This is a genomic window from Ensifer sp. GW823-FHT05D09 (genome assembly GCF_058795755.1).
On record NZ_JBXAIA010000002.1, the window covers coordinates 560035 to 617138 of the forward strand.

General features: G+C 61.5%; 53 protein-coding genes and 1 riboswitch (2 of these 54 only partly in view). Of the genes, 23 read left to right on the plus strand and 30 right to left on the minus strand.

The window, feature by feature from the left end:
- On the minus strand, positions 1–1485 hold the 5' portion of the coding sequence (locus AC1Q80_RS08440; RefSeq protein WP_173420096.1) for an ABC transporter ATP-binding protein. It extends 369 nt beyond the left edge of the window; 1485 of the gene's 1854 nt are visible here — the first part of the coding sequence; the start codon lies at positions 1483–1485; its stop codon lies beyond the left edge, outside the window.
- 402 nt (positions 1486–1887) lie between these two features.
- Between AC1Q80_RS08440 and AC1Q80_RS08445 the strand changes: the two genes are divergently transcribed.
- Together AC1Q80_RS08445 and AC1Q80_RS08450 are read left to right on the plus strand one after the other, a co-directional pair.
- Complete coding sequence (locus AC1Q80_RS08445) at positions 1888–2460, plus strand: GNAT family N-acetyltransferase (RefSeq protein WP_209791924.1); 573 nt, start codon at positions 1888–1890, stop codon at positions 2458–2460.
- A gap of 6 nt (positions 2461–2466) precedes the next feature.
- Entirely contained in the window at positions 2467–2928 is a 462-nt protein-coding gene (locus tag AC1Q80_RS08450) for a TrmH family RNA methyltransferase (protein ID WP_173420098.1), read from the plus strand.
- 75 nt (positions 2929–3003) lie between these two features.
- Here the strand turns inward: AC1Q80_RS08450 and AC1Q80_RS08455 are convergent, their stop codons facing one another.
- A complete protein-coding gene (locus tag AC1Q80_RS08455; RefSeq protein WP_173420099.1) occupies positions 3004–3579 on the minus strand; it encodes an NADPH-dependent FMN reductase in 576 nt (191 codons plus the stop codon).
- 77 nt (positions 3580–3656) lie between these two features.
- Here AC1Q80_RS08455 and soxR point away from each other — a divergent pair, with 77 nt between their 5' ends.
- A complete protein-coding gene (gene soxR, locus AC1Q80_RS08460) occupies positions 3657–4136 on the plus strand; it encodes a redox-sensitive transcriptional activator SoxR (protein ID WP_209791928.1) in 480 nt (159 codons plus the stop codon).
- A gap of 37 nt (positions 4137–4173) precedes the next feature.
- Here soxR and AC1Q80_RS08465 read toward each other — a convergent pair whose 3' ends face one another.
- Positions 4174–4434, minus strand: a complete 261-nt coding sequence (locus tag AC1Q80_RS08465) for a hypothetical protein (RefSeq protein ID WP_173420101.1) — start codon at positions 4432–4434, stop codon at positions 4174–4176.
- A 298-nt stretch (positions 4435–4732) separates the two neighbouring features.
- Here AC1Q80_RS08465 and hemF point away from each other — a divergent pair, with 298 nt between their 5' ends.
- Together hemF and AC1Q80_RS08475 are read left to right on the plus strand one after the other, a co-directional pair.
- Entirely contained in the window at positions 4733–5644 is a 912-nt protein-coding gene (gene hemF / locus AC1Q80_RS08470; protein WP_173420102.1) for an oxygen-dependent coproporphyrinogen oxidase, read from the plus strand.
- Between the two features lie 455 nt (positions 5645–6099).
- Entirely contained in the window at positions 6100–7572 is a 1473-nt protein-coding gene (locus AC1Q80_RS08475) for a S41 family peptidase (protein WP_492360136.1), read from the plus strand.
- Positions 7573–7653: 81 nt separating this feature from the next.
- On the opposite strand, the gene AC1Q80_RS08480 is transcribed toward AC1Q80_RS08475, so the two are convergent.
- Positions 7654–7830: a hypothetical protein gene (locus AC1Q80_RS08480; protein ID WP_173420104.1), complete on the minus strand. Its 177-nt coding sequence runs from the start codon at positions 7828–7830 to the stop codon at positions 7654–7656.
- Between the two features lie 156 nt (positions 7831–7986).
- On the opposite strand from AC1Q80_RS08480, the gene AC1Q80_RS08485 reads away from it, so the two are divergent.
- Positions 7987–8265 (plus strand): BON domain-containing protein, encoded by a 279-nt coding sequence (locus tag AC1Q80_RS08485; protein WP_173420105.1) that lies wholly within the window; start codon positions 7987–7989, stop codon positions 8263–8265.
- A 1-nt stretch (position 8266) separates the two neighbouring features.
- On the opposite strand, the gene AC1Q80_RS08490 is transcribed toward AC1Q80_RS08485, so the two are convergent.
- The 4 genes from AC1Q80_RS08490 to AC1Q80_RS08505 all read right to left on the minus strand — a co-directional run bounded on the left by AC1Q80_RS08490 (position 8267) and on the right by AC1Q80_RS08505 (position 12418).
- Positions 8267–8884, minus strand: a complete 618-nt coding sequence (locus tag AC1Q80_RS08490; protein WP_492360368.1) for an ABC-type transport auxiliary lipoprotein family protein — start codon at positions 8882–8884, stop codon at positions 8267–8269.
- A 93-nt stretch (positions 8885–8977) separates the two neighbouring features.
- Positions 8978–10348: an MlaD family protein gene (locus AC1Q80_RS08495; protein WP_173420106.1), complete on the minus strand. Its 1371-nt coding sequence runs from the start codon at positions 10346–10348 to the stop codon at positions 8978–8980.
- A 92-nt stretch (positions 10349–10440) separates the two neighbouring features.
- The gene (locus tag AC1Q80_RS08500) at positions 10441–11250 is read right to left on the minus strand and encodes an ABC transporter ATP-binding protein (protein WP_077503668.1); all 810 of its coding nucleotides are present in this window, start codon (positions 11248–11250) and stop codon (positions 10441–10443) included.
- Between the two features lie 13 nt (positions 11251–11263).
- Entirely contained in the window at positions 11264–12418 is a 1155-nt protein-coding gene (locus AC1Q80_RS08505) for an ABC transporter permease (RefSeq protein WP_173420107.1), read from the minus strand.
- A 138-nt stretch (positions 12419–12556) separates the two neighbouring features.
- Here AC1Q80_RS08505 and dgcA point away from each other — a divergent pair, with 138 nt between their 5' ends.
- Entirely contained in the window at positions 12557–13540 is a 984-nt protein-coding gene (gene dgcA, locus AC1Q80_RS08510) for an N-acetyl-D-Glu racemase DgcA (protein ID WP_492360137.1), read from the plus strand.
- Here dgcA and AC1Q80_RS08515 read toward each other — a convergent pair.
- Both AC1Q80_RS08515 and AC1Q80_RS08520 read right to left on the minus strand, forming a co-directional pair.
- Entirely contained in the window at positions 13492–14712 is a 1221-nt protein-coding gene (locus AC1Q80_RS08515) for an MFS transporter (RefSeq protein WP_492360138.1), read from the minus strand. The genes dgcA and AC1Q80_RS08515 overlap by 49 nt on opposite strands.
- Before the next feature lie 104 nt (positions 14713–14816).
- On the minus strand, positions 14817–15656 hold the full coding sequence (locus AC1Q80_RS08520; protein ID WP_173420110.1) for a UDP-2,3-diacylglucosamine diphosphatase: 840 nt from the start codon (positions 15654–15656) through the stop codon (positions 14817–14819).
- A gap of 175 nt (positions 15657–15831) precedes the next feature.
- On the opposite strand from AC1Q80_RS08520, the gene AC1Q80_RS08525 reads away from it, so the two are divergent.
- The 4 genes from AC1Q80_RS08525 to AC1Q80_RS08540 all read left to right on the plus strand — a co-directional run bounded on the left by AC1Q80_RS08525 (position 15832) and on the right by AC1Q80_RS08540 (position 21120).
- On the plus strand, positions 15832–18144 hold the full coding sequence (locus tag AC1Q80_RS08525) for an NADP-dependent malic enzyme (RefSeq protein ID WP_173420111.1): 2313 nt from the start codon (positions 15832–15834) through the stop codon (positions 18142–18144).
- 168 nt (positions 18145–18312) lie between these two features.
- On the plus strand, positions 18313–19050 hold the full coding sequence (locus AC1Q80_RS08530; RefSeq protein WP_173420112.1) for a helix-turn-helix transcriptional regulator: 738 nt from the start codon (positions 18313–18315) through the stop codon (positions 19048–19050).
- Between the two features lie 156 nt (positions 19051–19206).
- The gene (locus AC1Q80_RS08535; RefSeq protein ID WP_173420113.1) at positions 19207–19851 is read left to right on the plus strand and encodes an acyl-homoserine-lactone synthase; all 645 of its coding nucleotides are present in this window, start codon (positions 19207–19209) and stop codon (positions 19849–19851) included.
- Between the two features lie 189 nt (positions 19852–20040).
- A complete protein-coding gene (locus tag AC1Q80_RS08540; protein WP_492360139.1) occupies positions 20041–21120 on the plus strand; it encodes a DUF2865 domain-containing protein in 1080 nt (359 codons plus the stop codon).
- Here AC1Q80_RS08540 and bluB read toward each other — a convergent pair.
- From bluB to AC1Q80_RS08555, 3 genes are all read right to left on the minus strand, one after another.
- Complete coding sequence (bluB, locus tag AC1Q80_RS08545) at positions 21029–21820, minus strand: 5,6-dimethylbenzimidazole synthase (protein WP_492360140.1); 792 nt, start codon at positions 21818–21820, stop codon at positions 21029–21031. The genes AC1Q80_RS08540 and bluB overlap by 92 nt on opposite strands.
- Before the next feature lie 45 nt (positions 21821–21865).
- Positions 21866–22073: riboswitch (cobalamin riboswitch) on the minus strand.
- A 112-nt stretch (positions 22074–22185) separates the two neighbouring features.
- The gene (locus AC1Q80_RS08550; RefSeq protein WP_173420116.1) at positions 22186–23007 is read right to left on the minus strand and encodes an SDR family oxidoreductase; all 822 of its coding nucleotides are present in this window, start codon (positions 23005–23007) and stop codon (positions 22186–22188) included.
- A gap of 89 nt (positions 23008–23096) precedes the next feature.
- Complete coding sequence (locus tag AC1Q80_RS08555; protein ID WP_492360141.1) at positions 23097–24290, minus strand: phytanoyl-CoA dioxygenase family protein; 1194 nt, start codon at positions 24288–24290, stop codon at positions 23097–23099.
- Between the two features lie 100 nt (positions 24291–24390).
- On the opposite strand from AC1Q80_RS08555, the gene AC1Q80_RS08560 reads away from it, so the two are divergent.
- On the plus strand, positions 24391–25416 hold the full coding sequence (locus tag AC1Q80_RS08560; RefSeq protein WP_492360142.1) for a LacI family DNA-binding transcriptional regulator: 1026 nt from the start codon (positions 24391–24393) through the stop codon (positions 25414–25416).
- Positions 25417–25465: 49 nt separating this feature from the next.
- Here the strand turns inward: AC1Q80_RS08560 and AC1Q80_RS08565 are convergent, their stop codons facing one another.
- Together AC1Q80_RS08565 and AC1Q80_RS08570 are read right to left on the minus strand one after the other, a co-directional pair.
- Positions 25466–26431, minus strand: coding sequence for a quinone oxidoreductase family protein (locus tag AC1Q80_RS08565; RefSeq protein WP_492360143.1), 966 nt, complete (start codon positions 26429–26431; stop codon positions 25466–25468).
- Positions 26432–26443: 12 nt separating this feature from the next.
- A complete protein-coding gene (locus AC1Q80_RS08570; protein ID WP_492360144.1) occupies positions 26444–26932 on the minus strand; it encodes a 2,4'-dihydroxyacetophenone dioxygenase family protein in 489 nt (162 codons plus the stop codon).
- A gap of 111 nt (positions 26933–27043) precedes the next feature.
- Here AC1Q80_RS08570 and AC1Q80_RS08575 point away from each other — a divergent pair, with 111 nt between their 5' ends.
- Positions 27044–27715, plus strand: coding sequence for a helix-turn-helix domain-containing protein (locus AC1Q80_RS08575; protein ID WP_492360145.1), 672 nt, complete (start codon positions 27044–27046; stop codon positions 27713–27715).
- Positions 27716–27719: 4 nt separating this feature from the next.
- On the opposite strand, the gene AC1Q80_RS08580 is transcribed toward AC1Q80_RS08575, so the two are convergent.
- The 5 genes from AC1Q80_RS08580 to AC1Q80_RS08600 form a co-directional block, all read right to left on the minus strand.
- Positions 27720–29240, minus strand: a complete 1521-nt coding sequence (locus AC1Q80_RS08580; RefSeq protein ID WP_492360146.1) for a diguanylate cyclase domain-containing protein — start codon at positions 29238–29240, stop codon at positions 27720–27722.
- A gap of 163 nt (positions 29241–29403) precedes the next feature.
- Entirely contained in the window at positions 29404–31137 is a 1734-nt protein-coding gene (locus AC1Q80_RS08585; RefSeq protein WP_492360147.1) for an ankyrin repeat domain-containing protein, read from the minus strand.
- A gap of 165 nt (positions 31138–31302) precedes the next feature.
- Positions 31303–32130 carry a TolB family protein gene (locus tag AC1Q80_RS08590; RefSeq protein WP_492360148.1) on the minus strand — a complete coding sequence of 276 codons (828 nt, stop codon included), beginning with the start codon at positions 32128–32130 and terminating at the stop codon, positions 31303–31305.
- 24 nt (positions 32131–32154) lie between these two features.
- The gene (locus tag AC1Q80_RS08595; RefSeq protein ID WP_492360149.1) at positions 32155–32490 is read right to left on the minus strand and encodes a hypothetical protein; all 336 of its coding nucleotides are present in this window, start codon (positions 32488–32490) and stop codon (positions 32155–32157) included.
- 3 nt (positions 32491–32493) lie between these two features.
- On the minus strand, positions 32494–34176 hold the full coding sequence (locus AC1Q80_RS08600; protein ID WP_492360150.1) for an NAD+ synthase: 1683 nt from the start codon (positions 34174–34176) through the stop codon (positions 32494–32496).
- A gap of 270 nt (positions 34177–34446) precedes the next feature.
- Here AC1Q80_RS08600 and AC1Q80_RS08605 point away from each other — a divergent pair, with 270 nt between their 5' ends.
- The 5 genes from AC1Q80_RS08605 (at position 34447) to AC1Q80_RS08625 (ending at position 40576) form a co-directional block, all read left to right on the plus strand.
- A complete protein-coding gene (locus AC1Q80_RS08605; protein WP_492360369.1) occupies positions 34447–36369 on the plus strand; it encodes an LTA synthase family protein in 1923 nt (640 codons plus the stop codon).
- Positions 36370–36553: 184 nt separating this feature from the next.
- The gene (locus tag AC1Q80_RS08610; RefSeq protein WP_492360151.1) at positions 36554–37102 is read left to right on the plus strand and encodes a DUF1003 domain-containing protein; all 549 of its coding nucleotides are present in this window, start codon (positions 36554–36556) and stop codon (positions 37100–37102) included.
- A 195-nt stretch (positions 37103–37297) separates the two neighbouring features.
- Positions 37298–37720, plus strand: a complete 423-nt coding sequence (locus tag AC1Q80_RS08615) for a TadE/TadG family type IV pilus assembly protein (RefSeq protein WP_209791975.1) — start codon at positions 37298–37300, stop codon at positions 37718–37720.
- A gap of 1 nt (position 37721) precedes the next feature.
- The gene (locus AC1Q80_RS08620) at positions 37722–39461 is read left to right on the plus strand and encodes a pilus assembly protein TadG-related protein (RefSeq protein WP_492360152.1); all 1740 of its coding nucleotides are present in this window, start codon (positions 37722–37724) and stop codon (positions 39459–39461) included.
- 197 nt (positions 39462–39658) lie between these two features.
- Positions 39659–40576 carry a helix-turn-helix domain-containing protein gene (locus AC1Q80_RS08625; RefSeq protein ID WP_173420130.1) on the plus strand — a complete coding sequence of 306 codons (918 nt, stop codon included), beginning with the start codon at positions 39659–39661 and terminating at the stop codon, positions 40574–40576.
- 113 nt (positions 40577–40689) lie between these two features.
- Here AC1Q80_RS08625 and AC1Q80_RS08630 read toward each other — a convergent pair whose 3' ends face one another.
- Entirely contained in the window at positions 40690–41034 is a 345-nt protein-coding gene (locus AC1Q80_RS08630; RefSeq protein WP_209791979.1) for a hypothetical protein, read from the minus strand.
- 330 nt (positions 41035–41364) lie between these two features.
- Between AC1Q80_RS08630 and AC1Q80_RS08635 the strand changes: the two genes are divergently transcribed.
- Positions 41365–42405, plus strand: a complete 1041-nt coding sequence (locus tag AC1Q80_RS08635) for a MerR family transcriptional regulator (RefSeq protein ID WP_492360153.1) — start codon at positions 41365–41367, stop codon at positions 42403–42405.
- A gap of 6 nt (positions 42406–42411) precedes the next feature.
- On the opposite strand, the gene AC1Q80_RS08640 is transcribed toward AC1Q80_RS08635, so the two are convergent.
- The 5 genes from AC1Q80_RS08640 to rpiA all read right to left on the minus strand — a co-directional run bounded on the left by AC1Q80_RS08640 (position 42412) and on the right by rpiA (position 47539).
- Entirely contained in the window at positions 42412–42810 is a 399-nt protein-coding gene (locus AC1Q80_RS08640; protein WP_492360154.1) for a GFA family protein, read from the minus strand.
- A 122-nt stretch (positions 42811–42932) separates the two neighbouring features.
- Positions 42933–44306, minus strand: coding sequence for a class II 3-deoxy-7-phosphoheptulonate synthase (locus tag AC1Q80_RS08645; protein ID WP_077503918.1), 1374 nt, complete (start codon positions 44304–44306; stop codon positions 42933–42935).
- A 249-nt stretch (positions 44307–44555) separates the two neighbouring features.
- Entirely contained in the window at positions 44556–45947 is a 1392-nt protein-coding gene (gene gor / locus AC1Q80_RS08650; protein ID WP_492360155.1) for a glutathione-disulfide reductase, read from the minus strand.
- Positions 45948–46174: 227 nt separating this feature from the next.
- Positions 46175–46723 (minus strand): DUF2059 domain-containing protein, encoded by a 549-nt coding sequence (locus tag AC1Q80_RS08655; RefSeq protein ID WP_173420135.1) that lies wholly within the window; start codon positions 46721–46723, stop codon positions 46175–46177.
- 120 nt (positions 46724–46843) lie between these two features.
- Positions 46844–47539, minus strand: a complete 696-nt coding sequence (rpiA, locus tag AC1Q80_RS08660; RefSeq protein ID WP_173420136.1) for a ribose-5-phosphate isomerase RpiA — start codon at positions 47537–47539, stop codon at positions 46844–46846.
- Between the two features lie 223 nt (positions 47540–47762).
- On the opposite strand from rpiA, the gene AC1Q80_RS08665 reads away from it, so the two are divergent.
- A complete protein-coding gene (locus AC1Q80_RS08665; RefSeq protein ID WP_492360156.1) occupies positions 47763–48440 on the plus strand; it encodes an HAD family hydrolase in 678 nt (225 codons plus the stop codon).
- Positions 48441–48683: 243 nt separating this feature from the next.
- On the opposite strand, the gene AC1Q80_RS08670 is transcribed toward AC1Q80_RS08665, so the two are convergent.
- Positions 48684–50576: a L,D-transpeptidase family protein gene (locus tag AC1Q80_RS08670; protein ID WP_492360157.1), complete on the minus strand. Its 1893-nt coding sequence runs from the start codon at positions 50574–50576 to the stop codon at positions 48684–48686.
- Positions 50577–51108: 532 nt separating this feature from the next.
- Between AC1Q80_RS08670 and fumC the strand changes: the two genes are divergently transcribed.
- The 3 genes from fumC (at position 51109) to AC1Q80_RS08685 (ending at position 54605) form a co-directional block, all read left to right on the plus strand.
- Positions 51109–52500, plus strand: a complete 1392-nt coding sequence (gene fumC, locus AC1Q80_RS08675) for a class II fumarate hydratase (protein WP_492360158.1) — start codon at positions 51109–51111, stop codon at positions 52498–52500.
- A 210-nt stretch (positions 52501–52710) separates the two neighbouring features.
- Positions 52711–53781, plus strand: a complete 1071-nt coding sequence (locus tag AC1Q80_RS08680) for a GGDEF domain-containing protein (RefSeq protein WP_173420140.1) — start codon at positions 52711–52713, stop codon at positions 53779–53781.
- 173 nt (positions 53782–53954) lie between these two features.
- Positions 53955–54605: a L,D-transpeptidase gene (locus AC1Q80_RS08685; protein WP_492360159.1), complete on the plus strand. Its 651-nt coding sequence runs from the start codon at positions 53955–53957 to the stop codon at positions 54603–54605.
- Between the two features lie 39 nt (positions 54606–54644).
- Here the strand turns inward: AC1Q80_RS08685 and AC1Q80_RS08690 are convergent, their stop codons facing one another.
- From AC1Q80_RS08690 to AC1Q80_RS08700, 3 genes are all read right to left on the minus strand, one after another.
- Positions 54645–55409 carry a M15 family metallopeptidase gene (locus AC1Q80_RS08690; protein WP_492360160.1) on the minus strand — a complete coding sequence of 255 codons (765 nt, stop codon included), beginning with the start codon at positions 55407–55409 and terminating at the stop codon, positions 54645–54647.
- Between the two features lie 115 nt (positions 55410–55524).
- Positions 55525–56133 (minus strand): pyridoxamine 5'-phosphate oxidase family protein, encoded by a 609-nt coding sequence (locus AC1Q80_RS08695; RefSeq protein ID WP_209791994.1) that lies wholly within the window; start codon positions 56131–56133, stop codon positions 55525–55527.
- 239 nt (positions 56134–56372) lie between these two features.
- Positions 56373–57104 carry the 3' portion of an alpha/beta fold hydrolase gene (locus AC1Q80_RS08700; protein WP_492360161.1) on the minus strand. 177 nt of this gene lie beyond the right edge of the window, so only the last 732 of its 909 coding nucleotides appear in the window; the start codon falls outside the window, past its right edge; it ends in the stop codon at positions 56373–56375.

Here is a 57104-nt window from a genome sequence, read left to right on the forward strand (position 1 = left end):
CTGGGCATCGAGCCCCTTGCGTCCCTGGTTGTCCTCAAGCGCCTGGATGAACTCCCAGGCGTTCGCTCGCTTCGCTGCCGCCGTGATCGCTTCGTCGTCCGCTTCCGGATGTCCATAGGCGATGTTGTCGCGAATCGAGCGATGCAGCAGCGAGGTGTCCTGCGTGACGACGCCGATCTGGGCGCGCAGGCTATCCTGCGTGACGGTGGCGATATCCTTGCCGTCGATCCGGATTGCGCCCGATTCCACGTCATAGAACCGCAACAGCAGGTTCATCAGCGTCGTCTTGCCGGCGCCGGACCGGCCAACCAAACCGATCTTCTCACCCGGCTTGATGTCGAGCGACAGGTGATCGATGACACCCTTCGCCTTGCCGTAATGGAAGCGAACGTTGTCGTAGGTGATCCCACCCTTTTCAGCCTTGAGCGCCTTGGCATCCGGCTCGTCGACGATGTCGTGCGCCTTGGTCATCATGCCGATGCCGTCATAGACCGTGCCGATGTTCTCGAACAGCGCCGAGACTTCCCACATGATCCACTGCGACATGCCGTTGATGCGCATGGCGAGACCGACGGCGATCGCGATAGCTCCGACCGAGATGGCGCTCGTCAGCCACAGGTGAATGCCGAGCGCACTGATGGCAAACAGCGCGATGCTGTTGTTGGCATAGACCAGCACGTGGAACAGCGTCACCTTGCGCATCTGGCGATGCACGGTACTGAGGAAGCCATCCATTCCGTCGCGCGCGTAGGTTTCCTCGCGGCCCGCATGCGAGAACAGCTTGACGGTACCGATGTTGGTATAGCTGTCGACGATACGGCCCGTCATCATCGAGCGCGCGTCGGCCTGCTCCTTGGAAATCTTCTGCAGCCGCGGCACGAAATAGCTGACGATACCGATGTAGATCACCAGCCAGACGGCAAGCGGCGTCACCAGCCGCCAGTCGGCGGCGGCAACGACAATCAGCATCGTGACGAAGTAACTGACGACGTAGACGAAGACGTCGAGGATCTTCATCACCGTTTCGCGAACAGCAAGCGAGGTCTGCATGACCTTGGTCGCGACGCGTCCGGCGAACTCGTTGGCGAAGAACGTCATGCTCTGGCGCAGCAGATAGCGGTGCATCTGCCAGCGGGCGATCATCGGGTAATTGCCGAGCAGTACCTGGTGCATGATCAGCGAATCGATTGCCACCAGCAGCGGCAGGCCGATCAACACCAGGCCGCCCATCCAGATGAGCCTGTGGCCCTCCGCTTCCAGGAAGGTGTCGCGATTGGCGCTCGACAGCCAGTCGACCATGTTTCCGAGAAACTGGAACAGCGCCACTTCGCCGATGGCGATAAGCATGGTGCAGACCGACATGATGAGCAGCCACGGAACCGCGGGCTTGGAATAGTGCCAGCAGAAGGCAAAAAGGCCTTTCGGCGGAAGCACGGGCTCTTCCGTCGGATAAGGATTGAGGCGGGATTCAAACCAGCCAAACATTGTCTAGCTCCTTCAGAGTATTTTGAAGGAAGGCGGGTGTCTCTCCCCGCATTCTTTATCGTGAAAATTTCAGTCCGGAAATGCTGTCCCGCAAAAGCGGGTCTATCTTCCGGAGTTCCGGAAGCGCGCATAAATCTCTTGAAAGATAGGTCGCGAAACCGGTCAGGCCAAACGGTGGCCCATCACTCCAGGAAGGCGTGTCAACATCAATACAGTCATCGTTGCCTCCGTCGGTTCGCGTTGAAGAGAGGTCCTGTCTACCTCCATTCGCGCGGAGATGCCAGATTGTCGCAGACACTTTCTTGTCTGTTTTTTCATCGCTTCGTCGGATGTTGCCAGTTCGGCACAGATTAGCGACTACAAAATCAGCGAGAACACGACCGACATGTGTAGGAAACACCCATGAATGCATCATCGACGCCCCCTATTGATTTGAAGGGGCAGGATTTCCTGCTGAGGCGCGCGCAGGAAAACGACGTCGAGGCGCGGTTGGCACTCGGGCGGGACCCGGAGATCTACCGCATGTTTGGCGGCGACGCCTTCGTGACTCGCCCCTACACGCAAGCGGACGCCGAAGCGTGGTTGCGGGCCAATATCGAGCACCCGGCCGCCTGGATTATCGACCGCGACGGGTTGATCGGCGAGGTCAGGCTCGACAATATCGATCGGCACGACCGGCGCGCCTCTTTCGCCATCGGCATCCTTGATCGGAAATTGCTGGGCCAAGGGATTGGCACTGCCGTTGCGAAGCTTGTATTGGGCCACGCATTCGGTGCACTCGCCCTGCACCGGGTTTCGCTGCGCGTTCTTGCTTTCAACGAGCGTGCCATTGCCAGCTACCGCAAATGCGGCTTTTCGATTGAGGGGCGCGAGCGGGAGGCGGCGCTGGTCGATGGCGAATGGCACGATGACATCATGATGGGGATTCTCGCGCACGAGTTCTCCGCACCAAAAGACACACCGCAAGGAAAGTGACCAGACGTGAGTGACCTTCGCATTGCCCTCTACCAGCCGGACATTCCCGGCAACACCGGCACGATCCTGCGCCTTGCCGCCTGCCTGGGGCTTGCCGTCGATGTCATCGAGCCTGCGGGTTTCGATCTTTCCGACAGAAATCTGAAGCGCGCGGGCATGGACTACATCGCCTCGGTCACCCTCACCCGCCACATCAACTGGGAACGGTTCGAGGCATGGCGGGCCTCTACCGGGCGAAGGCTCGTCCTGGCCTCCACCAAGGCCGCCGAACCCTACACCCGCTTCCAGTTCCGCCCCGATGACATCCTGCTCTTCGGGCGCGAAAGCGCTGGCGTGCCAGACCATGTGCATGATCGCGCGGAAGGCCGCATCCTCATCCCGATGGCCGAGGGGCAACGGTCGTTGAATGTCGCCATGTCCGCGGCCATGATCGCCGGTGAGGCCATCCGGCAAGTCCAGCTGGTCTGAAAAGCTTCGCATCGCTCTTCCCCGCTTTCCCGATGAGGTTTTGATGGGCGCCGCCGACGGCAGCGCCCATAAAAGTCAGGCAGCAATCTCGTTGTAGGGCGTCGACTTGCGCGCCTGCTTCAACGTCCGCGCCCACCAGAGAAGCCGGTCCATCATCAGGAACAGCGGCGCGCGCATCTCCTCGGGTTTATAGAGGTTGCCTGCCGCATCGAATTTCGACCAGGCCTTGGCAAACTGGACGCCGTCGCGCAGCGTCACAGCGTGCAACTCGCCGAAGACCTGCCGCAGCTGTTCGACGGCGCGGATACCGCCGGATGCGCCGCCATAGGAGACGAAGGCAATGGGCTTGGCATGCCAGGGCTCGTAGACCGAATCGATCAGCTCCTTCAGCGCGGCCGGGTAGCCGTGGTTGTATTCCGGCGTCACCACCAGAAAGGCGTCCGCTTCCGCGACCTTGCGCTCCAGCCACTCGCCGGGATTGACCGCAGCACCGACGCCGCGCGACGCCCGCAGCCGCGCCGGGTCGATGACCGTGAGATTGAACACGGTCGAATCCGAAATCTCGCGGATCAGCCAGTTGGCGACCGTATCGCAGAAGCGTCCCTGCCGGGCGCTGCCGTAGATCACCGCAAGCGTCATTTTCTCTGTCATGGGGATCAGCTCCTTGTTGTGACTTTCATGGAGCTCATGCTATAAAACCTCAACATTAGTTGAGGTCAATAGACGTCATGACGATTGTCAGAAACAGCGAGATGCGACGTGAACTCACGGTCGGCGAAGTCGCCGAGCGCAGCGGCGTCGCCGTTTCCACTCTCCACTTTTATGAAGCCAAGGGGCTGATCAGCAGCAACCGCAGCCGCGGCAACCAGCGTCGTTATCCGCGCAGTGTTCTGCGTCGCGTGGCAGTAATCAAGGTCGCGCAGCGCACGGGGATTCCGCTTGCGGAAATCCAGGCGGCGTTGACGGTCCTGCCGGACGATCGTCCCTTGACTGTTCAGGATTGGGCGCGCCTGTCGGAGAGCTGGCATGAGCAACTGAACGAGCGCATTGCGAGCCTGATGGCGCTGCGCGACCATCTGACAAGCTGCATCGGCTGCGGATGTCTGTCGCTGCGGGAATGTCCGCTACGCAATCCGCACGACGTGCTTTCGATGGAGGGCGCCGGCCCGCGGTTGATGGATGCAACCGAAGAGGACGGCCAGCCTTAGAAGACTTGACTGTCCGAAGCTGTGCTCGCCGGGAGCATCAATCCGCGGTCGGGAGGCGGCGCATGGTAAATTCGATCTGGTCGCCATCAAGCTGACGCCAGCTTTCCACCTCGGTCCAGTAGGCGGCTTTCGGCCAGGTATCGAACCATTCGCGTGCCTTGGCACGGGCAGCACTTCGATCGAGCCGAAAGGTTTCACGCACGAAAAGGCCATCGCCTCGGGCTGGATTGTCCCGGCGATGCCGGGCGATCTGACGCCGCAAACCATCAAGCGGCGGAGCTGCGGGTATTCTCGCCATGGACCATACCTCTGAGGGTAAAGATAGTGTGGGTATGGATCCATTGCGAGTCCGTTTTACACCGTCCATCCGATGCGGCAGACTACAGCGCCGCGCGTCGAATATGATGCGCTAACGACGCTGTAGCACTTTAGACTTGCTGCATAATTTTCGCCTTGAATCGAATCCGATTTAAGGAATCTTGCAGCAACCCGATACGCCAACCGCCGTTGCCAATCCGGCGGAAATATGAACTGTGGCGCACATCAACGAATCGGCGGCTTTCCGGCGCGCAAAGCCGCGAACAGGACAAATTTTCATGGAACGACCGCAACTGCCCCAGGGGCTGCCTGCCGATATCGAAGACAAGAAGGCCGCAGCCAGGGCCTGGTTCGAAAGCCTGCGCGACACGATCTGCGCCGCCTTCGAAGCGGTCGAAGATGACCTGAGCGGGCCGTTGTCCGACCGTGAACCGGGCCGCTTCGTCGGCAAGGAGTGGAGCCGGGACGGCGGCGAAGGCGGCGGCGGTCGCATGTCGATGATGGAAGGGCGCGTCTTCGAGAAGGTCGGCGTACACACCTCGACCGTCTTTGGCGAATTCTCGCCCGAGTTCCGCGAGCAGATCCCCGGCGCCAGTGAAGACCCACGCTTCTGGGCATCGGGCATTTCACTGATCGCGCATCCCGTGAACCCGAACGTGCCTGCCGTTCACATGAACACCCGCATGGTCGTTACCACCAGCAACTGGTTCGGCGGCGGCGCCGACCTGACGCCCGTGCTCGACCGCCGCCGCGTCATGACCGATCCGGACACGCAGCTGTTCCATCGCGCCATGGAGATCACCTGCAATCGCCACGCGGTCGCCGATCACGCCAAGTACAAGCAATGGTGCGACGACTACTTCTTCCTGAAACACCGGAATGAGCCGCGAGGCACGGGTGGCATCTTCTACGATTGGCTGCGTTCCCCGGATGAGCAGGGCGGCTGGGAAGCCGACTTCGCCTTTACGCGCGACCTCGGCAAGGCTTTCGCTCTCGTCTATCCCAAGATCGTCCGCAGCAATTTCAACACGCCATGGACCGAGGAAGATCGCGACGAACAGCTCGTGCGCCGGGGCCGTTACGTCGAGTTCAACCTGCTTTACGATCGCGGCACCATCTTCGGGCTGAAGACCGGCGGCAACGTCGAGTCGATCCTCTCGTCCCTGCCCCCGGTCGTGCGCTGGCCCTGATATGCTCCGTGGCCCGACCGATCTGGGAAGAGATCGGTCGGGGTCAGTCTTGTGATGGGCGCTGGCAGAAAGCCGGCAGGACCGGCTTCCAGATTGCGAGTTGGGGCCAGATGCCTTTCCGCCTTTTTTGCCGAACGCATCGGCGTCGCCAATTGAAACTCTCTCCGAACACTTCAACGTGCTGGTGACGACCAGTTCACCGCGCCCTGCGCCGTGAAATGCGCTCAGGCCCTTGTGCTTTTCCAGACCCATGAACATCTACTAGACGTGGTGTCGTAAAATCTCTTCGCGCCGCTACGCAAGCATGCCGTTCTACCGAAATCCCAGTCCCAATCTGTCCGTCCCCATCGGGTCCGCTGCAATATTTGGATCTGGTGCATGATCCGGGTGGCGACGCCAGTCCCCAAAATGGCATCGACGGATGACAAGTCATCACCACGCGAGAAGGACAACGCATGTCGAACGAGAACACGGCACCCGCTGCTGACCGACGCAAGAAGCGCGTCCCGCGGTGGCTCAAGTTATCCGCGATCACGATCGCGCTGTTGGCCCTTCTCATACTGACACCGCTTGCGCTTATCGTTTACCCGACGCTGAAGACCTATCCGACGGCTCCTCCCGTCCAGGCAGCCGTTTCGCAGCTGGACGCAAATAGGCAGGACCTCGCCCATTTGCGGCATTTTCCGGATTTCGAACGGAGCTTCACGCCGGAATCCAAGGCCGCCTTCGCGCTCGCCCTCAGCGAGATGGAACAACGCGCCGGGGATCTCGACCGGGCTGGACTGGCAATGGCGACGGCGAAGGCAGTGGCGCTCGCCGACAACGGGCACACCAATGTTGTCGGGCTCGTCGGCGGTCGCAGCTTCAATGCCGTGCCTATTCGTTTCGGCTGGTTTGCCGATGGGCTGTTCGTGATCGCCGCAGCTGAAGGTCAAAGCCACCTGCTAGGGAGACAGATCCTCAGTGTGAATGGTAAGACGACGGATGCCTTGGTGGCGGCGCTGCGGCCATATGTTGGCGGCCCTGCCAATCTAGCAAAGGAGCTGGCGCCAAACATCCTGATCTCACCGGAGCTTCTCCACGCGGCCGGCCTTGCTGAAACGGCGGCAAGCAGCACCTATGACATGCGGCTGGCAGATCGGAGCGTCGTTCCGGTGGAACTCGCCGCGATGTCCGGTACCCAAGAGCCCCAGAACACCAACTTCTGGCCCGCACGTGATCTGAGCCCAATCGCGCAAGCCGGCGGTACATCCGGGTGGCGACATGCTCTCGACGGTACAGTGCCGCCGCAGTATCTCTCCCAACCCGATCGCAATTACTGGCACTCCTATCCTGTGCCGGACCTGCTTTACGTTCAAATCAACCGCGTCCGCGACCAGGCGCCGATCGATCTCTCCGCGTATCTTTCCAACATCCTCGATGAATCCGCTGAGAAGCCAATTCGCAACGCCGTCGTCGACCTGCGCTTTAACAATGGCGGCAACTACGTGCTCGCGGCTGACTTTGGCCGACGTTTGCCGGAGATTCTGCCACCGACGGGGCGGCTGTTCATACTGACCAGCGGGAACACGTTCTCCGCGGCGATCAGCACCGCAGCTTGGCTGAAACATTACGGCGGAGCCCGTGTCACTATCATTGGCGAGCCCGTGGGTGATCGCATGCAGTTCTGGGGCGAAGGAGGCCTCGCCGTTCTGCCAAATTCCAAGCTTGCGATCCGCTATACCACTGGCTTCCATGACTGGAAGAACGGATGCAGCCTGGCGCAGCTCAGGACGTGCTTTCTGTTGAACTACATCTATGACGTCCCGGCAGGCTCCCTTGAACCGAACGTGCCGGTCAAGCCGACCTTTGCGGACTATGTCGCCGGCGAGGATCGGTCCATGTCCGCTGTCATGGAGATGCTCGCGACCGGCCACACACCCGGGTAACCAGCCCGCCTGCTTGTCTCGGTGATGACGTGTCAAACCGGCCACAACATGCTACCGCATGCGACCGAGGCCGTGCAGGCGTCACTTGCAGATGCGTACCTTCTTCATCACCACCCGGCCATAGGCACCGTAGTTCTTTATTGTCTTGACGACACAGGTCTGTCGATAGCCGTAACTGTAAGTGCCAGCCTCGGCAGGCATAGTGACGGCAAAGACGGTCGTCATCGCAGTAGCGATGGCGATGAAAGAATGGCGCATGGATGTTCCCCGTTCGAATTCAGCGGCCAGGAATGACGTGCGATCCGCATGTCAGAGCCATCGCATGAAAACCGATTTCGCACTGTTTCGATTGGAACAGCTGAACAAATGACGGTCGCTGGCGTTGTCCTTGGCAAGGCACGGAGGGACCCGATCATGATCTTCAAGAAGCGCACATTCCACGGCATGGAGCCTGAGCGGACGGCGGGTGATCAGCCGGCGGAGCTGGAACGCCGCGTTGCTCACGGTCTGGCCGTGACACCGGGGCTCGATGCCGCCGATGTCATCGTCATTTGCACGGGAAATACGATCATGCTCTCCGGTCATGTCGCCACCCAGGCAGAGCGTGCGCGCGCCGAAGAGGCCGCAAGGTTGACAGAAGGTGTCGTCGAGGTCGTCAACCGCATCGAGGCGGCAGAGGCCAGACAGCGTTAACTCAGATCGAACTCAGCGTCCAACCGACGATCTCGGACGCGACGGTGGCGAATGCCTGGTCGAGTGCCTTGACGAAAGCCGGATTGCCGGTGCCCTTGACGCCGACTGTAGCGCGGAACGCCTTCTGCGCTCGCACGGTACCGTTCCGGTCGTTGACGATCTTTGCGAAGATCTCGACCACTGCCGTGTCGGCCCCTTCGGTCGAGATTTCGAAGGATCTGATTTCACTGATCACCTGGTAGTCGATTGCCAGACCTTCGCCCGGCTTGCCGACGCCGCCGACCTTGCCGGTATTCTCGAACGCCTGAACCAGCTTTGCCTGCACCATGCGTGGCAGGCGGTCGCTCCACTGCGCCTTGGAAAGATACTGCAGTTCCGAGCCGGACAGACGGATGACGATCTGGTCGCTGTCAAGCGCCTTCAAGGCCGTTGGTTCCGGCACCAGGATCTGCTTATTGGTCGACACGCGCCCTTCGACGACGGGGGACGAGGACAGGTTGAACGTGTCGTTGACGGCGGCACCGGCTCCGCAGCCCGCCAGCAACACAGCCAGCGTGAAGATCATCGCGGAGCGTTTCGCTCCGGTCTTACGCACACACACCAGCCCCGGAAAATTCATACTGCCCAAACCCTTGTCCAATACGCAGCACCTTAGAGCGCTCTTTATTGAAAGCAACCCGCCCGGCCCCGCGCCGGCCATGTCTTACCTGATTCATCGTCGGGTGCGACCATCATATTGCTTGACCGTTTCGCCGCCGAACAGCAGGCGTTGCGGGTTCTTGTCGAATGTCGAAATCGTATTCTCGAGGCTCTGCACCGTCCGGCGCGTATCGGACACCAGCGCCTCGACATCGCGAAGGCCTCCCCCGGAGAACCGCTTCAGATTATCGGCAATCGGTCCGATCTGGGCGTTGAGGTTCTCGGCCACCTTGCGGAACGATTCGAGCGTGCTGCGCGCCTCGGCCGAAAGCGATGGCGCGTCGGCATCGCCGAGGAAGCCATCCACCTTGACCAGAATGCTGTCGACCCGGTTCGATGCTGCATTCAGCTTGCTCGCCATCTGGGTCACGTCGGTGATGGTGCGATCGATGTCCTGCTGGCGCGCGGTGATCTTCGCGGCAAACTGCGTGATGTTTGCGACCGCCTTGCGGGCATCTGCACTTGCCGCCGAGATGTCGTTGACGACCAGTTCGACCTTCTGCTTGTCGACGGCAGCCACCAGCGTATCGACGCGCTCGAGCGTCTTCTGCGCGTTCTTGCCGAACTGGTCATAGGTCTCGACCGTACGCTTGAACGCCGCAATGGTCTCCGAAACCCCGCCGGAGGCGGCCTTCAGGTCATTGCTCATCTGCTCGACATTGCTGACGATGCGATCGATCTTCTTCGGATCCACCGACTTCACCAGCACATCAGCAGAAGCAAGCGTCGAATCGAGCTTCTTCGATGCCGCATTGATCGACGCAGAAAGCTCGGTGACGCTCTTCAGGAAATCGTCGATCGCGCCGGAATTGTCGGCAAGCGCCTTGGAGAATTTTTCGGCATTGCTGATTGTGCCGGTCAAGGGACCGCGCACGTCCTTGACGAAGCCCTGAATGTCGGTGATCGCGTCGTTGGCGCGGTCCATGATCTTGTCGGCGGTCGCAAGAAGGCTGGTAACGCTCGACTGGTCGGCGAGGATGCGCGCCTGGGTGCCCTTCTCGAGAGCATTCCTCAAAATGTTCTCGTCGCCCTTGTTGCCGCCGCTGAGTTCGATGTAGGCGGCACCAGTCAAGCCCTGCACTTCCAGCGTCGCCTTGGTCGATTTCAGCACGGGTGCGTCAATGGAGACTTCCGTCACCGCGATGGAATAGCGCGGGTCGTTGGCGTCGATCGCCAGATTGCGCACGGAGCCGACGGGAATGCCGTTGAAGCGAACCGGCGAACCGACGGAAAGACCGTTGGCGGAGCCGGGAATGTTGACGACCAGCTCGACCATCTCGCCGCTGCGGCCATACTGCGACATCCAGTAGACGAAGCCGAAGGCCGCCGCGATCACGAACACCGTGAAGAAGCCGACAATGGCGTAATTCGCTTTAGTTTCCATTCGTTCCGACTACCTCAGTGGCCATCCTATCGGCCGTTCATCTGCTCCAGACATCCGGAAAATCTCCCAAGCTGCCCGCCGGCTTCCTGGCGCTACTCGTCGTGACGCACGATCGACCGCGCCCGTTTCCCCCGGAAATAGGACTGCACCCAGGGATCGTCACAGGCCAGCATGTCCTCGACCGTCCCCTCAACCAGAACCTTCTTGTTTCCGAGCACCGCGATGCGATCGCAGACCGAAAACAGGCTGTCGAGGTCGTGAGTCACCATATACACGGTCAATCCGAGCGTGTCGCGCAGCTTGGCAATCAACTCGTCGAACTCGGCCGCACCGATCGGATCGAGGCCCGACGTCGGCTCGTCGAGGAAGACGAGATCGGGGTCGAGCGCCAGCGCCCTGGCAAGTGCGGCCCGCTTGATCATGCCGCCCGAAAGCTCGGATGGGTACTTGTCGGCCGCCTCTGGCGCCAGCCCCACCAATTCGATCTTCACGCGTGCCAGCTCGTCCATCAGGCTCTGCGACAGGTCGAGATACTCGCGCATCGGCACCTGGATGTTTTCGCGCACTGTCAGCGCCGAAAAGAGCGCGCCATGCTGGAAAAGCACGCCCAGACGCATGTCGAGCGCGATCCGGTCGGCCTCAGACATCTTGTCGTATTCCGCGCCGAGGATCTCGATCGTGCCGGAGCGCTTGGCCAAAAGCCGCAGAACCGTCCGCATCAACACTGATTTTCCGGTACCCGAGGCACCGACAAAGCCGAGAATTTCGCCGCGGTAAATCTCCAGATTGAGCTTGTCGAGCACGATATGGGAGCCGAAGCCGACCGTCAGGTCGCGCACGGACAGAACCGATTCATGGCCGTTCGCGGCGTCTGGCTGTCTTTCTGTGGCTGTTGTGTCCATCGTCCCATCCGCCTCAGAATTCAATCGCCGCGTAGAACATGGCAAACAGGCCATCGATCAGGATCACCACGAAGATCGATTTGACCACCGAGGAGGTCACGTGGCGGCCGAGCGATTCGGCGCTGCCGCCCACCTTCAACCCTTCGACGGCCGCCACCACACCGATGATCAGCGCCATGAACGGCGCCTTGATCATGCCGGCCGCGACCGATGAAAAATCGACGGCCTCCTGCAGGCGCGACAGAAAGGTCGCAATGGTAATACCGGAATAGGTCCAGGCGACCAGCGCCGCACCGGTCAGCGCCGCGAAATTGGCGATGATGGTCAGAAGCGGCAAAGCGATCGTCAGCGCCACAAGGCGCGGAAACACCAGGACGCCAACGGGGCTGAGGCCCATGACCTTCAGCGCGTCGACCTCTTCGCGCATCTTCATTGAACCGATTTCGGCTGTAATCGCGCTGCCCGAACGCCCTGCGATCATGATCGCGGTCAAGAGCACGCCGATTTCACGCAATTGCAGGATACCGACGAGATCGACGACGAAAACTTCGGCGCCGAAGTAGCGCAGCTGAAATGCACCCTGCTGCGCAATGATCGCGCCGATCAGAAATGACATCAGCATGATGATCGGAACGGCCTTGACGCCCATGCGGTCGATCTGGTGGACGATGGCCGCCGGCGAGAGGCCGCTGTGTCGCCCGAGCTTGAGCTGCGCACCACGAACCGCCGAACCGAGAATGTACATTGCAGCGACGATATCGTTCCAGGTGGCGATCATCACTTCGCCGATCGGCGCGAAGAGCCGTTGGAACAGCGGAATCTTGTCGCTTTCGTCCTCCGGTGTCGGCAGTTCCGCCGGCAGCGCGCCGATCAGTTCGACATAGCGCTGTCCGCCATCGACAAACTGGATCCCGTCCTTTTCAGGGCCGGCGATCTTCGTCATGAAACGCCGGATGATCCATGCCCCCGCCGTATCCATGGCAGTGACACCCGACAGATCGAACTGCTTGACGCTACTACCCTTGCGCGCAAGCTGGTCGAGCTTGGCAGCCATGGCTTCAGCCGTCTCGTGCCGCCAGACGCCCGAAAAGACGTAAGTGCCATCAGAGCCTTCGGCGTCTCCGCCGAGCGCGACATCCGCAACGATCTTGGTCTGGGAACGCGTCACCTGGTCTCTGTCATCCCGATTTGCTAACCGCTCGTAAAAGCTTGCTCCGTCATAACGGCTCACATCCTTGATGTCATCCGGACGAAGCCGGTAACATCGCCACCAATGTGCCAGATAGCCCCCGCCGGAGAAGATTTCATGTCCACTGTGCTCGAAGCGACAACCGAAGACTTCCCGATTGCGGGCACTTTCACGATTTCACGCGGCTCGAAGACCACGGCGAGCGTGGTGACCTGCCGAATCACCGCGGGCGGCAGCAGCGGCTGGGGCGAATGCGTGCCCTATGGCCGCTACAACGAGACGATTGCCTCGGTGCTTGCAGAAATCGAAGCGATTCGCCCGCAGATCGAGCAGGGTCTGACGCGCCAGCAACTGCAGTCGGCGATGAAGCCGGGTGCTGCCCGCAACGCCGTCGACTGCGCACAGTGGGACCTCGAAGCAAAGCAGAAAGGCAAATCTGTCCGCGAGCTTGCCGGTCTTTCCTCACCAGAAACATTGACAACGGCCTATACGCTTTCTCTGGCCGAGCCCGAAGCGATGCGTGCGCAGGCCGCGCAATATGCCCACCGCGCCCTGCTCAAGATCAAGGTCGGGACGTCGGACGATGCCTCTCGCATCCGCGCCGTGCGGGAGGGTGCGCCGGAGAGCCGCATCATTCTCGATGCCAATGAGGGCTGGACGCCGGACAGCCTCGCCTATCACTTCGCCATCTGCGCCGAACAGCGCATCGACCTGATCGAGCAGCCGCTGCCGGCCGGCCGCGATCAGGCGCTCGCCACCATTGCCCGCCCCGTTCCCGTGTGCGCCGACGAGAGCGTGCATGCGACCGGCGATCTCTCCGCCCTTGTCGACCGCTACGACGCGGTCAACATCAAGCTCGACAAGACGGGCGGCCTGACGGAAGCCCTGCGCATGCGCGATGCGGCGGCATCGCTTGGCCTCAAGGTGATGGTCGGCTGCATGGTCGGAACTTCGCTCGGCATGGCACCGGCGATCCTGGCGGCGCAGGGCGCGGATTTCGTCGACCTCGACGGCCCCCTGCTCCTGGCGCGCGACCGCACGCCGGGCCTGCGCTACGAGGCCTCGCTGGTCTTTCCGCCCGAGCCGCGCCTCTGGGGCTGAAGGTACCGGGCGGTCAGGGCAAAGCAGCAGCCGGCAAAGGCGACGACCGACATCGAATAGAACCCGTTCACCCCGTACCAGGCATAGAGATAGCCTGACAGGAACGTGAAGATTGCCGTGAAGATGCCGGTGTAGAAGAAGTAGAGGCCCTGCGCCGATGCTTCCTGCTCCTCGACCACGCGCTCCACCAGCTTGTTCTGCATGCCGGTGTGCATGATGGCATAGGTGAAGGCGTGAAAGCACTGCAGTACGAAGTATCCGGAAAAACCGAGATCCATCGGGAAGATGATCCAGCGCAGCACCGCCAGGAAACAGCCTGACAGGATCATCGTCCAGACGCTGAAACGCCGAATGATCGCCTTGGCGAAGATGAACATCGTCACTTCGGCAGCAACGCCCGCACTCCAGAGAATGCCGATCTCCGTGCCGCTATAGCCGATATGCTGCCAGTAGATCGCCGAGAAGGCGAACAGCATGGCGTGGCTGGCGTTCACCAGTGTCACGCCGATCAACAGCAGTTGCAGATCGAGCTGGCGCAGCGATTTCGGCGGGGGCTCGGTCAAGGCCGTGATCGGCGACGGACGTCGCGGCCGACCGACCTTGGGCGCTGCGAAGGCCATCGCGATCGTCAGGCCAAATCCGATCGCCATCGCCGGCAGCACCATGTCGCCACCGAAGATGCCGATCAACCAGCCGCCGAGCATGGTTGCGCCGATGAAGGCAACGGAGCCCCACAGCCGCATCTGGGCATAGTCAAAACCCCAGCGCCTGACACCGGAAAGCGCAATCGCCTCGACGATCGGCACATAGGGTGAATAGACGGCCGATTGCAGCGTGTAGATGATCAGGATCGGCCAGAACTCGCGGGCGTAAAACAGCAAGAACGCCGTCGCCAGCGACAGGAACCCAGACCAGATCAGAACGATCGTGCGCTCTCCGAGCCGATCGGCGATCACACCCGCGATCGGCGCCGTGAACACGCGCACGAACATCGGCAGGGCCAGCACAACGCCGATCTCGAAATCGCTCATGGAAAGCGTCGTCAGCCAGACCGGAAAATATGGCATGGCGAAACCGTTGACGATCAACGGAGCGCAGAAGAGCAAGGCTGTGCGAAGCGTAAAATAACGCGGCGGAGGGCCCACGGCAGCGGGCGCTTGGGAGGGAATCATGGGAGGACCTGATGGCTATGGGCGAGCAATAGCATAGCCCACCGCAGGATCGCCATAACCTAGATTTCGCTACAAGCGTGGTTCGTAGGTTGCTCGCAGCCTCTTCACGCTGCCCGCTGCGTCAGCAATTGCGCCAGCAGACGTTCGGCTTCTGCAGTTCCCTCGGCTTCAGCGGCGCCGCCGCGCATCTGATGCCAGGTGATCAGCTCCATGGTGCCGTCGTGGTGCTCGGCGATCGCCGTGCAGCTTTCGACCCAGTCGCCGGTGTTGATGTAGCGGATGTCGCCGATGTCTTCGATGACGGCATGGTGGATATGGCCGCAGATCACCCCTTGGGCGTCGTGACGCCTGGCCTCGTCGGCAACCACCTTCTGGAACTCGCCGATGAAGTTGACGGCGTGTTTCACCTGCAGCTTCGCCCAGGACGAGAACGACCAATAGGGCATGCCGAGCCGGCGGCGAATGGCTGCGAGACCGATATTGATGGCGATTGCCGTGTCGTAGGCCCAGTCGCCGAGATAGGCGAGGATGCGGGCATTGCGCACGACCACGTCGAACTCGTCGCCATGCAAGACCAGATAATTGCGGCCGTCGGCACCCTTGTGCATGTGGCGCTGCGCCACCTCGATGCCGCCAAAGTGAACGCCCGGAAAATCGCGCATGAATTCGTCGTGGTTGCCGGGGATATAGATGATGCGCGTGCCCTTGCGCGCCTTGCGCAAAAGCTTCTGGACAACGTCGTTGCAGTTCTGCGGCCAATACCAGCTGCGCTTCAACCGCCAGCCATCGACGATGTCGCCAACGAGAACGATGGTTTCCGCCTCGTGATACCGCAGGAAATCAATGAGAAAGTCGGTCTTGGCCGCCTTGGAGCCGAGGTGGACGTCGGAGATGAACAACGTCCTGAGATGTCTTACGGAGTTGTCTTGCGGCGCCGCCATCATACCAGCCTCGTCTTGATTGAGCCTTCTGGGGTCCGTCAAAACCAGACTCGTGTTTCAGGAAGATGACACGGACGCCGGCCGCTTCGTCGCACCGGCGCAAAAGAACCGCGCAAAAACTGTACGCGGTTCGCAATTCGTGCCACAAGGCCACGTCCAAAAAAGAGGAATGCAGACTATGAGCACGGGCGACAAAAACAAATCCCACACCGGTCCGGCCAGCGGCGATATCGACCAGCAGGCTCTTTTCTTCCATCGTTACCCGCGCCCGGGGAAGCTCGAAATCCAGCCCACCAAGCCGCTCGGCAACCAGCGCGACCTCGCGCTCGCCTATTCGCCCGGCGTGGCTGCGCCCTGCATCGCCATCCGCGACAACCCGGAAACGGCAGCCGACTACACGGCGCGCGCCAATCTTGTGGCGGTTATCTCCAACGGCACGGCCGTTCTCGGCCTCGGCAACATCGGTCCGCTTGCCTCCAAGCCCGTGATGGAAGGCAAGGCCGTCCTGTTCAAGAAATTCGCCGGCATCGACGTCTTCGACATCGAGATCGATGCCGCAAGCATCGAGCGCATGGTCGACGTCATCTCGGCGCTGGAGCCGACCTTCGGCGGCATCAACCTCGAAGACATCAAGGCACCGGAATGCTTCGAGGTCGAGCGCCAGCTGCGTGAAAAAATGCAGATTCCCGTCTTCCATGACGACCAGCATGGCACCGCCATCATCGTTGCGGCCGCGATCCTCAACGGCCTCGAGCTGGCCGGCAAGGACATCGCCAAGGCCAAGATCGTCACCTCGGGTGCCGGTGCTGCAGCGCTTGCCTGTCTCAACCTGCTCGTCACGCTGGGCGCCAAGATCGAAAACATCTGGGTGCACGACCTCGAAGGCCTTGTCTACAAGGGCCGCGAAGTTCTGATGGACCAATGGAAATCGGTCTACGCCCAGGAAAGCGACAACCGGGTGCTTGCAGACAGCATCGGTGGCGCCGACGTCTTCCTCGGCCTGTCGGCGGCCGGCGTGCTGAAGCCGGAACTGCTGGTACAGATGGCGGAAAAGCCGCTGATCATGGCACTGGCCAACCCGACGCCCGAGATCATGCCGGAAGCCGCCCGTGCGGCACGCCCGGACGCCATGATCTGCACCGGCCGTTCGGACTTCCCCAACCAGGTCAACAACGTGCTCTGCTTCCCGCACATCTTCCGCGGTGCGCTCGACTGCGGCGCAAGCACGATCAACGAAGAAATGAAAATGGCGGCCGTCCGCGCCATCGCCGGCCTTGCCCGCGAGGAGCCATCGGATGTCGCTGCCCGCGCCTACTCCGGCGAGACGCCGGTCTTCGGCCCTGACTACCTGATCCCCTCGCCCTTCGACCAGCGCCTGATCCTGAGGATCGCGCCGGCCGTCGCCAAGGCTGCTGAAGAGAGCGGTGTCGCCACTCGTCCGATCCAGGATTACGACGCCTATCTCGACAAGCTCAACCGCTTCGTCTTCCGCTCCGGCTTCATCATGAAGCCGGTCTTTGCCGCCGCCAAGAACGCGCAGAAGAACCGCGTGATCTTTGCCGAAGGCGAAGACGAGCGCGTGCTGCGCGCAGCCCAGGTGCTGCTGGAGGAAGGCACAGCCCGCCCGATCCTGATCGGCCGTCCGCAGATCATCGAGACGCGCCTGCGTCGCTACGGCCTGCGCATTCGTCCTGATGTCGATTTCGAAGTGGTCAACCCCGAAGGCGACCCGCGCTATCGTGACTATGTCGAGGACTATTTCGCCCTTGTCGGCCGCCTCGGCGTCATTCCGGAAGCAGCCCGTACGATCGTGCGCACCAACACCACGGTCATCGGGGCGCTTGCCGTCAAGCGCGGCGAAGCCGACGCACTGATCTGCGGTGTCGAAGGACGCTACAGCAAGCACCTGCGCGACGTCTCGCAGATCATCGGCAAGCGCGAAGGCGTACTCGACTTCTCGGCACTGAGCCTGCTCATCTCACAGCGCGGCGCAACGTTCTTCACAGACACCTATGTCAGCTATTGCCCGAGCGCCGAAGAAATCGCCCAGACGACAGTCATGGCGGCACAGGAAATCCGCCGCTTCGGCATCACGCCGCATGCCGCCCTTGTCTCGCACTCGAACTTCGGCTCACGCGATTCCGAAAGCGCCACCAAGATGCGTCAGGCATTGCAGCTCGTGCGCGAACTTGCGCCCGACCTCGAAGTGGATGGCGAAATGCATGGTGATTCGGCCATCTCCGAGGTTCTGCGCCAGCGCGTCATGCCCAACAGCACGCTTTCGGGCGAAGCCAACCTGCTGGTCTTCCCGAATCTCGATGCCGCCAACATCACGCTCGGCGTCGTCAAGACGATGACGGACAGCCTGCATGTCGGCCCGATCCTGCTCGGCTCGGCACTGCCGGCGCACATCCTGTCGCCGTCCGTGACCTCGCGCGGCGTCGTTAACATGGCAGCACTCGCTGTCGTTGAAGCCAGCCATCCGGGTTGAAACTTTTTGCAGGGCCGTCGTACCCGGCGGCCCTGTGTTTCCGATCCGATCCTGGCAACAACCATTGTTTGTAGGATCGACAATCCACAGCAAATGCGGATGACGGTTCTGGACAAAAGGTGAACCCCCAACCATTGTGGGGTTCAGGGCAAGAATCGGTGTTGTGGCATGACTGAACAACAGGCTGTCCTCGACATGCTGGAAATCCTGGAATGCGGAGGCTGTGTCGAGCCGGCCCATTTTTTTACGTTGATGCGACGTACCTTTCGCATCGCTCATCTCCTTTATCTTGAAGCCGAGCCCTATGCGGACGAGCTCAAGATCTGCCGCCTGCACCACACATTCGGTGCCTACGCGGCGGAGCTTTATCTGACGCGCGGGCTCTATCGCATCGATCCGATCCTCAAGCTGGCGCTCGGCGGCGTCAGACCGGTCGAATGGACGACGGCGCGCCATCGCTTTCCCGAATGCGAGCCGTTGTTCAAGACGGCCGAAGAGATCGGGCTTTCCAGTGAAGGCGTCGCCCTGCCGCTACCCTCGCCGGCCGGCCGCATGGCGTTGCTTGCCATCAACGTCAACATGTCGGCGGCCGAATGGTCGATCTATCGGCGCAATCATCTGCGCGACTTCCAGCTCGCCGCCAACCTGTTTCATGCCGGCATGCTCGAGAATGCGGCCATGACTAGTGGCGCGGCAACGCGCGAGATGCGCCTGACCGGCCGTGAAACCGAGGTTCTCACCTGGTCGGCAGCCGGCAAGAGCTATTGGGAGATTGCCACCATTCTCGGAATTTCCGAGCGCACCGTGCGCTTCTTCATGACCAATGCCCGCCGCAAGCTCAACGTCGTCTCCAACACGCAGGCCGTGGCCCAGGCCGTCCGCCATGCGCTGATCCCCACAGTTTGATCCGGGCTAGAGCCGCTCCCCCCCACGCTCTTCCGGAAACCCATCGAAATTTAGAGTAAAAAATCCGTTACCGGTACTGTCACTAGTGCCAGTTTCTTCTCCGCCGCCGGACTGACAGCATCACGCCATCCCCCAAAGACAAGGATGGAGAGAACGATGATCAGGATCCTCAACGGCAGGACACGCGGACAGCACCCACAGGCCATCGACGAGATGTTCAAGTTGCGCAAGCGCGTCTTTCACGACTTCCTGAAATGGGACGTTCAGACCGATGGGGACTGGGAGATCGACAACTACGACAAGTCGAACCCGCTCTACATCCTGTCCTATTCGCCGGACACCGGAAAGCTGCGCGGATCGCTGAGGCTGCTGCCGACGCTTGGCCCCAACATGCTGGACGATACGTTCCCGATCCTGCTTGGCGACAACCCGGAGATCCGCAGCGCCTCGATCTGGGAATCGAGCCGCTTTTGCATCGATCCGGAAATTTCCCAGGACCGTGCTTCCAATCAGGTCACGGTTGCCGCCGCAGAACTGATGTGCGGCGTCGGCGAACTCGGACTTGCCTCCGGCATCAGCCACATCGTTACGGTCACCGACGTCTTCCTCGAGCGGATGTTCCGTCGCATGGGTTGCCCCGGCGAGCGCATCGGTGAACCGCACCGGATCGGCTCGGTCTTTGCCGTGGCGGTCGCCTGGGAAGTGACGCCGTCGCTGCTGAGCGCCATGAAGGCCGTCGCCGCGATCGAAGGCACCGTGCTTGAGCGGCCGATGTCGCTGGAAACCGCACGCGCAGCCTGACACCGGATTGGAGCCGTCCATTCGTCCGAGAGGACGACACTGTTAACGCATTACGAGGCTTGTCGTTGCACACGCAGTGACAAGCCTTATGATAAGGCTGAAACAGGAAATGCCGACGGCGACCGATCCCGGACAACAAGGGCGGCGCAGCGCGGTTGCAGAAATGGACGTTCGCCCTTGTTCCGGAACATGAAAACCCTTGCCGCGGCGACTTTGCCGCTGCTTCTGGTTCTTGCCGATCAGGCGCTGGCCTCCAGCGTGTGCGACCGCCTGAACACCCGGCTTGCGCAATTGCCCGAAGCCATCACCACCACGGCCGATACGCGCGATTACGCGAGCGCCATTTCGCGACAGAACATTGAATTGCGTCGGGCGCGCAACGATCGCCGCCGCGCCGGCTGCGGCACAGGCAGCGTCGTCGTGTTCAATGGCGGCGACCCGGATATCTGCGCTGATATCAACAGCCTGATCGCCGAGATGGAAGACAATCTCGCTATCCTCAAATCGGAACGCCAGCAGCTGATATCGGGCGATGGCGACGACACGCGTCGGCGCATCCTGGCTGCACTCGAGATCAACGGTTGTTATGGCGACCGCGAGGAATTTGCCAGCGCCGACCCGGACGCGCCGGAAACGCATCGCAATATCCTGCGCGATCTGCCGCCGGAGGAATCCTACGGGCCGTTGTTGCGCGATGGCGACGCAGACGGATACCCTCCGGAAAGCGGCGTCTATTCCGGCACGCTTCGCACCATGTGCGTGCGCACCTGCGACGGCGCCTTCTTCCCCATTTCGTCCGAGGCGAGCCCGGCGGACTTTGCTCGCGACGAGCAGGCCTGTCGCGCCCGCTGCCCGGGTGCCGAAACCGAGCTCTTCTTCCACGAGCTTGCGACCGAAGAGAGCGACCAGATGGTTTCCGCCTCGACTGGACGCCCCTATCGGGAATTGCCGAACGCCTTTGCCTACCGGACGCGAGACGTCGGCAAGCCCGGCATCTGCGGCTGCCAGATCCCGAAGACGGTGGCAACAACGCCCAAGGCAGGCGGCGGCAATTCCAGCGATAGTCAGTCCTCGATCATCGTCATCGAAGGCAATAAGGGGGCAGATGCCCCTTCTGCCAAGGTGACGGTTCCCGCTGAAGAGCGCCCCTACGATCCCGCCAAGAGCAAGGTGCGGGTCATCGGGCCGACGTTCCTGCCCCAGGAGGAAACGTCGATCGACCTTCGCCACCCCAAGGGTCCGGCTTACCAACCGGTTCAGAGCAACTGATCGCGGCGTCAGCCTTCCGGCAGGCTCCCCAACCTTCCTCGAATACCAGTTCCTCCAGCGGCAGGCGCTGGCGCCAGCCTTTTACCGCCAGTTCCGGCTCACGGTAGAGGTGGTCGACGAAGCCCAGGCAAAGCCAGGCGACGATCACGACATGATCGGGTATGCCGAGGATCGCCTTGATCTCGTTCTCATGAAAGATGCTGACCCAGCCGACGCCGACGCCTTCAGCGCGCGCGGCAAGCCAGAGATTCTGGACGGCGCAGACGGTGGAATAGACATCCATGTCAGGATTGTGGGTGCGCCCGAGAACGACCGAGCCGCCGCGTGTGCGATCGCATGTCACGCAGATACTGAGCGGTGCCTTGCGGATACCCTCCAGTTTCAGCGAGCGGTATTTCGCGCGCTGATCACCATCGAACATCAGCGCAGCTTCGTCGTTGGCGCGGGAAAACGCCTGCCAGACCCGCTCGCGGGTTTCCGCCTGGCGCACGACGACGAAATTCCATGGCTGCATGAACCCCACCGATGGCGCCCGGTGCGCTGCATTGAGCAGGCGCATCACCAGATCGTCAGGCAAGGGGTCGGGCAGGAACTGATCCCGCACGTCCCGGCGTGTTTCGATGGCGCGGTAGACGGCTTCGCGCTCGTCAAATGAAAAGGCTTCTGCGGCCGCAAGGCCGCCATTCGCGTCAGTCAGCATCGTTCGATCCCCAACAATGCACAACCTTCCGCCGTCCGCGCGGGTTTCGGTCTATCTTGCCAGGCCGGTCTTCTGACTTCGGATCCCCCGGCCGCTCCGCCTTCCCAGATCCGATGAAGATCCAGTGGCAAGACTTTGAGAAAACTCAAGATCCCTGGGGCAGCCGTCCCCGTCACAGCGTTGGGCACGTTCCGGAGTGACACCGGATTCCCGATTCTCCCGCGTCGCGGGCACCTGACGACGCCATAAGTGCACAGCCCATAGGGAATGACAAGCAACTCGGTGGGTGCCCGCCGGCACCGTGCGAGCCTTTCGGCAGCGGTCGACATCGGAGACCTTTCGACCGCTGCCCTTGCGGCTCACTATCAAAGCGGGGCGACGGGATGTGGCGAGCCGTCATAGCCACCCCAGACCGACTGGTCGAAGCAGATGACCGACCCCGTCATCAGGCCGGATTCGTTCGAGGACAGATAGGCGCAGGCGCGCGCGACTTCCTTGGGATCGACAAGCCGGCCGAAAGGCTGGCTGGCGGCCGCCTTTTCCAGCCAGTCGGCTGCAGCACCGTGAAACTCTCGCTGGATGCGATCTTCCCCCTCTGAGGCCATCCATCCGATATTGAGACCGTTGACACGAATACGGTTGCGCAACAGCGCGTAAGCCGTGTTCTTGGTCAGCGTCTCCAGCGCGCCCTTGGACGAGCAATAGGCAGCGATGAACGGCTGCCCGGCCATGGCCGACATGGAACCGATGTTGACGATCGTGCCCTGAGTGCCCTCCCTTCGCATAACCTTGACAGCCTCCTGGATCAGGAAGAACGGCGCCCGCACATTGATGGCGAACATCCGGTCGAAGAGTTCGGGGCTTGTATCGAGAATGGTGCCGCGATCGGTGATTGCTGCCGCGTTGACCAGCGCATCGACCCGCCCGAAGGTGGCGTCGCAGGCGTTGACAACCTTTCGGGCATCTTCGACCTTTTCGAGATCCGCTTCGACATAAAGCACCTGCGCGCCGCTCGCCTTGCGGATCTCCTCAGCCTTCGCCTCTCCCTTGGCAGTGTTGCGCCCGCAGATGACGATGCCTTCGGCCCCGCGTTCCGCAAACAGGCTGGCGATCGTTGCCCCCAACCCTTGCGTCCCACCGGTGACGATGGCGACCTTGCCGTCAAGACGGCCGTGTTGTTCGGTCATGAAATTCCTCCCAGGAGTGAAAGTGTCATCGAAACAGGAACGGCCCCCGCCGCCGAGCGCCGGGGACCTGTCATGGCGATATCTTCTGTTCAGCTCAGCTTGCGCTGTGCCTGCTCTTCAAGCGCTTTGCGGAAATCCGCCTCGCTCCACCTTCCTGAAAGCGCCTCATGCATCAACTGCGCCTGTGTTTTCGGCGCAAGGCCGCCGAGCGGCGGGTCGCGATCGAGATTGGTCGGGAAGGAATAACCTTCGGCACAGGACGCAATCGCATTGGCGACCTCACCCTTCGAAAGGGCGCCGGATGCGATAAGAGCTGTCAGCGCCGGATAGAGCGCCGCGCTCATCTTCACGCGATCCACGGTCTCCATCGCTCGCCCGAAGGCCGACGAAACCTGCAGCAGATTGGCAACGCGCTTGATATCGGTCGAACGGTTGCTGCCGGCGGCATGGAACAGCGCCGGATTGAAGAAAACGACATCGCCCTTTGCAAGCGGCAACTGCACGTGATGTTCGTCGAAATAGGCGCGGAACTCCGGCCGCTTCAGCGCGAGGTAGCCGGGCACATAGGTCTGGCTATAGGGCAGGAACAGCGTTGGGCCGCTTTCAAGCGGCATGTCGCAATGAGCAACCGCCCCCTGCAGCGTCAGGACAGGTGACAGCCGGTGCACATGAGCCGGATATTGCTCGATGACATCAGAGCTCTGGAAGCCGAGGTGGTAGTCGCGATGCGCCGCCTGCGACGCCCCACCCGGATTGACCCGATTGACCTGCGCCGTCATCTGATAGTTCGGACCAAGCCAGGCTTCGCTGACAAGTGCAATGATGGCATTGGCATAGTAGGCGGCAAAATTTTCAGGGCTCTTCAGGCAGTGCTTTTCGAGCGAGTTCCAGATCCGGTCGTTGGCGCCGGGCTTGGCAAAATGGTCGCCGCCGCCGCTCTTGGTGCGGTGCTGCTCCTCGATGATCGCATCGAAGATGCCGCTGGCGGCATCGATGACGGTTGTGTCGGCGTAGGCGTGCTTGAACACGGCAACACCTGGACCGGTCGCCAGCACTTCGCAGATCTCGGCCAGTGCCGCGCGGCGCCCCTCGGCCGTCGCGCAGGCTGAAACCAGGCTGGCGCTGTCATAGATCAGCACGTTCTTCTCGCAGGCGAGCGCATGCGGATAGTCCGCAAGGTTCGTCTGGCGCTCCACCTCGGCACGAAATTCTTCGATGTCGCAGCCATCTTCGCTCAGCCACACGCGGTCGAGGCGCTGGCGCGCATTGTTGTCGGTCTTCATCCCGTTCCTCCTCAGAAACATTCGATGCCCCGACTATAGGCGCCGTCCAATCATGATATAGAGCAGGAATCCATCAAAAAACCATCAGGAGAGATCGCCGTTGGCTCATCCGTTTCTGGTCAAGGATATTGCTTTTCAGGCCGGGCTCAGCACCGCGACCGTCGATCGCGTCCTGAACGGGCGCCCCGGCGTGCGCCAGCAGACCGAAGCGCGCGTGAAGGCCGCCATTCGCGAGCTGGAAAAGCAGCAATCCGGATTGGAGATCCAGGGCCAGAGGCGGACGATCGACGTGGTGATGGAGGCACCGGAGCGTTTTACCGATGCGGTCAGAGAGGCATTCGAAACCGAAGCGCCGACCTTCATGCCAACGACGTTCCGTTGTCGCTTCCACTTCGCCGAGACGATGCGCCCGCAGGACATCGCCCAGCTTCTCGACCGCATTCGGTTGCGCGGAACCGATGGGGTGGTGTTGAAAGCGCCTGATATGCCTGAAGTCGCGGGCGCCGTCGCCCGCCTGGAACAGGCGGGTATCCCGGTGATTACGCTTGTCACCGACCTGCCGAATTCGGCGCGGACCGCCTATGCCGGCGCAGACAACCGTGCGGCCGGCGAAACGGCGGCCTATCTCATCGGCGAACGCTTCGCTGAACGCTCCGCGACCGTGCTCGTGACAATTTCAAGCAGTCGTTTCCGTGGCGAGGAGGAACGCGAAATCGGCTTTCGCCGCGTGCTGCGTGAACACTATCCGGCAATCCGCATTGTCGAGATCAGCGAAGGCCATGGCAAGGACACCGAGACCGGTGCGCTTGCGGCAAAGGCGCTCGCGGCACACGCCGACATCAATGCGGCCTATTCGATCGGCGGCGGCAACCGCGCTGTGCTCGCGGCGTTCGAGCGCGTCGGTCGCGATTGCACGTTGTTCATCGCCCATGACCTAGATCACGACAACCTTGCGCTGCTGCGCGAACGCCGGATCCATTTCGTCCTGCACCATGACCTGAGACGCGACGCCCGCATGGCCTTCCGCGCCATTCTCGCCGTGAGAAGCGGCAACGGTCAGAAGCCGGCCGGAAACCGGCTGTCAGCCGTGGAGGTGATTACGCCCTACAACGTGCCCGTCGCCTGAGGGGAGCGGCCCGCAATGACAGGCCCCGCGATGAAGCGGGGCCGGTCCGTCATTCGGGTAAAAGCACGATCTTTCCCGAGAACCGCCGGTCCTCGAGCCGCGCATGGGCCGCGGCCCCGTTCGACAGTGCGAAGGTCTCGATGCGCGGCCGCTCGATGACGCCGTCCCTGAGCGACTGGAACAGCCGCCCGGCCCGGCTCAGCCGCTGCTGCCGATCGGTCAGAAAACCCCAGAGATCACCACCGACGACGGTTTTGGAATGCTCCATGAGATAGCGCGGATCAACCAGGGGTGCCGGCCCACCGGCCATGCCGAACGTCACAAGTGTGCCGCGCGAGCGAACCGCCGAAAGGCTGTCGAGCAGGGTTATGCCGACCGAATCGTAGGCGACATTGACGCCGCCGTCACTCAAGGCGCGCACCTTGTCCGGCCAGCCCTCGTCATAGCCGAGCGCATAGGCGGCACCCGCGGCCTTGGCGAGCGCCTGCTTCTCCAGCGTCGAGGCCATGGCAATGATGCTCGCGCCCCGCGCGATGGCAAGCCGGATCAGCAACTGTCCGACACCGCCGCCTGCCGCCTGCACCAGAACGGTATCGCCGGCCCGGACGCTATAGCTGTCCTCGACCAGATACTGCGCCGTCAGCCCCTGCAGCAGAAGGGCGGCAGCGGCCTCAAAGCCGATATCGTCAGGAAGCGGGATGGCCCGCTCCAGCGGCACGGTCACCCGCGTTGCATTGGCAAACGGCACGTCCGCAAACCCGATTCGGTCACCGACAGCGACGCCTTCGACGCCTTCACCGATGGCGATCACCTCGCCGGCCCCTTCGTAGCCGGCGATGTAGGGCGCCTTGCCCGCAAGCGTGTAGTTGCCCTTGCGCCGATAGATGTCGGCGAAGTTGACCCCGATTGCCCGCGTCGCCAGCTGGATGTGGCCAGGTGGCACGGCCGGGTCGGCAACCTCGCGGTAGCTTAGGACCTCCGGCCCACCGAACGTGTCGAATACCAATGCATGCATGGTTGCCTCCCCCTATCGGATCAGTGTGCGGACGAAATCTTCGCCAAGCCCGACCGACTTGCAGTGTGCCGCATATCGGTCGAGCCTGACCAGCACGTCGTCATAACCTTCGGCGTTGCCGTCATCATCGAGATAGACCAGCGGTCCGAACACGTGGAACAGCGCCTTCATGTGGCCGGCCTCCGGATGCACGTAGAGCGTATGGATATCGCCCGCCGGCTCGAAGATGAAGGTGCCGGGCCGTGCGATCCAGTCGCGCTCACGATAACCCCAGGTGCCCTCCAGCGTCCAACCGGTGACCGGATTGGAATGACGATGCCGCTCGATGGTGCCGGTGCCCTTGGCCTTGAAGATGCTGACCCAACTGCCGCCCCGCACATCGAACAGCAACGGCAATGTAAAGGCGCTGTCGCCGAAGGGCAGCCAGCGCCGTTCATCCGCCTCCGCATCGGCGACCAGCAACTCGTCAACTCCGTATCTGCTTTCCTGAATGTTGATCAAAGTCCATCCTCCCGTTAAGTTTCACAAGCGGGATTTATCTACTATAGTGGATTTCGTCAACAGAATTGAGAATCGTCGATTTTGCTCGTATGCATTGCCCGAGGAGACGCCATGCCAAAACTGACCATCACCCGCCGACCTGCCGAACAGAGACTTCGCTCGACCGAAGAGCGACCGGCCGAACTTGGAGCCCGCGTGAAGGAGCTCCGGGTCGCACGGGAATGGACGCTCGACGAAGCGAGCCAGCGCATCGGCCTGTCGCGCTCCGCGCTATCGAAGATCGAGCGCAACGAGATGTCGCCGACCTTCCACGCCATGCAGAAGCTGGCGGCCGGCTTCTCGCTTGATCTCCTGAGCTTTCTCGCCTCCGGCGAGGCAAGCCCGCCCGCCGGCCGGCGCAGCGTCACCCGCAAGGACGATGGCACTCGCCATGAAACGCCGAATTATGGCTTGCGGCTGCTGATGGAAGAGGTGCGCAACACGGCCTTCATGGTGGTCGAAGTGCTGGTCAGGGCACGGGGGCTCGACCAGTTTCCCGATTGGGACCGGCACGATGACGAGGACTTCATGTATGTCCTCGACGGAGAAGTCACCCTCTATACCGAGCACTACGCACCAGCAGTGCTGAAGAGCGGCGACGCTGTCTACTTCGATGCACGCCTCGGCCATGCCTGTATTTCAACCAGCGACGGCGACGCCCGGCTTTTGTGGGTGACCGCTCCACTCGGCGGACGCTTCAACCGCTCGGATGAAGACCATGGCGATGGAAAGCTACCGGCCTGAAAACTCAGCCGGCGTGGCGCCTTGACACCTCTGCGCTCAGCGCAACCTTGTCTTCCGGGGAAAGGTCGTCAGCCGTCTGGACACGGTTGCGCCCGCGTTTCTTGGCGAGATAGAGCGCCTCGTCGGCAGCGGCCAGCAGCGCGCGGGCAGTGCTGCCGTGCTTAGGCGCAAAGGCCAAGCCGACGCTGCTGCCGACGCGCAACATCTGCCCCTCAAGCTCGACCGGCGTCTGTGCATCGATGACAAGGCCCGCAGCCACAGCCGATACGTCCGCATCCTTGCCTGACGAACGATGGATGACCGCAAATTCATCACCGCCCAGGCGGGCAACGGTTCCACGCGCCCCGACCCGCCGGCGGTACCGTTCGGCAATGGCCATCAACACCGCGTCACCCGCCGCGTGCCCATGCCGGTCGTTGACGGCCTTGAACTCGTCCAGATCGGCAAGGATCAGCGCGAATGGGCGGTTTTTCGCGTCGAGGAGCGCGGCGGCCAGCGCATCGTCGAAGCCGCTGCGATTGAGAAGCCCGGTGAGCCGGTCATGTTTTGCCATGTAGAGGTTTCGCGCCTCGCTCTGCTGCAAGGCGGCAAAGACACTGGAGAACCTGAGGGCTACAAAGGCCATCAAAAGCATTGCCAGGATCGCGATGGCGATCACGCTCGGCAGGATCTCCGCCCGCACGAAGCCGCCGGGCGATTTGGGCGTCCAGGCAACGACCAGGCAGGAGGCGTCCAAGCACCGGCCGACGGACACGTGCACGCTATCGGCCGGAAGTTGAGACAGCGGGACGAAGGCAAGGCCAGACACCCCAAGCTTTGCTTCGATCTCCCGCAGCGACTGCGCCGTCAGCGGGCGAACAGAAACCATGAACACCGGTTTGCGGCGATCGGCGGCAAGCTGCAGCGTTTCCGGGATCACCGCCTGGACGACCGCGATGCTCATCTGCCCTTGAACCTCACGCATATCCACGGCGTGGATGCCGGGTACGATCGGCGTTACCGATTGCCGGTTCGGCTGGGGGATATCGAGCGTATAGGTGCCGCCATTGTTTCTCAGCGCATTGTCATAGCGGCGACGTGCCTCGTCGAGCAGATCATCGACATCGCGAAGCGGGCCTTCGGCCGCCTGCGCGGGGATGGCCAGACCGTCCTTCAATGCTGTCGAAACATGTCCATCGGCATCACTGAAGATCAGCCAGGAGAAACCGTAGTCCTCCCAGAGCCACCCGGACAATTGTTCGGCCACGAAGGCGTCACTCAGCCGTCCGGTCGCAAGTTCGTCGTAAGTGCCGTCCCAGAAAGAGACCTGCGCCTGGAATTGCACGGCTGCTTCCATCTGGTGGCGCAACTCGTTTGTCACCAGTCTGCGCTCTGCAGAACGGCCGAAACGGTCCGCCTCGACGACGGAACGATTGAGAACGAAGATGAGGCTGGCGATTGTCAGGATCGCAACCAAGGTACAGGCAGCATGAATTGCCCAGACCGCCCTGTTCCGCTTCGGTTGCCGAAACTCTTCCTCGATCACGCCAACGCCCCCTCACCGGACCAGCCGTCAATGGCGAAGGGTGGCACCGATCAGACGCCACCCTAAAGATCAAAGCAGAAATTTAGTTTAAGCAAGCTGGTATTGAAAGCCTTAAAGACTTCAACCGCCTAGTATAATCCAACAATCAGTAGTCGCACGACCACTAGTTGGGCGAAGAAGATCTACGCAACAGCGAGACGATTTCCTCGTCTCCTTCGTCGCGGGCGAGATCCCGGATCGACCGCGTGCCGCTGCCATCACGCCGATTGGCATCGGCACCTTTTTCGATGAGCAGCTTGACCACGGAGGACCTTCTGTTGACGACGGCGATTGCAAGCGGTGTCATCCAGTCGCTTTGCGGGTTTGGCCGCCCGCGCCCGCGGAATTGGCCGAAGGGTATGTCGAGCAGTTCCGGTTTTTCATCGACGATCGCCATCACCCGTTCGCTCTTGCCGAAGGCGGCGGCTGCAAACAGGTCGAGCGACTGACTCTCGAGGAAACGAACCATGTCGCCCTTGCCGTTATACTCGGCCCAGCCGATCGGCGGTGCGTGATGATAGGGGTCGCGCGCCATGGCGTTGGCGCCATGCTCGAGCAGCAGCTTTGCCATCTCGATATGTCCATGCAACGCCGCCTCGTGCAGCGGCGTTCGCGACGTCATGCGGTTGACGTCGAAGCCGAGCGACAGCATCAGCGCCGCCTGGACTTCACGGTTTTCGCCCGCAGCCTCATGCAGGATCGCGGGATGTGCCGACTGCGTGCGCGAAACGAGCGTTGCATCCCCAGCCACCAGCGCCTTCGCCTGTTCGCCCTTGCCCTCGGCAATCGCTCTCGCCAGGCGATCGACATCGGTAAGTTCCGCTACCGTGGCGCCATGAGCAACCAGATGTTCTGCAAGGGACGCATCGCCGCCAAGCTCCGCCCATTGGTAGGGTGTGCGTCCCTTTACGGTTCGGTTGACGTCCGCACCATGCTCGACGAGCAATCGAACGCGATCGGCGATTCGTTTTTCCAGCGCCCAGGCGAGCTGGTAGTCGAAAACACTCTGGCTGTTTTCGATCAGTTCTCCATCCTCGCGCACCAGCCAGTTGTTCCTGTCCTTGGCGCTCAACCCGTGGCGCAGCAACAGCTCGAGGCAGGTATTGTCGGGCTCGAACATGCGGTTGTAGAGCGCCTGACTGTCGTTGGCCCTGGCGCCGGCCTTGAGCAGCAGCTCGGCAAAGGCGGTGCAATCGGGGTGTTCCGGTTGCCGCTCCTTGCCCGCTTCGCCTTGGCCGAAGACGCCTGTCAGCGCGGTGAAACGATACTGTCCATCATCCAACCAGAAGGCATTGGCATCGGCACCGCGCGCAACAAGCCGCTCACCGGCTGCAAGCGAAGACCTGCCGGGAACGCGGGCATAGGCGGCATAGAGCAGAGGCTCCCAGTCGTAGGGGCCTGCACGCTTGCCGGCGAGCTTCGGATCCTGATCGAGCCACCGGTCGATAGCGTCGCCATCGCCGAGCGCGGCGGCAACGTGAATACTTTCGCCTGCAATTTCAGGATGCTCTTCGAGCAGAGCTTTCGCCTGGGCATACCGCTCAGGATCGGCGGCTATGTCGCCGAAGTAAGACACAGTCGCGAGCGCCAGGAAGCGGTTGGCAAGCTGCTCGGTGGCAGGCTTGCCCTGCTGAGAGCGCTCGAGGTGCGTTTTCAATCGGGTCCAGCTGGAAAAGCCGAACTCCCGAGCGAGGACCAGTTGGGCATCCTGCAGACCAATCGTGGCCGGTTCGGTGAAATAGGGCAGCGTCCGCTGGCGTGCCGCGGCATCGCCAGCCTTCAGGGCTTTCAGAAAAGCCTTGGCCTGCTTGCGGATGGATTCGAGGGTAGCATTCGCGGGAAGATCGCGCGTGATCATGAAAGACCTCCTTTCATTCACGTCCGGTATCCGCGCCCACAGACTGAAAAGAGGTGTGGCAACCAAGTTCAGTGAAACAGGTGGGTCTGGCCCTTCCCGCGGATCGGGTGCGCCCTGCAAGCGAGACGATCGCTAGCACGCAGTCCGTATTCTTGTCCAGCCTTCTCAGCTTTTCGCTTCGTAGCGAACGAAGGCAAAGCGATCGCCCTTCGGCGACCAGTTGGGAACGTTCATCGTGCCCTGTCCGCCGAAGAGTTCGAACAGGTCGCGCGCGTTCGTGCCATCCACCTCCATCAGTCGCAGACGAACATTCAAGTCCCGCGGATGGTCGAAGACATCGCCGTCGTAGGAGAGAACCAGCAGGTGCTTTCCGTCCGGCGACGGATGCGGGAACCAGTCGCCATAGGGACTGTCGGTAATTCGCTCTACGTCGGAGCCGTCAGGCCGGACACGCCAGATCTGCATGCGCCCGGTGCGGCTGGAGTTGAAGTAGATCCAGGCGCCGTCGGGTGACCAGTCCGGCCCATCGTTACGCCCCTCGCCGTGCGTCAGCCGCCACTCCTCGCCACCCTCAACCGGGATTGTATAGATATCGAAAACCTGATCGCGAATGCCGCAATAGGTGAGCGTCTGGCCATCGGGCGACCAGCCATGCCAGTAGGACGGCAGGTTCTGTGTTACGAGCCTAGGTTCGCCGCCCGAAGCCGGCAGCAGATAGATCGCCGACTTGCCGAATTCGGTCTTGTCGCTGATCGCGATCGTGCTGCCATCCGGCGAAATGCCGTGATCGTTGTTGCAGAGACGGGCAAAGCCGGTGTCGATCTGGACCGGTTCGCCGCCGTCAAGCGGAAGGCGATAGAGCAGCCCATCGCCATTGATGACAAGATACGTTCCATCAGGCGACCAGTTCGGCGCCTCGACCAACCGGTCGGTCTGCCAGACGACATGCATCTCGCCGCTGACGATGTCGTAGGTTTCAACGGAACTGCGCATCGCATTCTCCTGCCGTCACTGCGGCTATCTGCGTCGTTCGTCCGCCGGCAACATCGCCAACACCTTGACGCAGATCGATTTCATCAGGGCGAATTTGCTCTGGTCTCGCCAGGTCGAAACGAAACCCCAGCCGAGCAGCAACAGGATACAGACAAAGGCGACGTCAACGATGACAAGACTGCCGGTCGCAAGACCGTAGATCCCGAACACCGCCGGTGTGGCGAAATAGGCGATCTGTGCCGAAAGCTGGCCGCCAGCAGAACTATCGCTGAGCGACCACAGCCGGATCAGGTGGACTTCCTCGTCGGTGAACTCTGGCGAGCTCTTGGCGTCGCCCGCCTCATCGCAGACGGCTTTCACCGCCTAGCCCCGGTCGCGGAACCGGTTCGTGATCGGATAACGCCGGTCGCGGCCAAAGTTCTTCTTGGTGATCTTCACGCCAGGCGCCGACTGCCGGCGCTTGTACTCGGCGATATAGAGCAGATGCTCGATGCGGTGCACCGTCGCCTCGTCATGACCGCGCGCCACGATCTCTTCCGTGCTCATCTCCTTTTCGACGAGGCATTCGAGAATGTCGTCGAGTACCGGATAGGGCGGCAGCGAATCCTGGTCGGTCTGGTTGGGGCGAAGCTCGGCCGTAGGCGCCTTGTCGATGATGTTCTGCGGGATGACCACACCGGACGGGCCGAGCGCACCGGGGGGCACGGTGGTGTTGCGCCAGCGCGAGATGCCGTAGACCTGCATCTTGTACAAGTCTTTGATCGGATTGAAGCCACCGTTCATATCGCCGTAGAGAGTGGCATAACCGACCGACATTTCCGACTTGTTGCCGGTCGTCACCACCATCGAGCCAAACTTGTTGGAAACCGCCATCAGAATGGTGCCGCGTGTTCGGCTCTGCAGGTTCTCCTCGGTAATGCCGGATTCCGTGCCTTCGAACATATCGGCGAGCGCGCCGAGGAAGCCTTGCACCGGCTCCTCGATCGGCACGATATCGTAGCGGCAGCCGAGCGCCTCAGCGCAGTCCTTGGCGTCCTTGAGCGAATCCTTCGAGGTATAGCGGTAAGGCAGCATGATGGTGCGCACCCGCTCCTCGCCGAGCGCGTCGACGGCAAGGGCCGCACAGATCGCAGAGTCGATACCGCCGGACAGGCCGAGCACGACGTTCTTGAAGCCGTTCTTGTTCACATAATCGCGGAAGCCAAGCATGCAGGCGCGATAATCGGCTTCCTCCCGCTCCGGCAGGCGCGACTGCAGGCCGCCGGCGCAATGCCAGCCATTATCACCCTTCTTCCATTCGACGATCGACAGCGCTTCCTCGAACTGGCTCATCTGGAAGGCGAGCGACTTGTCGGTGTTGAAGGCGAAGCTCGCGCCGTCGAACACCAGTTCATCCTGCCCGCCAAGCTGGTTGGCGTAGATCATCGGCAGGCCGGTCTCGATCACCTGCTTCAGCACCACCTGATGGCGCACATCCACCTTGTCGCGATAATAGGGCGAACCGTTCGGCGACAGCAGGATTTCAGCACCGCTTTCGGCCAGCGTCTCGCACACGCCGAGATCGCCCCAGATATCCTCGCAGATCGGAATGCCGATGCGGATGCCGCGGAAATTGACCGGCCCGGGCATCTCGCCCTGGTCGAACACCCGCTTCTCGTCGAACTCGCCATAATTCGGCAGATCAACCTTGTCGCGCACCGCAATGATCTTGCCGCCGTCGAGAACGGCTACGGCATTGTGGCGTCCCGTCTTGGCAAGACGCGGGAAGCCGATAATGACGCCCGGACCGCCGTCGGCGGTCTCTCCCGCCAGCTTTTCCACCGCTTGCAGGCAGGCCTTGAGGAAGGCGGGCTTTAGAACCAGATCCTCCGGCGGATAACCGGAAATGAAAAGCTCGGTAAGAAGAAGGAGGTCGGCGCCCTGGCGCGCCGCATCGGCGCGCGCCTCACGCGCTTTCGCCAGATTTCCGGCGATATCGCCGACAGTTGGATTGAGCTGGGCAACGGCGATGCGAAGCAGGGTGGGAGCAGCTTTATGAGCGGTCATGAGCGGGCCTGTCGGTCTGTTCTCGAACGAATGCGTCTGACTTTCGCCCCGATCTTTAGCGCAATCCGCGCCAAAATACCCACAGCCAATCGCAGCGAAGCGAAGAATTCCAAAAAAATTCTGCTATTTCGGATTGTTATCGGCTCCGGTTCGCACACCCTCACGTGACGAAAACCTGTTTCCAAACACCCTGAACAAGCCATTCATCCCCTGTTCAAAATGACAGTCGTATGACAGTTACACGACGCATTGATGAAATTGGAGAAGATGTTGGCTAGTATCGATTCAGCCGTAGCGAGGAGATCACGAGTCTACGCCGATAGACCCGGATTTGCCGCGCGGCACGCCAAGACGCTGACCTCCGCACGCAGCGCATTGCTTTCGCTGTCAATCGCGGCTGCGCTCGTTTTCGCAGTCGAGTTGATCGTGCGCCACTCCCTGGCCGACACGGTTTCCTACTTCCTCGACCCGACGCGCCCCGCCTGGACCACCATCGGTGCATTCTTCCTCATTCTGCTCGCCATCGATGGTGTTTTCGGCCGTGAGCACAAGTCCGCCGTGGTAATCGCGCCGCTGGCGATCATACCGGCCATCATCTGCCAGCAGAAGCAGGTCTTCCTTTCCGACCCGCTCTATCCGACCGACTTTCTCTTCGGTCGCCAGATCCTCGAGCTGATGCCGGTTCTGGTCAAGGACCGTCCCTGGACTGCTGTCGGCATTGCTGTCGGCCTTCTCGCAGCCGTTGCCGCCATCGGATTGCTCCTCCGCTACGCGTGGCGCAACTTCCCCAAGCTGACGCGCCGCGAGCGCATCGCCCGCGCGGCCTTTGCGCTGCCGCTGCTCTTCGCCTTCTGGAACATCATGGACTACAACCAGTTCTCCTGGATCCGTGATCGCCTGAAGGTCATCCCCATCATGTGGGATCAGACCGAAAACTATCGTCACAACGGCTTTGCGCTGGCGTTCGCGATCAACCTGCCGATGGCCAATGTCAGCGCACCTGCCGGCTACATGGCCGATGCGATCGACCGCATCCCGGTCAAGCCGCTGCCGGCCGGCACGTCCCATCGCAGCAAGCCCGACGTTATCGTGCTGATGAGCGAGTCCTTCTGGGATCCGACCCGTCTGCCGAACGTCAAGCTGTCGCCCGACCCGATGCCGACGATCCGCGAGATGCAGTCCGGCAACGTGTTCTCGCCGGAGTTCGGCGGCATGACGGCGAATGTCGAGTTCGAAGCGCTGACCGGCTTTTCCAACGCCTTCCTGCCCTATGGCAGCATCCCGTACCAGCAGTACATCCGCAATCCGATCCCTTCGCTTGCCACCTTCTTCCGTGGCGAGGGTTATGTTTCGCGGGCCATCCACCCGTTCCAGAGCTGGTTCTGGAACCGCACCGCCGTCTACAAAGCCTTCGGTTTCGACACCTTCAAGTCGGAGGAAAACATGCCGCCGATGCAGAAGCGCGGCATCTTCGCCTCGGACGAGTCCCTGACCAACGAGATCATCCGCCAGGCCGATGCCATGGATGACCCGTTCTTCTTCTTCGCGGTCACCTTGCAGGGCCATGGCCCGTATGAGGCCAACCGCTACGCCAAGAACACCATCAAGGTTGAAGGCAACCTGCCCGAAAGCGACCGCCAGGTGCTGGCGACATATGCTCAGGGCATCAAGGAAGCCGACGAGAGCCTGAAGAAGCTGATGGACTGGGCGAAGGAGCGCGACCGCGAGACCATCATCGTGCTGTTCGGCGATCATCTGCCGCCGCTGAACACCGTCTACACCAACACCGGCTTCATGAAGGGCGTGACGGCCGAGCGCAAAGGTCCGAAGGACCAGATGAAGGCGCAGCATGAAACGCCACTCGTCGTCTGGTCGAACAAGACTGGGCCGAAGAAGAATGTCGGCACGATCAGCCCGGCCTTCCTCTCCTACCAGATCCTGAAGCAGTCCGGCTACGAGCATCCCTACTACACCGGCTTCCTCGGAAAGGTGTACGATCAATACCGCGTCGTCGACCGCTACATGCTGATCCGCAAGAACGGCAAGGACGTCGCCGAGTGGTCCCGTCAGCCGAAGGTGCCGGCGCTGCTGCGTGACTATCGCTTCCTCCAGCACGACATGATGTTCGGCAAGCGCTACTCGACGGACCGCTTCTTCAAGTCGCACGCGGATCTTTACGCCGCAGGTTTCTAGTTGGTATCGCCGGAAAACGCGTCGCGTAAACACCGCTCTTGCGCAGCGCAGGGTGCCTGAGAGCCTGAATGACAACACAGAACCGGACGGGTGACCGTCCGGTTCTTTTCATCTGAGGTCTCCCGTTGATTTCTTCACCGAAGTGGTGCGCTAGATACCGCCCGGACCATTCTCGGAGATAGCCATGCCGCATTTCAACGACCTGTCCCAGCACCTGTTCGGCAAGCCGCTTGCCGAACTCGGCGAAATCGAGCGCCGCATCCTTACCCGCGCCAAGGAGCGGCGCACAGTTGCGACGGACACCAACGCCGAGTTCAGCGCCGAGCTTTCCGTCGGCGATCGGCTTGCCGACTCCATCGCCAGGGTTGGCGGCTCCTGGGCCTTCATTCTCAGCTTTTGCGGCTTTCTGGTTGCCTGGGTGGTCGTCAACACCGTCTTGCTCATGACCGGGGCATTCGACCCCTACCCCTTCATCTTCCTGAACCTGCTGCTCTCGATGCTGGCGGCATTGCAGGCGCCGGTCATCATGATGTCTCAAAACCGGCAGGCCGAGCGCGACCGCTTCGCTGCGGCAAAGGACTACGAGGTCAATCTGAAATCGGAAGTCGAGTTGATCGCCCTGCATCACAAGGTCGATGACGTGCTGCTGCGCGAAATTGCCGAGCTGCGGGCCGACCTCACCACTCTCAATCGCCAGCTTGCCCAATACCGGCACATACCCGACAACGACTAGCCTTATCCGGTACGGCTAAAACCCTCAAGAATCTACGCAATTCCTAATTCAATCACAAATATGCATTTTGCACCAATAGGCTATTTCTAGCCATCGAAGCAACCTATTCGCGTATCAGAAAATTAATATTTGAAGCGCAGCCTGACGGTGCAGGGACAGAGAAAAAGCAGTCACGGTTCGGTCGGAGTTGCTGAAATGTCCAGAATAACGCGCCTGTTTGGCAGCCGCGATGGCGCTGCCGCAATTGAATTTGCAATCATCGCCCCTCTCTTCTTTCTTTGCGTCCTGACGTTGATCGCCTACGGCATCTACCTCAGCGCCGCCCATTCCATTCAGCAGATCGCTGCCGATGCTGCTCGTACCGCCATTGCAGGGCTTTCGGAAGGCGAGCGCGAACGTCTCGCCACCGACTACATCCAGCGCACCACGATGGATCAATCCTTCATCAAGCCGTCCCGCATGACCGTGACGGTCAAGGCCGACGCGAGCAATGCCAACCAGTTCACGGTAAGGATCAAATACGACGCCAGCGACCTGCCGATCTACAACATGTTCACCTTCGCAATGCCGAGCGAGCAGATCGAGCGCTTCGCCACCATCCGCTTGGGAGGCATCTGAAATGGTTCCGAAAGCACCGGCATTGCGCGCGCTCGCCCAATCCAGGCATGGCAATATCGGCATGTCCGCCGCGCTTGTCATGCCGCTGGTTATTGCGTCCATGGGGCTTGGCATCGACTACGGTTATCTCACCGTCCAGAAGCGGGAGATGCAGCAAACTGTCGATCTTGCCGCCATCGCCGCCGCATCGAACGTCTCTTCCGCAGAGCAGGCCGTCCTCAAGTACTTTTCCAACAACAGTCATAATTTCGCGGTCGCGACGCCCACCGGCCTGTTGACCATCGATGGCAAGGTTGTGCGACCAAGCGATGTCGCCACCGCAAAGATCGAAGGTGTGGCAACGGTCACACGCGGGCGTTATGTCCCCGATCCGAACATTACCGCCGGCCAGCGCTTCGTCAAGAACGCGGCCCCTTCGGATGCCGTCCAGGTTCACCTGCAAAAGAAGGGACAGATCTTCCTCGCCTCGGTCTTCGCCGAGCCACCCGATCTCAATGTCGTCGGAACGGCCGCAAGCTCGAAAATTGCCGCCTTTTCTGTCGGATCCCGCCTTGCCAGCCTGAACGATGGCCTCCTCAACGCCATACTCGGCCAGATGCTCGGCACCACCATCTCACTGAAGGTGATGGACTACACCGCCCTGATCGATGCGGATATCGACATCCAGCCGTTCCTGAAGATCATTGCGACCAAGCTCAGCCTCAAAACCGCCTCCTATGAAGACGTGCTCGACGCCAAACTGACGATGCCACAGCTGCTGTCGTCCATGCGACTGTTCCAGGGACTGTCGGGAACAGTCAACTCAGCGCTCAAGACCATCGAGCTGGCGACGGCCAACAACAGGAAGACCTTTACTCTGGCGCAGATACTCAATCTTGATCCCAAGAAAGACCAGAGGATCGATGCCGGTTCAGACTGGACGATGAGGGTCAGCGCCCTGCAGATTGTCTCCGCCGCGGCCGCCATTGCCAACGGCCAGAACCAGATCGCGTTGAATGCGGTCGCCGGGTTGCCGGGAATAGCGTCGGCGACCATCAAACTGGCGATCGGCGAACCGCCGGTCGAGACGCCAAGCCATCGCCTCGGCACGCCAGGTACTGCGGTCCGCACGGCACAGACCCGCCTTGCCGTCGAAGTAGGCGTAGACGGGCTGGCCGCCCTTGCCGGTATCCGTATTCGTTTGCCGATCTACGTGGAGCTAGCCCACGCCGAAGCCAAACTCTCCGATATCCGCTGCTACGGCGGCAAGCCGGAGAATGCAGCCGTCGTCGTCGATGCGGTTCCGGGCGTCGCTGAAATCGCGATCGGCGACGTCAACCCGAAGGTGCTTTCGAGCTTTTCGTCCGATGCCCGCGTCGAGCGCGCCCGCATCGTCGACGCGCTGGTGGTCAAGATCGACGCGATCGCCCACATCGAGGCGCAAAACCTTCAGGCGTCCCGGCTCACCTTTAGCCCTGCCGAGGTCGCCGCGCGTTCGATCAAGAGCGTATCGACCAAGGACATCCTCTCGTCGACGACGAAGACGCTGCTCAACAATCTGGATCTGAACATCCAGGTCTTGTTCCTGACGCTTGGCAGCCCGACGATCCTGCAACAGGCGCTGGCCCAGACGCTGGGAGCCGTCACAAAACCGGTGGACGATCTGCTCTACAACCTGTTGCTCCTGGTCGGGGTGCGGGTGGGCGAAGCGGATGTTCGCGTCACTGGGGTCAAGTGCCAACCACCAGTGCTCGTGCAGTAACACCACCCCGGAAAATGCGATGGGGCTGGCGACGGAAAAATCCTTTGCTTGCTCTTTCGAACAAAATGGCGGCTTCACACGTTATGAGCAAGGTAAAGCTGCTAAAAGCAGTAGAGTTGAGTAGTATCGAGGCAGGCGTGGCGAGGGATCGGCCTCCGAAGCCTACGCGAAACATCGTCGGGAGACGTGCACGACACATGCATTTGGTGGCAAAACAGGGGGATGCTGCACCGGAAAAACCGCCCGCCTTTACGGCGGATGGAATTTTGCGCAACCCGCTGCTGCGCGAGACGCTGCAGATCAGCGCCCGCGATCTGATGGCCGTCTATGACATCTTTCCGCGCGTGGCTCGTCTGGTCGCCTCCCATCAGAAATGGATTTTGAGCCAGGCCGCCTATGCGCTTCATCTCGAGCGCGATCCGACGCATCCGGATTCCGGCATCACAGCGGCGCGGCTGTTGAAGTTCATGCGTGATACCGGCGGTGCAAGTCGAAACACGGCAGCCGCATTCCTGGCAGAACTGCTCGCCTACAAATTGCTGCGCGATGTCAGCGGCGAACGGACGAACAAGAAGGTTCGCCCGCTCGAACCGACGGAAGTCAGCGAGAGCGCCATGATGCGCTGGTTCATGAGCCAGATGGGTACGCTCGATCGCCTCGATGGCGGCAATCGGCTGGAACACGTTGAGGCCGACACCTCCGTCCTTGTACGCACGCAGCCGATTGCGGCAAGAATGCTCCTGTCCGACAAGAACTGGAGCGAGCCTCCCGAAGGTGTCGCCATCTTCGCCTGGACCGAGTGCGGTGGCTTGCTGCTCGATGACCTGATGGCGCGCCCGAAAAGCCTGACGCCCGTCGATGGGAAGGTTTGGCTGGAACTCAACCTGGCCGAACTCGCCAACCATTATACCATCTCCAACACCCATGTCCGCAGACTGTTTACCAAGGCGCAGGACTCCGGCTACATCGGCCGATCGAACGACGGTTCGCGCGGTCGCTTCTGGATGAGCATCCGGTTGGTCGACGAATACTGTCGGTGGCAGGCCGTCAAGCTTGCCGCACTGGCCAACGCCTATGAGCGAGCCACCGACGGTGCGGTGCGACTCGCAAAATAGTCCGCGTCTTTCTTGCGGCGAAATCGACGTGCGCGTCGGAACGATCGGAAGCTGTCGGCGATTGCCTGCGCCTGCCTTAACCTGCCGGCGGTTTTCCTTGGGCCGATTGCGATCTAGGCTGCTGTCCCTGTGAACACGCCTGGCCTCGTCGGCACGATTTCGACCCCGTGGCGCTCCAGTTCGGGCCGGTGCTCCCGAAAGACCCTGTTCCAGGTCGCCACATCGGCGATTCCGACAAAATTCGTCGCGCGTGCCCCGTCTTCGCGCACACGAACCTCGCTGATCAGCCGGCTCTTCCAACACTCGCTCGTGGCCGGGGTATCGGCCAAGAACACGAATGCGACCACCCGATCAGGGCGGTGAGCAGCAAGGTATGCCAGGAGCGTGTCGGACAGCGCGCGATGGGGCGCATTGATCGTAGCGCAGACCATATTCTCCGCAAACTCATCGTCCGACATGGCCTTCGCGCTTCCTCTCTTCTGACGAACACGGCGTCGCAGCGAACCTGTGACAGGTTGACCTTTCGCCACAAACACTTTCCACGGCCGCGCTCGGTTTAGGCAATCGCGGGCTCGGTGAAAGACTTTAGCGGTGCGCGCATCGCTGGGCAAACGCAACCAATATTCAATCGGCATTCGTCCGTTCGGCTCCGGCCAGTCAGAACCACGGTACCTGCTCTCTCAACTCCAAGCTTGCCGGGCGCAGGTGCCGTTATTTTTCAGCGGACAATTGACCCGTCCCCGGGGCCAGGACCGATAAAGATCGCGGTGAACAGGAAGAGGTGATTCGTGAGCGACTCCACGTGTTTCTTGACTGCAACCGAGGCCGCCAAGCGCCTTGGCGTCTCGATCAAGGCATTACGCCTCTATGAGCAACATGGGTTGATCGCGCCTGTGCGGACTTCGGCGGGATGGCGGACCTATGGCCCGGTGCAAATGGCGCGCGCGGGCGAGATCGCAGCCCTGCGCTCGCTCGGCCTCACCCTGGCACAGATCCGCCGCGTGCTCGATGGCGGTACGCGCGAGCTTGGCCCTGCCCTGGCGCAGCAGCAGGGGCTGCTGGAGGCGCGGGCGCAGGATCTGCATGAGACAGTCGCAAAGGTCCGGCGTCTCCGCCGAGATCTGGCAAGCGATGCGGACAATGCGCCCGGCTTGCAGCAACTGGTGCAAGGGGAGCCGTCATCCGGCAATCCCAAGGTCGCCTTCAACCTGCCATGGCCATGGGGCGGTGAGGCGTTCAGCCTTCAGACGATCCGTCCGCTGACCTATATCATCGGACCGCTCGGCAGCGGCAAGACACGGTTGGCCAAAGCAATTGCCACGGCCCTGCCCGGCGCGATCTTCGTGGGCCTCGATCGGCTGGAGGAGATAAACGGCGAGGCCACTCTCCGGCGGCTCGAGGTCGAACCTCGGCTAAAATCACGCATAGACACCGTTCTTGCGCGACTACTGGACGACGGCGCCGTCGCATCGCCACCTTTGACTGCTTTGTTGGTGGCATTGGAAGGGGATGCCGAGGCATTCGTAGTCGATATGGTCGAACAGGGCCTCGATGCCGCTTCGCAAACCGCCTTGCTAAAGCACCTGCGTCACCACCGTACCGACCGGCGGCCGATGCTCATGTTGACCCGATCCAATGCCGTCCTTGACCTGGCCGCTCTCGGACCAGAGGAAACCGTCATTCTGTGCCCCGCCAACCATAGCCCGCCGACCGAGGTCGCGCCCTATCCGGGTGCCCCAGGCTACGAGACCGTCGCCAACTGCCTGGCGTCGCCGGAGGTCCGTGCGCGGACGCAAGGTGTCATCGCCTGGCGGCCGGAAGTGGCCTGAAGGCTTTTACGGTCGCCCTGCGTCAAACTTCAGCAGGTCGTCGTCGATGCCATAGAAATCGCCCTTGTCGGCGCAATAGATGTGATAGCCGGGTTTGAGGTCCGTCGGCTTTTCAAAGGCGCCGGCCATGATCGACGTGTAGTCGAGCCCATCGGCTTTCCAGAACAGGGCCGACCCGCAATGACGGCAGAAGCCCCGTTGAGCGCCGTCGCTCGAGCGATACCAGGTGACATCCTCAGCACCTTCCAGCTCCAGGTCGCGATCCAGCACATTGGTCGCGGCATAATAGAGGCCCGTCTGCTTGCGGCATTGCGTGCAATGGCAAAAGATCAGCTCGCGTAGCTCTCCCCGCGTCTTGAAGCGCACCGCAGTGCAGAGACAGCTGCCGCTGTGGATGTCCGACATGGTCCCCCGACCTCCCTCAATGAAAAATGCCGGGCCAGCTTCGCGAGCGGGCCCGGCATTGTCAATTTCATAGCAGTCGCCCGACAGTCAGAAAAACTGAACCGTGCGGCGCTGCGTCAGGATCAGCCGTTGACGACCAGCTTCTTCTCGTCGCGTCCGCCCTTCATGCGCTCGGCCAGCAAGAACGCCAGTTCCAGCGCCTGGTCCGCGTTCAGGCGCGGATCGCAATGGGTGTGGTAGCGATCAGCCAGATCGTCGCCCGAAAGCGCGCGCGCACCGCCCGTGCATTCGGTGACATCGTTGCCGGTCATCTCGATATGGATGCCGCCCGGATGCGAACCTTCCGCACGGTGGATCTGGAAGAAGCTCTCGACTTCCGACAGGATCCGCTCGAACGGACGGGTCTTGTAGTTGTTGAGCGTGATCGTGTTGCCGTGCATCGGGTCGCAGGACCAGACGACCTTCTTGCCCTCGCGCTCGACCGCGCGGATGAGGCGCGGCAGGTGCTCGGCAACCTTGTCGTGGCCGAAGCGGCAGATCAGCGTCAGGCGGCCGGCTTCATTGGCCGGGTTGAGCAGATCGATCAGTTCCAGCAGGCCGTCGGCCGTCAGCGACGGACCGCACTTCAGGCCGAGCGGATTCTTGATGCCACGGCAGTACTCGATATGGGCGTGATCGGGCTGGCGGGTACGGTCGCCGATCCAGATCATGTGGCCCGAGGTCGCATACCAGTCGCCCGAGGTGGAGTCGACGCGCGTCAGCGCCTGCTCGTAGCCGAGCAGCAGCGCCTCATGGCTGGTGAAGAAATCGGTCTCGCGCAGGCTCGGGTGGTTTTCCGAGGTGATGCCGATCGCCTTCATGAAATCCATGGTCTCGGAGATCCGGTCGGCGAGCTTGCGGTAGCGCTCTGCCTGCGGGCTGTCCTTGACGAAGCCAAGCATCCACTGGTGCACGTTGTCGAGGTTGGCATAGCCACCCATCGCGAATGCGCGCAGGAGGTTGAGCGTGGCAGCCGACTGGCGGTAGGCCATGATCTGGCGTTCCGGATCCGGAACGCGTTCGGCTTCCGTGAACTCGATGCCATTGATGATGTCGCCACGGTAGCTCGGCAGCTCGACGTCGCCCTGCTTCTCGATGTTGGACGAGCGCGGCTTGGCGAACTGGCCGGCGATACGGCCGACTTTCACCACCGGCTGCTGTGCGCCGAACGTCAGGACCACGGCCATCTGCAGGAACGCCCGGAAGAAGTCGCGGATCGTGTCGGCACCATGCTCGGCAAAGCTTTCGGCGCAATCGCCGCCCTGCAGCAGGAAGCCGCGGCCCTCGGCAACATTGGCAAGTGCGCTCTTCAGACGCCGCGCTTCACCGGCAAACACCAGCGGCGGATACTTCGCGAGCTTCGCTTCCGTTGCCGTCAATGCAGCAAGGTCCGGATAGTCCGGCACCTGCTGGATGGGTTTCTGCCGCCAGCTATTCGGAGTCCAAGTCTGTGCCATTTCGATCACCTGTTGTCTGCCGCGGACTGCGGTCCGCGCGGGTCGCGCCCTGACGGCTTTGATACCGCCCGGTATTCGGAAATTTCACTGCGTCCGCGCCCTGCTCCAGCGCTTGGCCCAAGCCTTGGCGCCCGCCCGAAGCCGGTCACTTCGCGGATGCGGGCTTATAGACGTTAAGCGATGGCTTGGAAAGACATCCTACCAGAATTCATGGCTTTCAGCGTCAGGGAAAGCGAAGCGGCGGCGGGCTCAGTTAACCCGCTCGCCCTTGTGCACTCGATAGGACGGCGCATACATCGTCACGAGTTCTTCGGATGCGGTCGGATGAACGGCCATCGTCCGGTCGAAATCGTCCTTGGTGCATCCGGCTTTGAGCGAAATGCCAAGCAACTGCGCCATCTCGCCGGCGTCGTGGCCGAGGATATGCACACCCAGCACTTTGCGGTCGGCAGCGTTGACGATCAGCTTCATGATCGTCTTTTCTTTGCGACCGGAAAGCGTCGCCTTCATCGGCCGGAACTCGGCGCGATAGACTTCCAGGTCCTCGAACTGGCGTCCGGCCTGCTCTTCGCTGAGGCCGACCGTGCCGATTTCAGGCTGGGAGAACACAGCCGTTGCGATCAGGTCATGATCGGGGGAGACGGGGTTGTTCTTGTACTCGGTCTGGATGAAGCACATCGCCTCGTGGATCGCGACCGGCGTCAGCTGCACGCGATCGGTGACGTCGCCAAGCGCATAGATGCCAGGCGCACTGGTGCGCGAGAAGGCATCGACAATGATCGCGCCGCGCTCATCCGTCTTCACGCCGGCGCTTTCAAGCCCCAGTCCCTTGGTGTTCGGCACGCGGCCGAGCGCCAGCATCACCTGGTCGACGGCGATCTCGCCGTGCTTCATCGTCTGCGCCACACGTTTACCGTCGGCGTCGACAGCCACGGACTGGATGATGTCCTCGCAAAGGATCCGGATACCCTTCTCTTCCATCGCCGCGTGCAGACCGCGGCGCATATCCTGGTCGAAGCGCGACAGGATTTCCTTACCGCGATAGATCAGCGTCGTCTCGACGCCGAGACCGTGGAAGATGTTGGCGAACTCGACAGCGATATAGCCACCGCCGGCGATCAGGATCGACTTCGGCAGTTCCGCAAGGTCGAAGGCCTCGTTGGAGGAAATGCAGAGTTCGTGTCCCGGCAGCGCGTCGTGCGGCGTCGGATGCCCACCGACGGCAATGACGATGCGCTCGGCGGTGACGGTCTTGCCGGTGTCGAGCAGACGAACGGTGTTCGGGCCGACGAGTTCCGCCCGGGTACGCAGGATCTCTGCGCCAGCATTGGCAAGCCCCTTCTGGTAGAGACCTTCAAGCCGCGTGATCTCCTGCTCCTTGGCGGCGACAAGCTTCTGCCAATCGAAGCGGCTTTCACCGACCGTCCAGCCAAACCCGGCTGCATCCTCGAAGTGCTCGGCGTATTGCGACGCGTAAACGTAGAGCTTCTTCGGCACGCAGCCACGGATGACGCAGGTGCCGCCGTAGCGGAATTCTTCGGCGATTGCGACCTTCTTGCCCAGGCTCGCCGCCAGCCGACCGCTTCTGACGCCACCGGAGCCGCCACCGATCACGAAGAGGTCATATTCGAAAGCGGGCATGGGCGAACTCCTGAAGGTCGTGCAAACGGAAATTGGGATCATGGGAGCACCGTCCGGTCGGCATTTCGCCGACGGCATGCCCCGCCCGGGGTGGGAGCCCCGTTGCAGGCACATATAGTGTTGCACTGCAGAAAAAGAAAAGCCCGGATTGCTCCGGGCTCTTCAAAACGTGATGACTTTGTCGGGCTGGCCCAAGGTCAGTTCAACTGGCCTCAGATTATCTCAGATTATTGAGCCGGCGTCGCCGGCGTGCCTTCAACAAGCGCCGGGGCCGACGTGCCGACCTTGGCGTCAAGCGACTTCGTCGCTTCCGTGTTCAGATCGCGCGACACGCCAGCTGCCCAGATGTCGGCAGCCTTCAACAGTTCGCGCGAAGCGATCGGGCCATCGTTCAGAAGCTTCTTGCCGGCCGTCGAGTTGTAGAACTCGGAAATGGCGTTCAGTTCTTCCAGCGTGAAGGTCTTGGCGTAGATCGTCGCAGCTTCGTTTTCGAGGTCGGCGCGGCGTGCAGCCAAGGTCAGAGCCTTCTCGTCGACGGTCGCGGTGATCAGCTCCTGGAAGTTCGGCGAAGCCTGGATCAGCGTGTTCTTCAGGCGCTCGGCGAGGTTCGGCAGGATGTTGTCAAAGCTGTTGGTGACACCAAGTGCCGCGATGGTCGCGCGAGCGGCCTTGATCTGTTCTTCGGACACGTCCTGAGCCTGGACTGCCGGAATGGATGCAGAAAGGAGAACCGCGGTGGCTGCGAAAGTGCGGACAAGACCTGCGAGTTTGTTCATTTTTATCCATGCTCCTGTGTTTGTCGCATGCTGCCCGGGCGATTGCCGCCGCCAGGCCCGCATGTGTGGTAACCTGTTTTCTTCACCGTCCCGGCTCCTGGCGGAGCCACGGGAATCGGCTCAAGACGCGGTCAGAATGCGTGCCTCTTCCGGTCCAGCAATAATTGCCAGCGAAGCGATGCCGATGAAAAGTCCATGCTCGACGACGCCCGGAATGGCATTCAGCTCTCCCGCGAGCGCATCTGCATCAGGAATACGGCCAAAAGATGCATCAAGAATGAGGTGTCCGCCATCGGTCTTGAAGGGGCCGTCGCCTGAATTGCGCACGGAAATTTCGCCGGTAAGGCCGAGCCGCGAAGCCACCTTTTCAATGGCGATCCGCGTTGCCACCTGACCGAAGGGATTGACCTCGATCGGCAGCTTGAACGCGCCGAGAACGTCGACGACTTTCGATTCGTCGGCAATCACGATCATGCGCCTGGAAGCAGCCGCGACAATCTTTTCACGCAACAGCGCGCCGCCGCCACCCTTGATCAGCCGCAGGCGGCCGTCGACCTCGTCGGCGCCGTCGATCGTCAGATCGAGTTCGGGAAGTTCGTCCAGCGACTTCAGTTGCACGCCCAGTTCCAGGCAGAGCCGTGCCGTGCGCTCGGAGGTCGGAACACCCTCGATGCGAAAGCCTGAGGCGACCTTTTCGGCCAGCAGCCGAACGAATTCTTCCGCCGTCGACCCCGTGCCGATGCCAAGCCGCATGCCGTCTTCGACATGTTCGAGCGCCGCTGCCGCGGCTTTGATTTTCATTTGGCGGGCGTCCATGCGCCAGTCGCTCCCTTATGTTCACCGGATGTGCATGTGGTAAGCCCACCTTTGTCATCCGTTTTCCGCTGAGACACTTACACGCCCCAAGCGGCAAACAAAAGCCAAATTCAAAGGCGCCGCCCGGATTCCCGCACCCTTCCCACGCACACTTGCCATTGCATTCCGGCGCAACTTCGCCTACCCGAACGGCAACCCTTTCCCGCTACGCGAGGTTCTCTCCTTGTCTTCTCCCATTGTCGTCTTTGATCTCGACGGAACTCTTGTCGATACGGCGCCGGATCTGGTGGCGAGCCTCAACCATGCGGTGACCCAGGCCGGCGTCGAGCCCGTCACGTACCGCGACCTCACCCACCTCGTCGGCCATGGCGCCCGCGCGATGATCGAGCGCACGTTCGCCATGCGCAACAAGCCGCTCGATGAAGATGCGCTCGCCTGGCAGATGAAGGAATTCGTCGACTTCTATCATGGCTCGATGCCCGGTGATTCCCTTCCCTATCCCGGCATGCTCGATGCGCTCGACCGGCTGGCTGCAGCCGGGTTCAAGCTCGCCGTCTGCACCAACAAGCCGGAAATGCTGGCAAATCGCCTGCTTGAGCGCCTCGGCCTTCTCGATCGCTTCGCTGCGGTGTCGGGCGGTGACACGTTCGAGATCCGCAAGCCGGACGGGGACCATCTGCTGCGCACGATCGCCAATGCCGGGGGGTGCGCCCAGCACTCGGTGATGGTCGGTGACAGCCTCAACGATATCCTCGTCGCCCGCAACGCCGTGGTCCCATCGATCGCCGTCCCGTTCGGCTATTCCGACGTTCCGATCGAGAGCCTTGAGCCGACGATCATCATCCAGCACTTCGACGAATTGACGCCGGAACTGGTCACGGGACTTTTCAACGGCAAGTGAATTGCGGCCCCGGAGCCGGCTTGGAAGACCCAAGTCGCTTCACAGCAACGGTTGACTTCATCGCCAAGACGGATCGCAGGACTGGCGATGCCCGATGGGTTGGCGGACGCGCACCAAAGCGACGTGACAGCCCCTCCTTCGCCGACCGCCAGAATGAAAAGACCCCACGGAGGTTCTCCATGGGGTCGCAAATTCCGTGAACACGGATGGCATCAATGCCCACCGAGCCTCTTTGGCGCAGATTTACCCCTCGGCCCGGCGGGCGTTGCGGGTCGCCTCGAAGGCGCGGTTCATGTACATGTCGCGCTCGTATACGTCGTCGAAATACTCGATGACACCGTCCTTGTTCGGCCAGGCCGTGAAATAGGCGACGTAAACCGGAACCTTCTGCGGCACCTGCAGTGCCTTGTTGCGGCCGCCGCCGATTTCCTTGCCGACATCCTCGACGCTGGTGCCAAGCACGGCTGCTGCCATCCGGCGCGGATCGGCTAGACGCACACAACCATGGCTGAGCGCACGCTGGTCGCGCTTGAAGAAACTCTTCGACGGCGTGTCGTGCATGTAGATGGCGTGTGCATTCGGGAACAGGATCTTCAGTTCACCGAGCGCATTGTCGCTGCTCGGCGGCTGTCTGACCGCAACAGACGCAGTCGATCCGTTCCAGTTGATCGACGACGACGGCACCGAACGGCCGCCGACTTCCACCTGATAGCCCATTCGATCGAGATAATTGGGATCGTTGCGCAGCTTCGGCAGCATCTCGTTGATGATGATGGACTGCGGCACGCCCCAGTAAGGGTTGACCTCGACGGTCTGGATCTCGTCCTGGAAGAAATAGGTCTGGTTTGCCTTGGAGCCAACGACCACACGCATCGAAAACTGCTCGGTGCCGTTGTCGGTATAGGACGCGGTAAAGGCCGGCTGGTTGATGAAGACGTAGCGGTTGCCAAGACCATCGGGAAGCCAGCGCGCCTGTTCCATCGCGACTTCGAGCTTGTTGATCCTGGCGGCCATGCTGTCGCCACCCGTCAGGATGCGCAGCGACGCCTGCCCCACCACGCCATCGGCCTTGAGGCCATGTTCCTTCTGGAATGCTTCAACCAGTGCAACCAGCTCCGGGGTGTACTCCGGCGTTCCCTGGTAGGCCGCAAGCACCGCAGCGTGGTCCGCCTTCAGCGTCTCGGAGCCTTTGATGCGAATGCCCGCGACAATGTTGGCAAGTTCCGGATTGCTCTGGCCCGGCTTCAAGAGCGTGCCCGGCGCAATTTCGACGCGCTGTTCCACGCCTTTTTCCGCGCGCAGACGCTCAAGCTCCACCGACAGGGCGGCAAACTGCGCGCTCTTCGGGTTCTGATCGTTGAGCAGTGTGGCGACATCGGTCGATGCCGAAAGCTTGTCGAGGAAGGCGCCGAGATCGACGGTCTTGCGCTGGAAATCGTGATAGCCGGAAATCTTGTTGGGATCGATGCGGCCGCGCACGGTGTCCTGCACATAGGACAGGGTGGCTGCGGACAATGCGAGTTCGAACTGAACAAGCTCCTTTTCGCGCGCGATCATATCGCCCCGATCGAAATCGTCGGAGGGCACCTCAACGGCATAATCCTGTGGATCGAGCCCGACCTTCGCCGCCTCGGCAAGCACGGCCATCGCCGACTTCGCCCGTGCATTCACGCCCGTGCCGTCGATCCAGACGAAATCCGAACGCGAGCCGTAATGGGTCTCGATGGCCTTTGCGACGGCTGCGGTTGCGCGCACATCGACGTCAGGCATGAACTGGCGAGCATCTGCGAGCGGCGTACGCAGCATCGGTGGCAGCGCACCATTGCGCACAGAGCCGGTTACGACCGGATCCAGCAGCTTGTCGGTTGCGATCCGGCGCAGCGGATCGGCCTTGTAGGTGTAATACTGCGGACCCGTGACCTTCGGCAAAGGCTTGGCAACCGCATTCTGCTGCGGCTCGACCATGGCGCCGACGCCTGGAAGCGACTGCGGCTGCGACTGCTGAGGTTCCGGCTTCTTCCTGCCTGCGCGGATGAAATCGCCGAGCGAGAAGGCCGATGCCGGCCGAGCATCCAAAGTCGCGACCGCACAACCGCTCATGAGCGCTACGATCGCTGCCGTCTTAAAAATTCTCATGTGAAACTGCGTCCCCGTATCGCGTTGTCGCCGAACTCGGCTTTAGCCAATTCCTCGCCACGCCCTCGTGCTCCAAAACTTATAGAAAAGGATGGTGAATGAAAAGGAAACGCGCCTGCCCGAACTCGCATGAAACCACCTCGATGAAGCGAAAAAAACGGCTCATTTCCAGGACGTTCGAAAGGGCATAAAAATTTGATTTGCATCGACATTAATGCTGCAGCAATGGGCGTCCGCGGCCAGTGCACAGCATTCCTGACGGCACGGAAGGTTGCGAATGTGACTGAAACGCCACAAGAAATACGCATGCGGCGAGAAGAAGGCGAATCACTCATTGCATGGCGTCAGAGCCGCGTTTCGTCGCAAGCCTGCCTTTCAAACGATTGTAGCATTGCCAGCGCCGAGACCAGCTCTTTACAAGCCTTTCCAGCCGGGGCAGAGAGAGGCCCGGCACCTTGGGGAGGGACAGCCGGTTGCGGCCGCGTCCCCTCGCCCAGACTTCATGAACCGCATGACGAAGGCAGGGATCACGATGACATCGACGCGCACGGAAACAGATACGTTCGGCCCCATCGAAGTGGCAAACGATCGCTACTGGGGCGCCCAGGCCCAGCGATCCCTGGGTAACTTCAAGATTGGCTGGGAAAAGCAGCCGGCGTCGATCGTCCGCGCCCTCGGCATCGTCAAGCAGGCTGCCGCCCGCACCAACATGGCACTCGGCCGCCTCGATGCGACCGTCGCCGACGCCATCGTGAAGGCATCGCAGGAAGTCATCGACGGCAAGCTCAACGAGCATTTCCCGCTCGTCGTCTGGCAGACCGGCTCCGGCACGCAGTCGAACATGAACGCCAACGAGGTGATCTCGAACCGGGCGATCGAAATGCTCGGCGGCGTGATGGGCTCGAAGAAGCCTGTCCACCCCAACGACCACGTCAACATGAGCCAGTCGTCGAACGACACCTATCCGACGGCCATGCACATCGCCTGCGCCGAGCGCGTTATCCACGACCTCTTGCCGGCCCTGAAGCACCTGCACAAGGCGCTCGAAGCCAAGGTCAAGGCGTTCGATCACATCATCAAGATCGGCCGCACCCACACCCAGGACGCAACCCCGCTGACGCTTGGCCAGGAATTCTCCGGCTATGCAGCCCAGGTCGCCTCCTCGATCAAGCGCATCGAGATGACCCTGCCCGGCCTTTGCGAACTGGCCCAGGGCGGCACCGCCGTCGGTACCGGCCTCAACGCACCGGTTGGATTTGCCGAACAGGTTGCAGACGAAATCGCCAAGATCACCGGCATTGCCTTCACCACGGCGCCGAACAAGTTCGAAGCGCTTGCCGCCCACGATTCCATGGTCTTCAGCCACGGCGCGATCAACGCCGCTGCCGCCGCCCTCTTCAAGATCGCTAATGACATCCGCTTCCTCGGCTCCGGCCCGCGCTCGGGCCTCGGCGAACTGTCGCTGCCGGAAAACGAGCCGGGCTCGTCGATCATGCCGGGCAAGGTCAACCCGACCCAGTGCGAAGCGCTGACCCAGGTCTGCGTCCAGGTCTTCGGCAACAATGCTGCGCTGACCTTCGCCGGCAGTCAGGGCCACTTCGAACTCAACGTCTTCAACCCGCTGATGGCCTACAACTTCCTGCAGTCTGTGCAGTTGCTCGCCGATGCCGCAGTCTCCTTCACCGACAACTGCGTCGTCGGCATCGAAGCCCGCGAAGACAACATCAAGGCAGCCCTTGATCGCTCGTTGATGCTGGTGACGGCACTGGCGCCGAAGATCGGCTACGACAACGCCGCAAAGATCGCCAAGACGGCGCACAAGAACGGCACGACGTTGCGCGAAGAAGCAGTTGGCGGCGGCTACGTCACCAACGAAGAGTTCGACGCGGTCGTCCGCCCGGAAACGATGATCAGCCCGGCCTGATCGGCAGATCTGCCGGCCTGATCGGTTTGTTGCTGCCGCGGCCCTTCTATCGGCGTCGCGGCAGCGCCCTCGCCCGGGCTAAAGGGAAATCGCATTATCGGTGTTAAGTCGAATTGTCTTCGTTCGCGAAAACAATCATTAAGACTTCGCAAATCATTTGCCCCTAAAAATCAGTACCCGTAAGCAATGAGTAATATTGAGGGTTTGCGGATGCAAACGGCCACATCTGGAAAAACGCAGGCTCCGGATATCGCAGCGCAGGTAACCCATGCGATGCGCATGATGGGCGTTTCGCCGATACCGCGCAATTACGAGCTTTATTACGAAGCCTATCTCGGTTCGAACCCGCAGCTGTCCAAGGAGCTCGCCGCCCTCGGCAGCCGGGCGACCCAGGAAGAACTCGACGCGATCGGCGCGCAGTATTTCAGCCATATCCACCGTTCGACCGGCATCGAACGCGCCCATACCAGTCTTGCGGCCAAGCTGGCTGAACTCGTCAACCTGTTGAAGGACGAGCAATATGCGCTCGAAAACTACAACAAGGTTCTCGACGAAGCCTATGTCAACATAACCAGCAAGAGCGCTTCCAGCGCCGACATCCTGCGCCACGCCATCGGCATCCTGACTGAAGCAACCGCCGACACGATGAGCCAGGGCAAGGAACGCGTCCAGACCGTGGTGCAGAAGTCCTTCGAGATGGAGGTCATCCGGCAGGAACTCGACGAGTACAAGCGGATCGCCAACACCGATTCGCTGACGCGGCTCGCCAACCGCCGCGCCTTCGACGACAATCTCGCAGCTGTCTACAACAACGATCACCAGAAGAACTTCACCGGCCTGCTGGTCGCCGATATCGACCACTTCAAGAAGGTGAACGACACGTTCGGACACCCCGTGGGCGACAAGATCCTGGCGACAGTCGGCAGCGTCATCCGTGCCAATGTCCGGCGCGATGCTTTCGTGGCGCGGACTGGTGGTGAAGAATTCGCCATCATCCTCAACGACAGCAGCCAGGAAGAATGCCTGCAGGTCGCAGATCGCATTCGCACGGTGCTTGCGGGAACGCCCTTCCGCAACTCCAAGACCGGCGTCAATTACGGCCCGATCACCCTGTCGGTCGGCGTCTGCATGGCGACCGCCGCCGAGGATGCCGTCGACCTCTACAACAAGGCGGATATCGCGCTCTACTCCGCCAAGAATGCCGGCCGCAACAAGACGATGCTGTTCGAAGACGGCATGCGCAAGGAATCCGGCCGCAACTGGCTGATCTACAGGCGCTAGCGAACTCTCGACACTCCCTTGGTAAGATGGCGCCCGATCGGCGCCATTTTCGTTTCGCCTCCCCGTTCCCTTGGAAACAGCCAGATCAGGTTGCACCCGCTACAACCCTGACAACAGGGAACAACGGCTACGAAAAGCGCGATCGGTTCCCACAATTCGAGGGGAGAACCGACATGAAGCGCATTCTTGCAGCAATGATAGCGACCGCCCTGATGGCCGGAGCATCGGCGACCGCCGACGCAAAAGACGTCAGACAGGATCCGATCACCGTTGCCTCGCTCGACAGCGCCACCGCCAACACCGGCTGGCTTCAGGTACTGTCGCAGGGCGGCACTAGGCAGAAGGCGAAGCGCAGCGACATCAACCGGTCGCCGATCGCCCGAGAACTCGTTGCCATCCCGGCAACCGTAACGCCGGGCACCATCATCATCGACAACTCCGAGCGCAGGCTCTACCACGTCGTTGGCCGCGGTATCGCCGTCAAATACGCCGTCAGCGTCGGGCGCAAAGGGTTTCTCTGGACAGGCACCAACACCGTCAGCCGCAAGGCCGAGTGGCCGACCTGGATCCCGCCGGAAGACATGCGCGTTCGTGAAGCAAAGAAGGGCAAGGTGCTGCCGGCGAGCATGGAAGGCGGCATCGACAACCCGCTCGGCGCCCGCGCCCTGTATCTCGGCTCGACGATCTACCGCATTCACGGTACCAACCAGCCCCTGTCGATCGGCAAGGCCATGTCATCGGGCTGCATCCGCATGGCCAACGAGGACGTCGAGCATCTCTATGCCAATGTCGAGATCGGCGCGACGGTGATCGTTCGCGACTGACAGGTTGGTTTCCCCAAAGAGACTGGCGCGCAACGGCGGCTAGCGACAGGCGGAGGCGCCCGCCTGTCTCGCGATGGCGATCAATTCCGGCCGGTATTCGAAATGCATGGTGTCGAAATGATACCAGCGCCCGCCCCAGATGAAGCCGTGCTTCTCGAAGATCTCGACGATGTCGAGCGGATAGCGGTTTCGGTAAGGTGCTGCCCCGCTCTTGGCGCCGCCGGCCCAACGCCAGTAGTCGGCAAAGGCGGTATTGAGATCGATCGCAGCACCAAAGCTGTGCACCGAGAGCGTGCGCGTACCGGCGATATTGCGCCAGTTGAAAGTCCCGGCACTGGGAACAAGATACCGCTTCAGCTTCGGTCGTGAGGTGAGTTCGGCCTCTACTGACTGCAGTGCCTTGGCCACGCCATGCCTGCGGGTGACCATCAGGCGCTCGCCGAACCAGTTGACCGTGACGAGATCGCGCCTGGCGCTCGCAGCGCTGCCGCCATAGAGACGTTTCATCAAGGCTTCGCTGCGGATGCGCCCCGGATCGAAATCCTTAGGCGGCGGCTTTGCGCAGGCGCCAAGCGGATAGATCTGCGAAAGACTGTCTTCGATGTCGCCGGACGCGAGCTTCTCGGCGTGGCTCTTCTGCCTGCCGTCATCGATCGGAAGCGCCGTGCCGCCATCGCGCAGCGTCAACGTACCTGTGCCAACCTCGGCGATCCCTTCCGGATAGGCCCTGGCGAGCAATTCGAGTTTCTCTCGGAGCGTCGGGTCGTCAGCCAAGGTATCGCCGACGCACACCAACAGAAACACGGTCGCTACCCTCAGACAGGTGCACAGAGAACCACGTCGCATCACGTCCCCATCTCCCGGCACTCCCGATCCGGCCGAAGACCACGCACGGAAATGCACTGCCGACCGGTCCAGCCTACCACATGGTCTTGGCGGCGCGCTCCGGCCATTCGCGATCATAGGTTTCCCGGTCGAAATCCGCCTTGGCGGCCTTCAGCAGTGCGCCGGGCGTTGGAAGCGTGGCGGGATCGATGAAGCGTTCAGGGTTCCAGATCTGCGACCGCATCAACGCGCGAGCACACTGGAAATAGACCTCACCGATGGTGACGACGATCACGCTGCGCGGGTTCTTGCCATCCACCTCGAAGGAACCTGTCAGTGCCGGATCGATGCTGACCGCGGCGGTGCCATTGATCCGCATGGTGGTATTGGATCCGGGCACCAGGAACATCAGCGCGACACGTGGATCGCGCACGATGTTGGCAAGCGAATCGACGCGGTTGTTGCCGCGCCAGTCGGGCATCAGGATCGTTTTGTCGTCAGCGATCCTGACGACACAATCGTCGTCACCGCGCGGAGAACAGTCGAGCCCTTCGGGGCCGACCGTGGCAAGGGCGGCAAAAGGCGAAGCCTCGATCATCTGCCGGTATTCCGCGGTCAGCGCCTTGGTGACCTTTGCCACCGATGCCTCGCTGACACCGCCGTAAAGCGCGCTCAATTCCTCGACCGTGGTGATGATCGACATGCCGTCCTCCCGCTAATGCACGATATCCGCACGTCGAAATCGATGCACGGAATCATGCCGTCAATCCAATAGCAGCAGCAAGCCTTGCGCCACTAAAAAGCGCCCGACGCTGCGGATCGAAGCGATCCTTTCGACGGATAGCATGACAAGCGTATGACGACGTCAAAGCGACCGGCAGAAGCTGACCCGCCCAGGAGCGGCGTGACGCGACGCGTTCCGCCTTGACCGGCAAGGTGGCCTCAGGCCGCGGCCTTTCGATCCTCGCCATGGACGAACGCATTGACCTTGTCGATGACGGGCGCTGCGGAGACGATACGGCGATGGCCATAGCCGTTTGCCCAGTGAAGTTCGACATTGGGCCCGGCCGCCGCATAACGGCGGGCATGGTCGGCCGAAACCTCCTTGTCGTCTTCCGCATGGATGATCAAGGTCGGCACGGCCCTGACTGCAAGGATCTTGGCCGCATCGAAATCCTCCAGCCGACGCCCGGCCAAGCGCTCGACGACGCCTTCAAACGCTTGCTGCGTCTTCGGCGACAGGCGAAGAATTTTGCCAAAGCCCTTGAAAAGCCACGTCATCTCGCTCGGCGCACCGATGAGGACTAGCTTCTTTGCCACATGGCTGGGCACGTCGCAGACGACGCCCCCCGCCGCGCAAGCCAGGCTGCCGCCGCCAAAGGAATGGCCGACGCTCACATCAAACCCGCCAAAATGACGCCAGGCGGCGTCGATCGCCCTGACCGCTGCAACCATCGTCAGCGTGCGCCCCGGCGACGCGCCGTGCCCCGGCCAGTCGAGCGTCACCACTTCGGCGCCACCGGCAACCAGCCCCTCGATCATGGCGGCGAGATAGTCGCTACGCGATCCCCAGCCGTGGACAAGCAGCACGCGCTTGGCATTGGCGGCATTGCGCGGACCAACGAAATGCCGGGCCATCACCCACCCACCAGCATAGGACAGCGTCACCGGCTT

What these genes read in the sequence shown, in the direction of transcription:
- AC1Q80_RS08620 (WP_492360152.1), top strand. Translation starts at nt 37,722, where the DNA reads ATGGTTCCGAAAGCACCGGCATTGCGCGCGCTCGCCCAATCCAGGCAT.
- AC1Q80_RS08625 (WP_173420130.1), top strand. Translation starts at nt 39,659, where the DNA reads ATGCATTTGGTGGCAAAACAGGGGGATGCTGCACCGGAAAAACCGCCC.
- AC1Q80_RS08590 (WP_492360148.1), bottom strand. Translation starts at nt 32,130, where the DNA reads ATGCGCAGTTCCGTTGAAACCTACGACATCGTCAGCGGCGAGATGCAT.
- AC1Q80_RS08455 (WP_173420099.1), bottom strand. Translation starts at nt 3,579, where the DNA reads ATGACAGAGAAAATGACGCTTGCGGTGATCTACGGCAGCGCCCGGCAG.
- AC1Q80_RS08670 (WP_492360157.1), bottom strand. Translation starts at nt 50,576, where the DNA reads ATGAGAATTTTTAAGACGGCAGCGATCGTAGCGCTCATGAGCGGTTGT.
- AC1Q80_RS08695 (WP_209791994.1), bottom strand. Translation starts at nt 56,133, where the DNA reads ATGTCGATCATCACCACGGTCGAGGAATTGAGCGCGCTTTACGGCGGT.
- AC1Q80_RS08680 (WP_173420140.1), top strand. Translation starts at nt 52,711, where the DNA reads ATGCAAACGGCCACATCTGGAAAAACGCAGGCTCCGGATATCGCAGCG.
- AC1Q80_RS08555 (WP_492360141.1), bottom strand. Translation starts at nt 24,290, where the DNA reads ATGAAGACCGACAACAATGCGCGCCAGCGCCTCGACCGCGTGTGGCTG.
- AC1Q80_RS08615 (WP_209791975.1), top strand. Translation starts at nt 37,298, where the DNA reads ATGTCCAGAATAACGCGCCTGTTTGGCAGCCGCGATGGCGCTGCCGCA.
- AC1Q80_RS08515 (WP_492360138.1), bottom strand. Translation starts at nt 14,712, where the DNA reads ATGATTCCCTCCCAAGCGCCCGCTGCCGTGGGCCCTCCGCCGCGTTAT.
- gor (WP_492360155.1), bottom strand. Translation starts at nt 45,947, where the DNA reads ATGCCCGCTTTCGAATATGACCTCTTCGTGATCGGTGGCGGCTCCGGT.
- AC1Q80_RS08655 (WP_173420135.1), bottom strand. Translation starts at nt 46,723, where the DNA reads ATGAACAAACTCGCAGGTCTTGTCCGCACTTTCGCAGCCACCGCGGTT.
- AC1Q80_RS08585 (WP_492360147.1), bottom strand. Translation starts at nt 31,137, where the DNA reads ATGATCACGCGCGATCTTCCCGCGAATGCTACCCTCGAATCCATCCGC.
- AC1Q80_RS08490 (WP_492360368.1), bottom strand. Translation starts at nt 8,884, where the DNA reads ATGAATTTTCCGGGGCTGGTGTGTGTGCGTAAGACCGGAGCGAAACGC.
- hemF (WP_173420102.1), top strand. Translation starts at nt 4,733, where the DNA reads ATGGAACGACCGCAACTGCCCCAGGGGCTGCCTGCCGATATCGAAGAC.
- dgcA (WP_492360137.1), top strand. Translation starts at nt 12,557, where the DNA reads ATGTCCACTGTGCTCGAAGCGACAACCGAAGACTTCCCGATTGCGGGC.
- AC1Q80_RS08475 (WP_492360136.1), top strand. Translation starts at nt 6,100, where the DNA reads ATGTCGAACGAGAACACGGCACCCGCTGCTGACCGACGCAAGAAGCGC.
- bluB (WP_492360140.1), bottom strand. Translation starts at nt 21,820, where the DNA reads ATGCTGACTGACGCGAATGGCGGCCTTGCGGCCGCAGAAGCCTTTTCA.
- soxR (WP_209791928.1), top strand. Translation starts at nt 3,657, where the DNA reads ATGACGATTGTCAGAAACAGCGAGATGCGACGTGAACTCACGGTCGGC.
- AC1Q80_RS08575 (WP_492360145.1), top strand. Translation starts at nt 27,044, where the DNA reads ATGCCAAAACTGACCATCACCCGCCGACCTGCCGAACAGAGACTTCGC.
- AC1Q80_RS08610 (WP_492360151.1), top strand. Translation starts at nt 36,554, where the DNA reads ATGCCGCATTTCAACGACCTGTCCCAGCACCTGTTCGGCAAGCCGCTT.
- AC1Q80_RS08445 (WP_209791924.1), top strand. Translation starts at nt 1,888, where the DNA reads ATGAATGCATCATCGACGCCCCCTATTGATTTGAAGGGGCAGGATTTC.
- AC1Q80_RS08535 (WP_173420113.1), top strand. Translation starts at nt 19,207, where the DNA reads ATGATCAGGATCCTCAACGGCAGGACACGCGGACAGCACCCACAGGCC.
- AC1Q80_RS08685 (WP_492360159.1), top strand. Translation starts at nt 53,955, where the DNA reads ATGAAGCGCATTCTTGCAGCAATGATAGCGACCGCCCTGATGGCCGGA.
- AC1Q80_RS08550 (WP_173420116.1), bottom strand. Translation starts at nt 23,007, where the DNA reads ATGACCGAACAACACGGCCGTCTTGACGGCAAGGTCGCCATCGTCACC.
- AC1Q80_RS08640 (WP_492360154.1), bottom strand. Translation starts at nt 42,810, where the DNA reads ATGTCGGACATCCACAGCGGCAGCTGTCTCTGCACTGCGGTGCGCTTC.
- AC1Q80_RS08465 (WP_173420101.1), bottom strand. Translation starts at nt 4,434, where the DNA reads ATGGCGAGAATACCCGCAGCTCCGCCGCTTGATGGTTTGCGGCGTCAG.
- AC1Q80_RS08500 (WP_077503668.1), bottom strand. Translation starts at nt 11,250, where the DNA reads ATGGACACAACAGCCACAGAAAGACAGCCAGACGCCGCGAACGGCCAT.
- AC1Q80_RS08525 (WP_173420111.1), top strand. Translation starts at nt 15,832, where the DNA reads ATGAGCACGGGCGACAAAAACAAATCCCACACCGGTCCGGCCAGCGGC.
- AC1Q80_RS08630 (WP_209791979.1), bottom strand. Translation starts at nt 41,034, where the DNA reads ATGTCGGACGATGAGTTTGCGGAGAATATGGTCTGCGCTACGATCAAT.
- AC1Q80_RS08480 (WP_173420104.1), bottom strand. Translation starts at nt 7,830, where the DNA reads ATGCGCCATTCTTTCATCGCCATCGCTACTGCGATGACGACCGTCTTT.
- AC1Q80_RS08645 (WP_077503918.1), bottom strand. Translation starts at nt 44,306, where the DNA reads ATGGCACAGACTTGGACTCCGAATAGCTGGCGGCAGAAACCCATCCAG.
- AC1Q80_RS08540 (WP_492360139.1), top strand. Translation starts at nt 20,041, where the DNA reads ATGAAAACCCTTGCCGCGGCGACTTTGCCGCTGCTTCTGGTTCTTGCC.
- AC1Q80_RS08530 (WP_173420112.1), top strand. Translation starts at nt 18,313, where the DNA reads ATGACTGAACAACAGGCTGTCCTCGACATGCTGGAAATCCTGGAATGC.
- rpiA (WP_173420136.1), bottom strand. Translation starts at nt 47,539, where the DNA reads ATGGACGCCCGCCAAATGAAAATCAAAGCCGCGGCAGCGGCGCTCGAA.
- fumC (WP_492360158.1), top strand. Translation starts at nt 51,109, where the DNA reads ATGACATCGACGCGCACGGAAACAGATACGTTCGGCCCCATCGAAGTG.
- AC1Q80_RS08520 (WP_173420110.1), bottom strand. Translation starts at nt 15,656, where the DNA reads ATGATGGCGGCGCCGCAAGACAACTCCGTAAGACATCTCAGGACGTTG.
- AC1Q80_RS08485 (WP_173420105.1), top strand. Translation starts at nt 7,987, where the DNA reads ATGATCTTCAAGAAGCGCACATTCCACGGCATGGAGCCTGAGCGGACG.
- AC1Q80_RS08565 (WP_492360143.1), bottom strand. Translation starts at nt 26,431, where the DNA reads ATGCATGCATTGGTATTCGACACGTTCGGTGGGCCGGAGGTCCTAAGC.
- AC1Q80_RS08495 (WP_173420106.1), bottom strand. Translation starts at nt 10,348, where the DNA reads ATGGAAACTAAAGCGAATTACGCCATTGTCGGCTTCTTCACGGTGTTC.
- AC1Q80_RS08600 (WP_492360150.1), bottom strand. Translation starts at nt 34,176, where the DNA reads ATGACCGCTCATAAAGCTGCTCCCACCCTGCTTCGCATCGCCGTTGCC.